A 56,661-nucleotide genomic window follows, 5' to 3' on the forward strand; every position below is an offset into this window, starting at 1 on the left:
CGCGCCGGATATCGAGGTGGCTGTAGAGCTGCTGGCCGACGGGCGCCTGACCGGCTTGTTGCCGGCTGGAGTGCTGCCGAGCCTGTGATCGGTGTCCATGCCTTCGCGGGGGGCCCCCCCCCCCCCCCCCCCCGCGCCAGGTCCACCGAGCCTTCGGTATGGCCGCGACGGGTCAGCACGCCGCCATCACGCGCACGCAATGGGAACACATGGCCAGGGCTGACGATGTGGCGTTGCTCGGCGGTCGAGCGCAGTGCGGCCTCGATGGTGGTGATCCGGTCCTGGGCCGACACGCCGGTGCTCACGCCCTCGGCCGCCTCGATGGTGACGGTGAAGCCGGTGCCGTGGCGGGCCTGGTTGTTCTGCACCATGGGTGCGAGCTGCAGGGCATCGACCGTGGCTTCATCCAGGCACAGGCAGACGATGCCGCTGCAATCGCGAATCATCATGGCCATGGTCTGCAGCGACAGGTTTTCGGCAGCGGCAACGATATCGGCTTCGTCCTCGCGATCGTCGTCGTCGAGCAGCAGCACGGGGCGCCCGGTCTGGAAGGCGGCGATGGCGGCGGTGACGTTGGGGAATTTCGAGTGGTGCAAGGTGGACATGAAACGCTCCTCGTGAATGATCGATGAACGTCTCGGGGCGAACAAAATGCGCGCGCAAGGGCGCCCGATGGCCCCGCGCTTGCGCCTTCTTTCATCCGGACTATGACCGTCGGCTCTGGAGTCTCACCAGATCTGCTGACCCCCGGCATGGCCGGGGCGCTCGCGGGCTCATCTTTCGATTTACCGCCGGTGGGGACTTTCACCCCGCCCTGAAGACCGGGGGAGCATACCGCAAACCGACCGTTTGCTGGCAAGCCCTGCTTAAGTCGATGCCCGCTTCCCCCTCGATCCCTGTAGGAGCGGGCTTGTCCCGCGATCGGGCGCGCAGCGGCCGCAATCCAGGCGACTATCTTTTCCTGAAACACCTCGCGGCCTGGTTTTACGGCCGCTGCGCGCCCGATCGCGGGACTAGTCGGGACGCCGAACCGCCGCACCCACAGGGATTGGGCTGAACTTTAAATTTTGGGTCAGACAGTTGCCCTCAGATCAGTGCAGCCTGCCGCGCTCGACATCCGTCATCAGCGCTTTGGCAAAGGCGCTCAGGTAGTCGGCGGCGGTCAGCAGCCGGGCGTCCTGCTCCATCAGCCCTTCGTGCAGCAGGTGGCGGATGCAGGCAAGCAGGGTCATCACTTCGTCGTAGGCGTGTTCGGCGGGGATGCCGGGCAGGATGCGGAACATGTCCACAGGCGGGTTGCCGGATTCATTGAAAGTTTCCAGGCCGGCAGTCAGGAGAGGTGGGTCGGGGACGATCTTTTTCATGGCTTTACTCCTTGGTGCAAGGGAGCCGCCACATCTTTCTCAAGGATTTTGGGTGGCGGCCGCGCGCGGGGTGAGAAAACCGAGGGAGCAAAGAAAACTCGGCCAGACCGAAGTCTGCCCGCGCGCGGCTGCCATAAAGACATGCTCTTTTACTCATCAACGGGTTCTCACACCCGGCCGCAAACATCGCGACCCAGGGACGTTATTCCTGAGGTGATTTCCCGACAACAGAGAAGCTTCGGCAAGGCGCGTAGGATACTTCCCAAGCCTGCTTGGCCCGAAGCATTTGGTTTCAGATTGGGAAACGTCCTACGGCCTAGCTATCACCCCTGACCCTTCACCTGCTGCCAATCCAGCCCGAATCGCGCCAGGTACTTTCTCAGGCGATCGGCGTCGTTGGGGTTGGCCTTCTCCTGGCGCGACACCGCGAACAATTGGCGCCCGGCCTCGGACAGGCTTGCTGCGCGGCGACAAACGTCGATCACCGCCTGCAACTGCACCTGGTCGAACAGGTCCAGTTCGCGCCCGGCCAGTACCGGCTCGCTCTCGCCCTCCAGCCCCCAGGCATGACGCAAACGCTCGATCTCCTCTGCCACCAGGGCTTCGTCTATTCGCCCGCTGTCGGCCAGTGTCGCCATGCGTGTGATCGAGGCCGACAGCTCGCGGAAGTTTCCAGCCCAGCGGGCTTCGCTGGCGTGGGCGAAGGCCAGGTAGCTGCGCTTGGCCTCCAGATTGAAACGCACCTGTCGGCCTTGTTCGCGGGCATGGCGCTGCAACTCGAAGTCCAGGTTCGGCTCGATGTCTTCGCGCCGCTGCGCAAGCCCCGGCAGGGCGAAGGTCCACAGGTTGATACGGGCGAACAGGTCTTCGCGAAACGAGCCTTCGGCGACCTTCGCGCGCAGGTCGCGATGGGTACCGGCGATCAGTTGGAAGTCGCTCTGCACTTCGCGGTCCGAGCCCAGCGGGAAGAAGCGCTTCTCTTCGATGGCCTTGAGCAGCATGGCCTGCTCGTCGGCGCCAAGCTCGCCGATCTCGTCGAGAAACAGCATGCCGCCGTCGGCAGCGCGCAGCAGGCCATCGCGGGCGTTCTGCGCACCGGTAAAGGCGCCCTTGGCATGGCCGAACAGGGTCGACATCGCGCCATCGCCGCGCAAGGTCGCGCAGTTGACCTCGATGAACCGCCCCTGCAACTGGTGCCGGCCACGCTTGAGCTCGTGAATGCGCCGGGCCAGGAACGACTTGCCGGCGCCGGTAGGCCCGACCAGCAGGATCGGTGCCTTCGAGCGCAGGGCGACGCGTTCGATCTGTTCGATGGTGCGGTTGAATGCCGCGTTGCGCGTGGCAATACCGGACTTGAGCAGCGACTGCGCCTCGACCTGCTCGTGGCGAAAGCGCGAAGCGATCAGGTCGTAGCGCGACAGGTCAAGGTCGATCAGCGTGGCAATACCGGCCGGGTCGCTGGCTTCGTCGTGCTTGCGTGAGGGCGAGGTCTGCACCAGGCGTGCGGGCAGGTAGCGCGCTTCGGTGAGCAGGAACCAGCAGATCTGCGCGACATGGGTGCCGGTGGTGATGTGCACGAGATAGTCCTCGCGCTCGGTGTCGAAGGGGTAGCCGCTGGAGAAGTCGTGCAGGGCGCCATAGACCTCTTCGAAATCCCATGGGTTACGCAGGCTGAGCGGGTGCAGTCGCACCTCGGTGTGGGGTGACACCTGCTGGACGTCGGCACGGATGCGTTCGGCCAGGCTGACGTCACGTACGCCGGGGCCGTGAATCAGCTCCAGGCGATCGAGCGGCAGGTCTGGCTGGCGGCACAGGCCGATCGTGGGGCGCCAGCGGTTCCAGCGTGCGGCGCCCTTGCCATTGCGGTCGAGGGTGGTGCCGAGAAAACCGATAGCAACACGGGCTTTGCTCATGGAGTTATCCCAAAAGATAAAGTCTTATCCAAGCATATATGAATGATCGGGTTTCCTGCTGCCACTAAAATTGCCAAAAAACCAGATCTAAAAAATAAATCGTTAAAAATCAGTTATTTAAAAAATAACTTGAGCAGTTTCTAAAAGCTGGCACGCCGCTCGCTATATCCCTCTCGACCGAATCGCCAGGCAGGCCCAAGGGCAAGGGGTTGAGACCCCGCTGGTGCACGTACCCACTCAGGTGTCGGTGTCGTGCATGCCGCCGCTGCAACGACCGGTCGCCCTGTGCAGTACCCGTGAAACGGCTGCACAGACGCTCGCCGGGAAGCCCCGGCACTACCCTCCTAAGGTAGCTGTGAACGTAACACCCGCTGGTGCGGTGCAGGTCAGGCAAGCAGGGCCAGGATGGCCCCTCGACGGCCACGGACGCCTGCACCACCGCCGGCCCACCCGGCCTGCCGGCCGGACCTGGCGCAACGAAGGACGCCGCCTGAGCCTTGCTCACGGTGCCTGACTCCGCCAGGTCTCGCCCGCAGTGCCCGGTGTGCCGGCACCACCGGCAACCCTGGATATGGATGAAAAGGATAGAAAGATGAAATTGTTCAAACGCTTTGTCGTGAAGAAGAACGAACGTGGCCTGCTGCTCGATGAAGGCGACTTCGAGGCCATCCTCGAGCCTGGGCAGTATTCGCGTGTCGACTGGCGCGACCGGCTGACGGTGCAGACCTTCAGCCTCAATTCCCCGCTGTTCGACCATCCGCTGGCAGGCTACCTGCGCCAGCACCAGCCGCAGTTGATCGAGCAGTATTTCGAGCGCATGGACCTGGGCGAACATGAGCTGGGCCTGCGTTTCGAGGACGGTCGGCTGGTCGAGCTGCTGGCACCGGACAGCCGTCGCCTGTACTGGAAGGGCCAGGCCCGGCAGACCCTGGAGCGAGTCGACCTGAGTGGCGGACGGCGCGTGGCGCCTGCATTGCTCGCACGCTTGAACCGTCCGGGCATGGCCGGCCTTGAACATGTGTTGCTGGTCAGCGTGCCGGCGTTCCATGTCGGCGTGCTGAAGATCGACGGCGCCGTGTTCGACTTGCTCGAAGCCGGGCAGTATGGCTTCTGGCGCTGCGGCAGCCAGGTAACGGTGGAAACCGTCGACACCCGTGTGCAGGCGCTGGAGGTCGGCGGCCAGGAAATCCTTACCCGCGACAAGGTGAACCTGCGTCTGAACCTGGTCGCCAACTGGCGCTACGCCGACGTGCTGATGGCCCATGCACGCTTCAGCAAACCGGTGGAGCACCTGTACCGTGAACTGCAATTCGGTCTGCGCGCCGCAGTAGGGACTCGGACCCTGGATGAGTTGCTGGAAGACAAGCAGTTCATCGACGACAGCATCAGCCGCCACCTGCAGACGCAACTGCCGGGCAGCGGTCTGGAAATCAGCAGCCTCGGGGTGCGCGACATCATCCTGCCGGGCGAGATGAAGACCCTGCTGGCGCAAGTAGTGGAGGCGGAAAAGGCGGCGCAGGCCAACGTGATTCGTCGCCGTGAGGAAACCCAGGCGACGCGCTCGCTGCTCAACACCGCCAAGGTGATGGAAGGTAGCCCGACGGCCCTGCGCCTGAAGGAGCTGGAAACCCTGGAGCGGGTGGCCGAACGCATCGACCGGATCTCGGTATTCGGTGGTCTGGATCAGGTATTGAATGGCTTGGTCAGCCTCAAGGCAGGCTGATCGAACACAAGGAACAAGGACATGAACCTGTTGGAAGTGGCCGGCGGCAAGCCGATCAAACTGTGGACCGATGGCGTGCCGGTCGAGGACGACGCGCGTCGGCAACTGATGAACACCGCACGCATGCCGTTCATCTTCAAGCACCTTGCGGTGATGCCGGACGTGCACCTGGGCAAGGGTTCGACCATCGGCAGTGTGATCCCCACCGTGGGTGCGATCATCCCGGCAGCGGTTGGTGTCGACATCGGTTGCGGCATGATCGCCGCACGCACCTCGCTGCACGCGCGCGACCTGCCGGACAACCTGCATGGCCTGCGCAGTGCCATCGAGAAGGCCGTGCCGCATGGCAAGACGTTCGGTCGTCGTGACCAGGGCGCCTGGGGCGAAGTGCCGAGCCAGGCCGACCAGACCTGGGGCCGCCTGGCCGGACGCTTCAAGGTGATCACCGACAAGCATCCGCAGTTGGAGAAGACCAACAACCGCAGCCACCTCGGCACCCTGGGCGGCGGTAACCACTTCATCGAAGTCTGCCTGGACGAGGCCGATCGCGTCTGGTTCATGCTGCACAGCGGTTCGCGTGGGGTGGGCAATGCCATTGGCAACCTGTTCATCGGGCTGGCCCAGGCCGACATGCGTCAGCACCTGGCCAACCTGCCGGACAAGGACCTGGCCTATTTCGAGGAAGGTAGCCGGCATTTTGCCGACTATGTCGAGGCGGTGGAGTGGGCGCAGGACTTTGCCCGGCAAAATCGCGAACTGATGATGCAGGCGGTGGTGGCAGCGACCCGCAAGGTGCTGGGCAGGCCTTTCGAGGCCAGCCTGGAGGCGGTCAACTGCCATCACAACTATGTGCAGCGTGAGCAACACTTCGGGCGCGAAGTGCTGGTGACCCGCAAGGGCGCGGTATCGGCGCAGAAGGGTGAGCTGGGCATCATTCCCGGCTCCATGGGCGCGAAGAGCTTCATCGTCCGTGGGTTGGGCAATGAAGAGGCTTTTTGCTCGTGCAGCCACGGTGCAGGGCGGGTGATGAGCCGGACCAAAGCCAAGAACCTGTTCACCGTCGAGGACCAGCAGCGTGCCACGGCCCATGTGGAGTGCCGCAAGGACAAAAGTGTAGTCGACGAGATTCCGATGGCCTACAAGGATATCGATGCGGTCATGCAGGCCCAGCGCGAGCTGGTCGAGGTTGTGCACACCCTGCGTCAGGTGGTGTGTGTGAAAGGTTGAAGCAGGCGCCAGGGGCGCCCTGACAAGGAGTGAAAGTATGTACCAGGACGACCCACATCCACTGTCCGACGCCATGCGCGTGCGGGTGCTCGAAGAACTGCAGCGCATCGAGCACGAGCATGACGTGACTGTGCTGTACGCCTGCGAGTCCGGCAGCCGCGCCTGGGGCTTCGCCTCGCCGGACAGCGACTACGACGTGCGTTTCGTCTATGTGCAGCGTGCCGAGTGGTACCTGCGCGTGGAGGAGCCACGCGATGTGATCGAGCGGCCCCTGAGCGATGAGCTGGACGTCAGCGGCTGGGAGCTGCGCAAGGCATTGCGTTTGCTGCGAGGTGCCAATCCGAGCCTGCTCGAGTGGCTGGGCTCGCCGTTGGTGTACCGGGCCGACGAGCAGGCCCGTGAGCAACTGGGCGCGCTGGCTCGTGCGTTCTATTCGCCACGCGCTGTGCGCCACCACTACCTGTCGATGGCCCGCAAGAACCTGCGCGGCTATCTGTCGGGTGACACGGTGCGGCTGAAGAAGTACCTCTACGTGATCCGCCCGTTGCTGGCGGTGCGCTGGATCGACCAGGGCCTGGGTATGCCTCCGACTGCGTTCGCGGCACTGCTCGAGCGAACCGTCGATGAGGCAGATGTGCGCCAGGCGATCGATCAGTTGCTCGAGCGCAAGCGCCGGGCGGGCGAGACGCAGCACGGGCCGCGGGATGACGTGCTGCACCGGTTCATCGAGGCCGAGCTGGCGCGGGCCGATACGGTCGAGGTGGCGCGTGGCGAGCGCAGCGACACTGGGGTGCTGGATCGCTTTCTGCTGGAGACGGTCGGGCGGTTTCAGGCGCAGTACGGTTGAGCCTGTGATTTCGAGGCTGGCGCAGCATCTGTGGGAGCGGGCTTGCCCGCGAAAAGGACACCGCGCTGCCTGGCACGGGCTCCGCCCGTGTTCGCGGGACAAGTCGGAGCGCCGAACCACCGCTCCCACAGGGATTGGGCTGGTCTTTAGATTTTGAGCAAGACAGTTGCTGCTACACGTGTCGGGTCGGGTTGTGAGTGCTCATTCCATGCAGCGGCTCCCAGGCACGGATGCCGCTGTTGATGTTCACGCTGCGCTCCAGGCAAACCCGTTCGCCTGCAAAGCTCAGGTACACCCGATCGCGGAATGCCGAGCGCGGGTACACCCATTCCAGCTCCAGTCGATCTGCCGCCACCCAGCGCGCCGTCGCCATCACCGGTGCATCACGCAGTGCATAGCCATGGTGCAGTTGTGCCCCCGGCAACGAGCTGGTGCCCGTGACCCAATGATCGATCCCGGCTTCGATGCGCTCGCTGCCCGTCGCCTCTACCCATTCCATCACCAACCGCTCGCCGGCCTGCAACAGATTCAGCGTTTCGATGCCATACGGATTGGCCTCGAGGGCAAAACTCATTCGTGCAGGTAGCGGCTGGGTCGGACGTGCGAGCGAGCGCAGTGGTTGCTCTTCGGCGAAACGCTGGAGCACCTCGCGTAGCCGTTCGTCACCTGCGGCCCCAGCCTGTTCACCGCGCAGCGCCGCGCTCAGATGACGATCGATGAAGGGTGTCACCTGCGCCGACTTCTCCATCGCGCCGAATACCGCCAGCGTGGCGCGCTCGCCGGGGATCACGGCGGCCATCTGGGCGAACACGCCCACGGCGCTGTAGCCGTTCGCCGGGCGGTCGGTCCACCAGTGATAGCCATAGCGACTGCCCTCGCCACCCTGGGCGCGCGTTGCCGCCTCCACCCACGCCTGCGGCAGAACCTGCTCGCCGTTCCAGCGCCCGCCGTCGCGGTGCAGCATGGCCAGCTTGAGGACATCCACAGGCCGCGCCGTCAGGCCGTTGCCGCCGGGGCTGATGCCTTCCGGGCTGATGTCCCAGTGCTGCGCCTCGAAGCCCAGCGGCTCGAGCAGGCGCGGCTTGAGGTAGTCGTGCAGGGTGACGCCAGCAACCTGGGTCAGCACCGCCGAGAGCATGTAGCTGGCGGCGCTGGTGTAGACGAAGTCGGTGCCCGGCGCGCTGGTCAGCGGTATGCGGAAGAACTCCTCGACCCAACTGCCGTCGATGCCGCGCCAGATCGAGCCGGAGGTGTTGCCGCCGTGGCCGGTGCGCATGGTCAGCAGGTGCTCGACGGTGATCTGCGCTGCGCGTGGGTCGGTGGCGCCTGCCGCCGCTTGCGGGAAGAACTTCGCCAGAGGGTCGTCCAGGCGCAGCAGCCCTTCGTCGATGGCCAGGCCGATGGCGCAGGCGGTGAAGCTCTTGGTGATCGAGTGGGTCACCCGTGGCGTCAGCGAATCGTACGGCCAGCGCCAGGCGTCCACCACCAGCACGCCGTCGCGCTCGAGCATCACCCCGTGCAGTTCGAGCCCGGCCTGTTGCACCGCCTCGAGAAAGGCGGCGACCTCGAAGCCGTCGATGCCGACGCTGGAGGGCAGCCCACGGGGCAGGTCATGGGCGGCAGGCTGATCGGCGGTGATTGGCTGGGGCATGGGTATTCCTCATGATGCGGGGCGTTGTTCAGTCGGCGGTGCGCGGGTGGACCAATCGGCTGTAGGACACCAGCATGCCGATGAAGACCTGGGCCACGCTGGTCAGCGTCGCGTTCTTGCGGGTGATCAGGGCCACGTCGCGGTGGCTCAGGCGCTCCTCGATGGGGATCTTCACCAGCGAGGCGGAGAACAGTTTCAGCGACGGAATGATCGCCGGCTCGATGGTCAGGTAGTCGGTCTCGGCGACGATGTGCAGGGTCTCGAGCAGCGATTCGGTGGTGATGCCGATCTTCGGCATGCCCAACCCGTGGGCGCGGAACAGCTCGATCAGGCGGCCCTCGGTGCCGCCGACCAGGCCGTCGCGGCGCACGCTGATCCATTTGCACTGGGTCAGGTCGCGTACCGAGCGGGCATCACGCAGCGGGTGATCCTTGCGTGCGATCACCCCGGCGCGGGACGCGTGCAGGCGCTGGATGGACAGGTCGATTTCATCGACATGGGCGGGCAGGGCGCACAGGGCGAAGTCCAGGCGGCCTTCGCGCAGTTTCTCGATGAGGATCTTGGTCGAACCGCTGGTCACCTCGAGGCGGGTCTGCGGGTGCTGCGAGGTAAAGCTTTCGAACACCGGCACCAGCAGTTCGGCCAACGGTTCGGAGGTGACGCCCAGGGCTACATGGCCCTGGGGTTCGACCAGGGCACGGACGTCAGCCACGGCGCGGTCGCAGTCCATCAGGATGGCGCGGGCGTGGGCGATGAAGCGCTGGCCGGAGTCGCTGAGGCGGATGCCCTGGTTGGTGCGGTGCAGCAACGGGCCGCCGAGCTCGCGCTCCAGCGCCTGGACCGACTGGGTGAGGGTGCTTTGCGCGATGTTCAGTGCGCGGGCCGCAGCCCGGAAGCTGCCCATGTCGACCACGGAGCAGAAGGCGCGCAGGTGGGTCAGGGTCATTATTGTTCGAACTCCGCAGGGTGCGTGGGGGCCGTGCTTGATGCGGCCATGTTAGAGAGCGATCGAATTTGCCGTCAGTGCGCTTTTGCTGATCCCGATAGCTTTATTGGATCAGGTGTTTCCGGGCGAAGAGCCTGTTATGACCAGCGCAGCATGGCTTTTGCCGAACGATTTTGGCAGGGGTGCACGGCAAGTCTGCGATCAGCGTGATTGGCTATGCCACTCATGATCGGAATTTATGTGCTTACGCAGCGACGCCACCTGAGACAGGATGCGCCAGGCATCGCTACCGGGCCTCGGGCGTACGTCACCCCAGAGCCACGGTCATAACAACAACAACGAGTTCCCGGATCGGGGCGCAACCTTTCACGACTCTGCCGCCGACTGCATTGGATCTCGAGCCCGAGGGGAATAACTTGAACAAGACTCTGATTCTGATGACTGGCCTGATGGCCTCCATCTGCGCCAACGCTCAGACACAAAACACCCTGAATGTCGCCCTCAACGCCGACATCCGCAGCACCCAGCCAGGCGTGAACCGCGACACCAACTCCGATGCGGTGGTGCTGCACCTGTTCGAAGGCCTGGTCGCCTTCCGCGAAGACGCAAGCGTCGGTCCGCTGCTGGCCAAGGAAGTCGTCACTTCCGACGACGGCCTGACCTACACCTTCAAGCTGCGCGACGGCGTCACCTTCCACAACGGCAAGCCGCTGACCTCAAAGGAAGTGCTGTGGACCTGGCAGCGCTACATGGACCCGGCCACCCAGTGGCGCTGTACCGCGTCGTTCGACGGTCACAGCGGCGCGAAGATCGTCGATATCAAGGCCCCTGACGCGCAGACCGTAGTCTTCACCCTCGACCAGCCCAACGCCCTGTTCCTGGCCAGCATGGCGCTGCCCGAGTGCGGTGGCAGCGGCATCATGCACCCCGACTCGGTGGTCAATGGTGAGTGGACCACGCCGATCGGCACCGGCCCGTTCAAGCTGGCGACCTGGAAGCCGGGGCAATACGTCGACCTGGACCGTTTCGCCGAATACAAGGCGCGTGACGAGGCTGCCGATGGCTATACCGGCAACAAGTCGACCACCCTCGACCGCGTGCACATGACCATCATCCCGGATCCGGCCGCCGCCAAGGCTGCGCTGCTGTCGCGCAACGTCGACATGCTCAACGACGTCAGTGCCCTGGAAGCCAAGGAGCTCGAGGCGCTGCCTGGCGTGCGTATCTCGGCGAGCACCACCATGTCGACCAGCGCCGTGCTGTTCCAGACCAAGGACCCGCTGTTTTCCGACGTGCGCATGCGCCAGGCATTGGCCCACGCGCTGGACACCAGCACCATCGTCACCGCGCTGACCGAAGGCCGCTCCAAGCCCAACCCTTCGATGGTCGCCTTGGGCAGCCGTTACCACACCGCGGCGCAGGACAAGGGCTGGGGCTACTCGCCCGAAGAAAGCAAGCGGCTGCTCAAGGAGGCCGGCTACAAAGGCCAGCCGATCCAGCTGATCACCAACAAGCGCTACCCGAACATGTTCGACATCGCCGTCTATGTGCAGGCCATGGCCAGCCAGGTCGGCCTGAACATCCAGTTGCAGACCATGGAATGGGGCACCCAGCTCGAGCGCTACCAGAGCGGTAACTACCAAGTGATGGTTTCCACCTATTCCGAGCGCCTGGACCCGGCGCTGAACTACGACGCTGCCGCCGGCGACAAGAGCAAGGAGCCGCGCAAGGTCTGGGATGACGCCAAGGCCCGCGAACTGATCGCCGAAGCCCGCCGCGAAGGCGAGCCGGCCAAGCGCCAGGCGCTGTTCGACGAGCTGCACAAGGACATGCTGCGCGACCTGCCGCTGATCCCGCTGTACAACGGCAATGCCATCACCGTGACCCGCGAGTACGTGCAGGGCCAGCGCCCATGGCCGGTGTCCAAGCCGCGCCTGTGGATGATCAGCCTCGATAACCAGGGGAAGAGCTGACATGTTTCGGTACATCCTTCAGCGGCTGGGCATGGCGATCCCGACCCTGCTGCTGATCGCGGTGGCGGTGTTCACCATCATTCGGCTGATTCCGGGCGACCCGGCCCTGCTGATGCTCGGTGACATGGCCGACGAACAGAGCCTGGCGAGCACTCGCCAGGCCCTGGGGCTCGACCAGCCGATGGCGGTGCAATTCGTGATCTGGTTCAAGGCCGTGCTCAGTGGCGACCTGGGCCATTCCATCACCACCCGCGAAGCGGTACTGCCGATGATGCTCGAGCGCTTCGGCGTCAGCTCCAGCATCGTGCTGATCGCCGTGCTGCTCGCCAGCCTGATCGCGGTGCCCGCCGGCATGCTGGCGGCCTGGAAACAGAACGGTTCGCTCGACCTGTCGGTGGTGGCGGTGGCCACCTTGCTGCTGTCGATCCCGTCGTTCTGGCTGGGCCTGCTGCTGCTCTATGGTTTCGGCATCAAGCTGGGCTGGTTGCCGATCGTGGGCTATGTGAGCTTCGACCAGGACGCCTGGCAGTCGATGCGCTACATGATCCTGCCGGTGGCGACCCTGACGCTGGTGGAGATCGGTGCGATCACCCGCATGGCCCGGGCCAACGCCATCGAGGTGCTGCGCCTGGAGTACATCACCCATGCCCGGGCCAAGGGCCTGTCGGAAAGCGCAGTGCTGTGGAAGCACGCCCTGCGCAACGCCTTCGCCCCGACCATGACCCTGATCGGGCTGATCCTGGGCAACCTGCTGGGCGGTATCGCGGTGCTGGAAACGGTGTTCACCTTGCCTGGCATCGGGCGCCTGATGGTCGATGCGATCTTCGGTCGCGACTATCCCGTGCTGCAGGGCTGCCTGTTGCTGGTCACCTTCATCTTCGTACTGGTCAACCTGCTGGTGGACCTGCTGTACCCACTGTTCGACCCAAGGGTGAAGCTATGAGCAAGCCTCAGACTCCGACCCTGTCCCCTGCGGACATGTCATCCACGCCGGCACCGCGCGCCCGTCGCCGTCGGCCACTGCAACTGAACGCCCTAGTTGGCCTGACCCTGCTGGCGATCCTGACCCTGGTGGCCTTGCTCGGCCTGGTCTGGACGCCCCATGATCCGGTGCGCCTGGACCTGTTGACGCGCCTGCAGCCACCTTCGGCCGCGCACTGGCTGGGCACCGACGAATACGGCCGCGATGTGCTCAGCCGTCTGATGGTCGGCGCACACACCAGCCTGTGGGTGAGCCTGCTGACGGTGATCGTCGCGGTGACCTGCGGCACCATTCTCGGTCTGCTCGCCGGCTACCTGCGCGGCAACGTCGACCGGGTGCTGATGATGATCAACGACACCCTGCTGGCCTTCCCCGGGATTCTCATGGCGCTGGCGCTGATGGCGATCATCGGCCCGAGCCAGTACGGCATCATCCTGGCCCTGAGCATCGCCTACACGCCGTCGGTGGTGCGGGTGGTGCGCAGCAGCGTGCTGTCGTTGCGCGAGCGCGAGTTCGTCGAGGCCTCGCGGGTGATCGGCAACTCCGAGCTGTACACCATGCTGCGCCATGTCGCGCCCAACTGCGTGGCGCCGGTGTGCGTGATCGCCACCAGCATGTTCGGCTGGACCATCCTCGCCGAGAGCTCGCTGAGCTTCCTCGGCCTGGGCGTGCCGCCCCCCGCTGCGACCTGGGGCAACATGCTTGCCGCCAGCCGTCCGTTCATTGCCTCGGCAGGCTGGCTGGGGCTGTTCCCCGGCATGTGCATCGCCCTTTCGCTGTTGGCCTTCAACCTTGCCGGCGACGCCCTGCGCGACCGCCTCGATCCGCGCATGAGGACGCTGCAATGAGCCAGACCCAACCCTTGCTGGCCGTCGAGGGCCTGAAGATCCGCGCTGGTGTCGATGGCCCGGTGGTGGTCGATGACCTGGCGTTCGACATCGCCCCAGGCCAGATCGTGGCGCTGGTGGGCGAGTCAGGCAGCGGCAAGACCATGGCCGCGCGTGCCGCCATCGGCCTGTTGCCGCCGCCGATGCGGGTATGCGGTGGCAGCGTCCGCTTCCAGGGCCAGGACCTGGGCAGCCTGAGCCCGCAAGCCCTGCGCGAGATTCGCGGGGCGAAGATCGGCATGGTGTTCCAGGAACCCATGGTGTCGCTCAACCCGGCACTGCGCATCGGCGAGCAGATGGCCGAAGGCATGCGCCTGCACACCGAGTTCGACGAGCAGACCATTCGCCAGAAATGCCTGCAGATGCTCGGCGACATCGGCATCCGCGACGCCGAGCGCTGCCTGCAGGCCTACCCGCACGAGTTTTCTGGCGGCATGCGCCAGCGCATCATGCTCGCCTCGGTCATGCTGCTGCGCCCGGCGCTGCTGATTGCCGACGAGCCGACCACCGCGCTCGACTGCCTGGCCCAGCTCGATGTGCTCAAGCTGATGCTCGAGCTGACCGCCAAGCAGGGCACCGCGGTGCTGTTCATCAGCCACGACCTGTCGCTGGTCGCACGCTATGCACACAAGGTGGTGGTGATGCGCAATGGCAAGGAGGTCGAGCAGGGCCCGATCGACCAGGTACTGCTCAACCCCCGTGCCGAGTACACCCGTCAGTTGCTCGAAGCACTGCCCAGCCGTGGCGAGTTGCCGCCACTGCCGCAGGCCAACGCGCCGCTGTTGCAGATCGATGGCGTGCAGATCGCCTATCCCGGCCCGCGCCGGATGTGGCGCAAGAGCGAGGCGCGGCGCGTGGTGCATGGCGCCAACCTGCACATCGCGCCGGGCGAGACGCTGGCGCTGGTGGGCGGCAGTGGCTCGGGCAAGACTACCCTGGGTCGGGCCATCGTCGGGCTGGTCAAGCCCAGCGCTGGCGAGATCCGTTTCCAGGGCCACGACATTGCCCAAGCGGCCAATCGCAGCCATCGCCTGCAATGCCAGATGATCTTCCAGGACCCGTTCTCCTCGCTTAACCCGCGCATGAGCATTGGCCAGATTCTCGCCGAGCCGCTGCGCCACGTGCCGGACATGAGCCCGGCCCAGCGTCGCGCACGGGTGTTGGCGACGCTGAACGACATCAACCTGCCGGAGCGCCTGATCGACCGCTTGCCGCACGAGCTGTCCGGCGGCCAGCGCCAGCGTGTGGCAATCGGCCGGGCGCTGGTGCGCAGGCCCAGCCTGGTGGTGGCCGACGAGCCGATCTCGGCGTTGGACATGACCGTGCAGAAGCAGATCCTCGAGCTGTTCGAGCGCCTGCAGAAGCAGTACGGATTCGCCTGCCTGTTCATCTCCCACGACCTGGCAGCGGTGGAGCGCATCGCTCACCGGGTCGCGGTGATGTGCCAGGGCGATGTGGTGGAAATCGGGCCGCGCGACGAGATCTTCGATCGCCCTCAGCATGCCTATACCCGGCAATTGCTGGCAGCGTCGTGCCCGTTGGAGAAGCTCGAAGGTGGCGGTTTCAGGCTGCGCCAGACGCCTGCGACGAGCTGATCCACAAACCTTGATTCACCTTCCTCGGATGGCGCCAACCCCCGGTTGAGCGCCCAGGGGGAAGTCATGCCTTCAAAACATCCAACAACGAAAAAAGCAAGAAGGTGGGGAGCACAGACATGAACCGAGATTTCAAGAAAATCCTGATGGGCGCGAGCGTCGTCACGGTCCTGCCGGGGGCGGCCATGGCCGACTTCTTCAAGGACTCCAGCGCCAACCTGGATACCAAGAACTACTACTTCAACCGCGACTACCGCGAAGCGGCCAAGCAGTCCAAGCGTGATGAGTGGGCGCAGGGTTTCACCTTCAACTTCATCTCCGGCTACACCCCAGGCACCGTCGGCTTCGGCCTGGATGTCACCGGCATGCTGGGCGTGAAGCTGGACTCCAGCCCCGACCGTTCCGGCACCGGCCTGCTGCCCAAGGGCAGTGACGGACGTGCCGCCGATGAGTACTCCAAGCTCGGCGTGGCCGGCAAGGTGCGCATCAGCAAGACCGAGCTGCGCGTCGGCGAGCAGGTGCCCAAGCTGCCGGTGTTGCAACCCAACACCAGCCGTCTGTTCCCGCAGACCTTCCAGGGCGCGACTGTCAGTTCCAAGGACATTTCCAACCTGACCTTGGGCCTGGGCCAGTTCGACCGCATGCGTGACCGCGAGTCGACCGACCGCGAAACCATGAGCATGACCGCCCAGAACGGCGCCTACAAAGCCGCCACCAGCAATCAGTTCCGCTACGCGGGCGGTGACTACAACCTGCTGCCGGACCTGCAGCTGAGCTACTACTACGGCGAGCTCGAGCGCCTCTACCAGCAGCACTTCTTCGGCCTCAAGCACGCCTTCAAGTTCGGCCCCGGCACCGTGCGCAGCGAGCTGCGCTACTGGGATGCCGACAAGGACGGCGCAGGCCTGGCCGGCAAGGTCGACAACCGCGCGCTGAGCACCCGCTTCAGCTACGAGTGGGCTGGCCACAACTTCGGCGTGGGCTACCAGAAGCAGTACGGCGACACCCCGTTCCCGTATGTCGATGGCGCCAACACCTACCTGTTCACCGAGTATCAATTGGTCAACTTCTCGCAGACCAACGAGCGTGCCTGGCATGCCCGCTACGAGTACGACTTCGCCGCCCTCGGCGTGCCGGGCCTGACCTTCGGCATGCGCTACGCCCAGGGCTGGGGCATCGAGACCACCAGGCTGGTCGGCGAGCAGGGCCGTGAGTGGGAGCGCGACCTGGATATCGGCTACGTGGTGCAGTCCGGCCTGGTCAAGGGCTTGTCCTTGCGCTGGCGCAACGCCCAGCTCAACTCCAGCTATGCCAACGACATCAACGAGAACCGCTTCATCGTGGGGTACACCTGGGCGCTCTGGTAGCGCCGGGTTTCCCGCGGGAGGTGGCTTGCCTTCTGCTTCATGAACGACGCCGCCCGCGGCCATGGAATTCTGTATGAAACGAATCGCACATCCACTGCTCACTGCCACCCACGGCACCCAACGCGAGATCGTCAGCGAGCACTTTGGGCCGGACGTCTATACCAGGAAGGTGTACATCCAGGCCTGCCTGCACGCCGACGAAACGCCGGCGATGCTGGTCGCCACCGACCTGCGCCAGCGCCTGTTGGCGCTGGAGGCGGCTGGCCGGCTGACGGCACAGATCGTCCTGGTGCCGGTGGCCAACCCGGCAGGGCTCGCCCAGTTCGTCATGGGCGCGCCGAGCGGACGTTTCGAACTGGCCAGCGGGCGCAACTACAACCGTGATTTTCCCTTCCCGCTCGAGGCGATCCTGCAGCGGGTGGAAGGGGAACTCACCGACGATGCCCAGCACAACCTCAAGGCTGTGCGCGCCGCCTGGCAGCAAAGCCTGGAGGCGATCGCCCCGCGCGATGAAATGGCGTCGCTGCAGCGTCGGCTGATGCTGCTGGCACACGATGCCGACCTGGTCCTGGACCTGCACTGCTCGCGTGAGGCGGTGATGCACCTGTACACCTCCGAATGGAGCTGGGAGCAGGTCGAGCCGCTGGCCCGCTACATTGGCGCGAAGGCTTCGCTGCTGTCGGTGGACTCCCAGGCGCTGTCGTTCGACGAGGCGCTGAGCCTGGTCTGGTGGCGCCTGCGCGAGCGTCTGCAAGGCGCCTACCCGATCCCGCTGGGCAATGCCTGCGTGACCGTCGAGCACCGTGGCCAGCGCGACGTCGATAGCGCCCTGGCGCAACAGGATGCCAGCGCGATCACCGACTACCTGTGCCATGCCGGCTTCATCAGCGGCGAGCCGGCAGCGCTGCCGGAACTGCTGTGGCCGGGCACCCCGCTGGCTGGCAGCGAGCAGTTCATCGCTCCGGTCGGTGGCGTGCTGGTGCACCGCGTTGCCCTGGGCGCCCAGGTGCAGCCGGGCGAACCGATGTTCGACCTGATCGACCCGCTCAGCGGCGAGGTGACCACGGTCCGCAGCGCCACCGCTGGCGTGTTGTACATGCGCCGCGACGTGCGCTTCGTGCGCCCTGGCGATCCGCTGGGACGCGTCACCGGCACCACCCCCATTCGCACCGGCAAGCTGCTCAGCGCCTGATCAGGAGTTTTCATGAACATCACCCGTATCATCGACCGTGAACAGCGCTTCGGCGCCAACAATTACTCGCCGCTGCCGGTGGCCATCAGCCGTGCCCAGGGTGTCTGGGTCGAGGACTGCGACGGCAAGCGCTACCTGGACATGATGTCGGCCTACTCGGCGGTCAGCCATGGCCACGCCCACCCGCGCATCGTCGCTGCCGCCATCGCCCAGTTGCAGAAGGTCAGCGTGGTATCGCGAGCCTTCCACTCCGAAACCCTCGGTCACTTCCTCGAAGCCCTGTGCGAGATCGCAGGCTTCGAGGCCGCCTTGCCGATGAACAGCGGTGCCGAGGCGGTGGAGACCGCGATCAAGGCCGCGCGTCGCTGGGGCTATCGGGTCAAGGGCATCGCCCGTGACAAGGCGCGTATCGTCACTGCCACCGACAACTTCCATGGTCGCACCACTACCATCGTCGGGTTCTCCACCGAGCCGCAGTACAAGGATGGCTTCGGCCCGTTCAGCGACGGTTTCGACACGGCGACCTTCGGCGATATCGATAGCTTCCGTGCAGCCATCGGTCCGGATACCTGCGCCGTGCTGATCGAGCCGATCCAGGGCGAGGCCGGCATTCGCGTGCCGCCACAGGGGTTCCTGCGTCAGTTGCGCGAGCTGTGCGACGCCACCAACACCCTGCTGATTCTTGACGAAATCCAGTCCGGCCTTGGGCGTACCGGCAAGACCTTCGCCTTCGAGCACGAGGGCATTCGCCCGGATGGCCTGATCGTCGGCAAGGCGCTGGGCGGCGGGATCCTGCCGGTCTCGGCGTTCATCGCCGATCACGCATTGATGGACCTGTTCGATGCCGGCAGCCATGGTTCGACCTTCGGCGGCAATCCGCTGGCGGCAGCGGTAGGCCTGGAGGCGCTGCGCGTGCTGGAAGACGAGCAACTGGCGCACAACAGTGCCGAGCTTGGCGCCTACCTGCAACAGCGCTTGCGTGAGATGGCCGTGCCGTTCGTGCGTGATATCCGTGGCCGTGGGCTGTGGGTCGGGATCGAGCTGGATCGCCCTGCGCGGCCATACTGCGAGGCACTGATGGCGCTGGGCGTGCTGGCCAAGGAAACCCACGAGACCGTGCTGCGCATCGCGCCGCCGCTGTGCATCAGCCGCGACGAGTTGGACTGGGGGCTGGAGCGCATCCAGCAGGTCCTGCTGGGCTGAGGTATCGACCCTGTCGCGGGGGCCTCCGTCCTTTGTGGGTGCGACGGTTCGGCGCCCCGACTTGTCCGCAAAGAGGCCCGCTCAGGCAAGTACATTGTCCAGGGTGCTGCCATCGCGGCTCAGCGCCGCCAGCACCACCGCGGTGGCAGCGGTACGGGTTTCCACCCCCAGCTTGATGTACACATGCTCCAGGTGCTTGTTCACGGTGCGTGGGCTCAGGTCGAGGATGGTACCGATGTCGCGGTTGGTCTTGCCGCAGGCCACCCAGCGCAGCACCTCGACTTCGCGTCCGGTCAACTGGAAACGCGCCGACAGCAACCGGCTGGCCGGCGCATCGTCCAGGCTCAGGGGCGCAGGCTGCGAGGCTGCGCGTGCCGACAGCAACGAGCGAGAGGTGCGCAGATGGGCGGCAACGCGGGCCAATACTTCGTCGATGCGGATCGGCTTGGTCACGTAGTCGCTGCCACCGACTTCGAAGCCTTGCACCACATGTGCGCTTTCGGTGAGGGCGGTCATGAACAGCACCGGGATGTCGCTGCTGGCAGGCTGCGCCTTGATGCGCCGGCAGGTCTCGAAACCGTCCAGGCCCGGCATCATCGCATCGAGCAGGATCAGGTCCGGGCGTCGGCGTTCGATGCGGTTCAGTGCGCTCAGGCCATCGAGGGCGACCAGCACCATGTGTCCGGCGTCGTTGAGGGCGTCGGACAACAGCGCGAGGTTGTCCGGGGTGTCGTCTACGATCAGCACGACGCCAGGTTCAGGGGCGGTGGTCAGCGCATTCATCTTCGGCCTCCTTGAGGGTGCGGGTGAGTTCGTCCAGGCGAAATTGCCGCAGCAGCGGGCGTAGCGTGTCGAGGAAGGCTGCCGTCTCGGGCGCCTCGGCCTGGATTGCATCGAGCCGGGCCTTGATGCCATGCACATGGCCGATGGCGCTGAGCTCGCCCAGGGCCACCAGTTCGGCGTAGGCCGGCAACACGCGTTGCGTGCAGGCGCCTGTGGCCTGGCGGCGGCGCCACTGCAGGCCGAGCTGGCGCTGGATGCGCTCGAGCAGGTCGGGGGTGCGCACGGGCTTTGCCAGGTAGTCGTTGCAGGTGCTGGCCAGGGCGCGCTCGTCGTTGAGGGCGTTGGCCGAGATGACGATGATCGGAGCCTTGGACAAGGCGTTGCGACGGATCAGCCGACTGGTGTCCCAGCCATCCATGCCGGGCATCGACAGGTCCATGAGGATCAGGTCCGGGCCGAGCAGGGCGACCTGGCGGATCGCTTCATGGCCATTACTGGCCTGCACCACCTCGAACCCCAGCGGCGTGAGCATGCCGCTGAGCACCTTGCGGTGGTCGACGTGGTCGTCCACCACCAGCACGCGCTGCGGGGGGCCGTCGTAGCCGATGATGTCGTGGGCCACGTGCACCACCGCCTGCGGTGCGCGCACCTGGGGCAGATACAGGCGCACCTGGAAGCAGGTGCCTTTGTCCCGCTCGCTGCGCACCTGCAGTTCGCCGCCCATCAGCGAGGTGAGCATGCGGGTGATGGTCAGGCCCAGGCCAACCCCCTTGTCCTGGCGCATCAGGTCGCCGCGCTCGAATGGCTGGAAGAGTCGCTCGAGCTGGCCAGGGTCGATGCCGATGCCGGTGTCGATGATTTCGAAGGTCGCAGTTTCGCGCAGGTAGCCCACACGCAGACGCACTTCACCGCTGTCGGTGAAGTTGACCGCATTGCCGAGCAGGTTGATGAGGATCTGCCGCACTCGTTTCTCGTCGCCGCGTACCACCGCCGGTAGCGCACCGAGCGGCTCCAGGTGAAAGCGCAGGCCTTTGTCGCGTGCTTGCGGGGTGAACATCAGCTCCAGGTCGTGGAGCAGTTCGGGGAAGGGGATCTCGGTTTGCTCCAGGCGCAGCTTGCCGGCCTCGATCTTGGCCACGTCGAGCAGGCCGTCGATCAGCGACAACAGGTGCGAGCCGCTGCGCAGGATGGTCGCCAGGGCATCCTGGTGCTGGGCCGGCATGGCCGCGTCACGCTGCAGGACCTGGGTGAAACCGAGGATGCTGTTGAGCGGCGTGCGCAGCTCGTGGGACAACCCGGTGATGTAGCGGCTCTTGGCCGCGTTGGCGGCCTCGGAGGCTTCCTTGGCGTCCTGCAGGGCCTGGTCGGTGACCCGGTGCGCGGCGATCTCCTGCATCAGCAATTGGGTCTGGCGGTTCGACTCTTCCTGGGCCACGTGGCGGCTCTCGCGGGTCAGCACGGTCCACCAGGCGAGGATCGCCGCCAGCACCGACAGCACCAGAAAGGCCTTGAAGAACGCTTGTTGCAGGGTGGCCTGGGCCGAGACGGGCAGGGCCTGCGAGGCCTGGCCGTAGATCAGTGCCAGGGCGCCGCTGAGCAACAGGATCAACACCAGCAGCAGGCCGAGATAGTGCATCAGGCGTGTGTGCAGGCGCGGCAGTTCGGTGTTGGGCAGCAGCCAGCGCAGCAGGCTCTCGAACTGTGCCGACAGCCGTGCCTGTGGAGGTTTGCAGCGGTCGCCACAACGGGCGTCCAGCGAACAGCACAACGAGCAGATCGGCGTGGCGTAGGCTGGGCAGAACGCCAGGTCGGCGCTTTCGAACGGGTTGCTGCACAGGCCGCAGGTGACCTGGGTGAGTGGTGTCAGGGGCTGCAACTGCAGCGGGTCGCTGCTGCGGGCGATGTAGTAGCGGCTGCGCGTGAGCACCGCCAGCACGGGGGTCGCCAGCAGCGCCGTGGCCAGGGCGATGAGCGGCGGTGCGGCCTGGGCCAGGGCGCCGAACAGGCCGACGTGGGCGAGCATGGACAGCAGTGAGGCAATCAGCATCGAACCGACGCCCACCGGGTTGATGTCGTACAGGTGCGCGCGTTTGAACTCGATGTGTTTCGGTGACAGCCCCAGGGGTTTGTTGATCACCAGGTCGGCGACCACCGAGCCGATCCATGCCGTGGCGATGTTGGCGTAGAGCCCGAGTACCTGCTCGATGGCATCGAACACGCCCAGCTCCATCAGCATCAGGGCGATCGCCACGTTGAACACCAGCCATACCACGCGCCCAGGGTGGCTGTGGGTGACCCGGGCGAAGAAGTTCGACCAGGCCAGGGAGCCGGCGTAGGCGTTGGTCAGGTTGATCTTCATCTGCGAGACGAACACGAACAGCACCATCGCCCCCAGTGCCCACTCCGGTGAGGCGAACACGTAATGAAAGGCCACCAGGTACATCTGCGTGGGTTCGGCGGCGTGCTCGATGGGGATCTCGTGCTGCAGGGCAAGAAACGCCAGGAAGGCGCCGCCGGCCATCTTCAGGGCGCCCGGGACGATCCAGCCGGGGCCGGCACACAGCAGTGCGGCCCACCAGCGCTTGCGGTTGGCCGCGGTCTTTTCGGGGAGAAAGCGCAGGTAGTCGACCTGCTCGCCGATCTGCGTCACCAGCGACAGCGCCACGGTACAGGCGGCGCAGAACGCCAGCAGGTTGAAATCGCCGCCGCTGGCGCTACGGCCCTGGAAGCTGGTCCAGTCGCTGAAGGCCTGGGGGTTTTTCAGCAGCACGAACAGGTAGGGCAGCACCAGTAGCACCAGCCACAGGGGCTGGGTCCACAGTTGCAGGCGGCTGATCAGGGTCACGCCATAGGCGACCAGCGGAATCACCAGCAGCGAGCAGATGACATAGGCGAAGGCCAGCGGGATGTGGAAGTACATCTCCAGGGCCAGGGCCATGATCGCCGCTTCCAGGGCGAAGAACAGGAAGGTGAAGCTGGCATAGATCAGCGAGGTGATGGTCGAGCCGATGTAACCGAAGCCGGCGCCCCGGGTCAGAAGGTCCATGTCCACACCGTAGCGGGCGGCGTAGTAGCTGATGGGCAGGCCGGTGAAGAAGATCACCAGGCTCGCCGCCAGGATCGCCCAGAAGGTGTTGGTGAAGCCATAGCTCAGCGCCAGTACCCCGCCGATCGCTTCCAGGGCCAGGAACGACACCGCGCCCAGGGCGGTGTTGGCGATGCGGGTTTCCGACCATTTGCGAAACGACTTGGGGGTGTAGCGCAGGGCGTAGTCCTCCATGGTCTCGTCGGCGACCCAGCGGTTGTAGTCGCGGCGGATCTTGGCGATGCGCTGGGTACCGGGGGCTGGCACGGTGAGGTGGCTCCTGCGGTGGTGGCGGTCCGTGCCTGGCGGGTGTGGTTGGGAATCGAGCAAGTTTCATGCCCCGGGATTGTCGGGGCCGCGACCACAGGTACCCCGCAGGCTCCGAAATCAGCGGGGTACCTGTGGGAGCGGGTTTACCCGCGAAGAGGCCGCCACTGACTCACAAAGACAGTCGCCCCGGCATCCTGCCCCAAGCTGGTGCAATTCACCCTACGTCAAATGACGTACGCCGCTACGTCAGGCTGCGTATACCTGCCGCTGTCGTGCAGCTCCATGCTGATGCCACCACCGCATAGGAGTAGCAGCATGGAACCACGATTGATCCGCACCAAAGGTCTGTTGCCACGCCGCCTGGCGCTGGGCGCCGCCGCGCTGTCGTTGCTGGCGGCGAGCGTGTTCAGCCAGGGCGCACTGGCCGACGAGGCCAACAGCACTGGCCTGGCCGTTACTGCCACCGAAGTCACGGTCGGTCAGTTGCATTCGGCCACCGGCACCATGGCGATTTCCGAAACCGGTTCGATCCAGGCCGAGCGCCTGGCCATCGACCAGATCAACGCCGCCGGCGGCGTGCTGGGTCGGCAGATCAAGGTGGTTCAGGAAGACGGCGCCTCCGATTGGCCGACCTTCGCCGAAAAAGCCAAGAAGCTGCTGGTCAACGACAAGGTCGCCACGGTGTTTGGCTGCTGGACCTCGGCCTCGCGCAAGGCCGTGCTGCCGATCTTCGAGAAAGAGAACGGCTTGCTGTACTACCCGACCTTCTACGAAGGCCTGGAACAGTCCAAGAACGTCATCTACACCGGCCAGGAGGCGACCCAGCAGATTCTCGCCAGCCTCGACTGGATCGCCAAGACCAAGGGCGCCAAGACCTTCTACCTGGTCGGTTCGGACTACATCTGGCCACGCACCTCGATGAAGATCGCGCGCAAGCACATCGAGAACGTGCTGCACGGCACGGTGGTCGGCGAGGACTACTACCCACTGGGCAACACCCAGTTCGGCTCGCTGATCAACAAGGTCAAGCTGAAGAAGCCCGACGTGGTGTTCGCCGCCGTGGTCGGTGGCTCCAACGTGGCCTTCTACAAGCAACTCAACGCCGCCGGCGTGAACGCGGCCAAGCAGACCCTGCTGACCCTGTCGGTGACCGAGGACGAACTGCTGGGGATCGGCGGCGAGAACATGGCCGGTTTCTACGCCTCGATGAAGTACTTCCAGAGCCTCGACAACCCCAACAACAAAGCCTTCGTCGAGGCCTTCAAGGCCAAGTACGGCAAGGACGCGGTGATCGGCGACGTGACCCAGGCCGCCTACCTCGGCCCATGGCTGTGGAAGGCTGCGGTGGAGAAGGCCGGCAGCTTCGACGTCGACAAGGTGGTCGCCGCCTCGCCAGGCATCGAGCTCACCACTGCACCGGAAGGCTACGTGAAGGTGCACGAGAACCATCACCTGTGGAGCAAGACGCGCATCGGCGAAGTGCAGCCCAACGGCCAGTTCAAGGTGGTCTACGAGTCCGACCTGATCGAGCCGAACCCCTTCCCCAAGGGCTACCAGTAATCCCTCGGCCCTCGCCCTGGCATGCCGGGGCGCGGCGCTCCCATCCCACAGCAGGAGACCATCATCATGGAATGGCTATCGGAATTTGGTGCCATCGCGGCGATGCAGGGGTTCAACGGCCTGTCCGTGTTCTGCGTGCTGCTGTTGATGGCACTGGGGCTGGCGATCATCTTTGGCCAGATGGGGGTCATCAACATGGCCCACGGCGAGTTCCTGACCATCGGCGCCTACACCACCTACGTCTGCTCCAGCCTGACCAGCCACTTCGCCCCGGGCTTCCAGCCATACTACTTTTTCTTCGCCATCGCCCTGTCGTTCCTGGTCGCCGGTGCCATCGGCTGGCTGGTGGAGTGGGCGATGATCAGCCGCTTGTACAAGCGCCCGCTCGATACGCTGCTGGCGACCTGGGGCCTGTCGCTGGTCATGCAGCAGACCTTCCGTTCGGTGTTCGGTGCCCGTGAGGTCAGTGCGACGCCGCCGGATTGGCTGATGGGCTCGTTCAACCTCACCGACGCCATCGAGATCCCGCGCAACGGCCTGTTCATGATCGCCCTGACCGTGTTGCTGACGGCGGCCATCTTCGTGCTGCTGTATCGCTCACGCTGGGGCCTGCATGTGCGCGCCACGGTGCAGAACCGCCTGATGAGCCGGGCGGTGGGCATCAACACGCGCAAGGTCGACCGCATGACGTTCGCCCTGGGTTGCGGCGTGGCCGGGGTGGCCGGCGCGGCCTTCACCACCATTGGCTCCACTGGCCCCACCTCGGGCGCGCAGTACATCGTCGACACCTTCCTGGTGGTGGTCTTCGGCGGCGCGCAGAGCCTGTTCGGGACCATGGCCTCGGCCTTCGTCATCGCCCAGACCCAATCGATCTCGGAGTTCTTCCTCAGCGGCTCGATGGCCAAGGTGCTGACCCTCTCCGGGGTGATCCTGATCCTGATGCTGCGCCCGCAAGGGTTGTTCTCCATCAAAGTGCGCAAGTAGAGGCGAGCCGATGAACGTTCTGGACAAGATGCTGGCAGGCAAGCCCAACCTGCTGGGCGTGGCGCTGCTGGCGCTGCTGATTTTCGTGGTGTTCCCGCTGACCCTGGACGCCTTCCGCCTGAACATGGTGGGCAAGTACCTGACCTATGCCTTCGTTGCCGTGGGCCTGGTGTTGTGCTGGGGCTACGGCGGCATCCTCAGCCTGGGGCAGGGGGTGTTCTTCGGCGTGGGCGGGTACTGCATGGCGATGTTTCTCAAGCTTGAAGCCTCCGACCCGGTCAGCACCAAGATCCAGACCACGCCGGGCATCCCCGACTTCATGGACTGGAACCAGCTCACCGAGCTGCCGCTGTTCTGGGTGCCGTTCAACAGCTTCGGTTTCACCCTGCTGGCGGTGATCCTGGTGCCGGTGCTGCTGGCCTTCGTGATTGGCATGGCGCTGTTCAAGCGGCGGGTGGGCGACGTGTACTTCTCCATCGTCACCCAGGCCATCGCGCTGATCCTCACCGTGCTGATCATCGGCCAGCAGGGCCTGACCGGTGGCGTCAACGGCATCACCGACCTCAAGACCCTGATGGGCTGGGACCTGCGTACCGACAGCGCCAAGCTGATCCTGTACTTCATCAACGCCGCGCTGCTGTTCGGCTGCATCTTCATTGGCCGCTTCGTGCTGAGGTCCAAGCTGGGCCGGCTGTTGATGGCGATGCGCGACAAGGAGGAGCGGGTCCGGTTCTCCGGTTACGACGTGGCGACCTTCAAGATCTTCGTGTTCTGCATCGCTGCGGCGTTCTCGGCCATTGGCGGGGCGATGTTCGCCCTGCAGGTCGGCTTCATGTCGCCCTCGTTCGTCGGCATCGTGCCCTCTATCGAGATGGTCATCTTCACCGCTGTCGGCGGGCGCATGTCACTGCTGGGCGCGGTGTATGGCGCGCTGCTGGTGAACTACGGCAAGACCTACTTTTCCGAGTCGCTCCCCGAGCTGTGGTTGTACCTGATGGGCGGGCTGTTCATCGCCGTGGTCATGTACTTCCCCAACGGCCTGGCCGGGCTGTGGGACAGCCACGGGCGCCAGGCCCTGGCACGTTGGCTGCGACGTACACCACGACCGGCACCTGTACCCGAGGCCGTGGCGCCGGCGAGCCGTCCTGGCACACCGAGCGTTGCACCTGAACCTGCTTCCCTGGAGACCCAGCCATGAGCCCCATCGGTTTCGAGATGAAGAAACCGGTCCTGGCCATCGAGGGCCTGACCGTATCCTTCGACGGCTTCAAGGCCGTGGACAACCTCAACCTGTACATCGACCGCAACGAGGTGCGCGTGGTGATCGGCCCCAACGGAGCCGGCAAGACCACGGTCCTCGACCTGATCTGCGGCAAGACCCGCGCCACCAGCGGCAGCATCCTGTTCGACGGCAAGGAGCTGACCCGCATGCGAGAGTTCAACATCGTGCGCGCCGGGGTCGGGCGCAAGTTCCAGACCCCGTCGATCTACGAAAACCTCACGGTGTTCGAGAACCTCGAGATGTCCTATCCGGCCGGGCGCAAGGTGTTCGGCGCGCTGTTCTTCAAGCGCAGTGCGGCGGTCGTGGCGCGGGTCGAGGAGGTGGCGCGGGAGATCTTTCTCGGTGACCTGCTCGAGCAGCAGGCCGACCTGCTGTCCCACGGCCAGAAGCAATGGCTGGAGATCGGCATGCTGCTGATGCAGGACCCGGACCTGCTGATGCTCGACGAGCCGGTCGCCGGCATGAGCGTAGGCGAGCGGGTACAGACCGCCGAGCTGCTCAAGCGCATCAGCCAGGGCCGGTCGGTGCTGGTCATCGAGCACGACATGGAGTTCGTCAAGAGCATCGCGCACAAGGTCACCGTGCTGCACCAGGGCAAGGTCCTGGCCGAAGGCAGCATGGAGGCGGTGCAGAACAACCCGAAGGTCGTCGAAGTCTATCTGGGCCACTGAGGAAGCCGGCATGTTCAACGTCAAGCAACTGTCCTGTGGCTACGGCCAGAGCCAGATCCTCCACGACCTCGACCTGGCGGTGGCCAGGCGCGAAATCGTCGCCGTGATGGGGCGTAACGGCATGGGCAAGACTACGCTGTTCAAGAGCCTGATGGGGCTGCTGCCACAGTGGCGCGGCCAGGTCAGCGTCGATGGCCGGGAAGTCTCCGGCCTGGACACCCATGAACGGGTCGAGCACGGCATTGCCTACGTGCCCCAGGGACGGATGATCTTCCCCAGCATGACCGTGCTGGAAAACATCCAGACCGGTTTGCCTGCCTCGGCCAAGGGCCAGGTGCCCGAGGACCTCTATGCACTGTTTCCGGTGCTTCATGACATGCGCGCACGCAAGGGCGGCAACCTCTCCGGCGGACAACAGCAGCAGTTGGCGATTGCCCGTGCCCTGGCGACCAACCCCAAGGTGCTGCTGCTCGATGAACCGACCGAGGGCATCCAGCCGTCGATCATCAAGGACATCGCCCGCGCCCTGAAAGAGATCCGCGACCTGCGCGACCTGACCATCGTGGTCTCCGAACAGGTGCTGTCGTTCACCCTCGAGATTGCCGACCGCTTTTTGGTGATCGAGAAGGGCCGCTTCGTGATCGAGGAGACCCGCGCCAACGTCGACGAAGCCACCATCAGCCGTTACCTCTCGGTGTAGCGGGCCTGCTACGTCATCCGACGTATTGGCCGATCCGCACCTGCGTTCAAGACTGTCAGCAATGCACTAAACCTTACTGTCCAGGAGCTTTGCCATGACCGATACCCTGATCAAAGTCGATCTCAACCAGCCCGCCACCGAAAACGAGCAGATCCACAACCGCTGGCACCCGGACATCCCCATGGCTTGCTGGGTCAAGCCGGGCGATGACTTCATCCTCGAGACCTACGACTGGACCGCCGGGGCGATCAAGAACAACGACGATGCCTCGGATGTGCGCGATGTCGACCTGTCGACCGTGCACTACCTGTCCGGCCCGGTGGGCGTGCAGGGCGCCGAGCCGGGTGACCTGCTGGTCGTCGACCTGCTCGACATCGGCGCCAAGGCCGACTCGATGTGGGGCTTCAATGGCTTCTTCTCGCGGCAGAACGGCGGCGGTTTCCTCACCGATCACTTCCCCAGCGCACAAAAGGCGATCTGGGATTTCAAGGGTATGTTCACCAGCTCCCGGCACATCCCTGGGGTGAATTTCGCCGGCCTGATCCACCCCGGGCTGATCGGTTGCCTGCCAGACCCGGTGATGCTCGCCGCCTGGAACCGCCGCGAGCAGGAACTGATCGACACCAACCCCACCCGCGTACCGCCGCTGGCCAACCCGCCGCTGGCCGCCACCGCGCACATGGGCAAGCTCAAGGGCCAGGCCCGTGACGATGCCGCCGCCACCGGCGCGCGCACCGTGCCGCCGCGCGAGCATGGCGGCAACTGCGATATCAAGGACCTGTCGCGGGGCTCGAAGATTTTCTTCCCGGTGTACGTCAAGGGTGCCGGGCTGTCGGTGGGCGACCTGCACTTCAGCCAGGGCGATGGCGAGATTACCTTCTGCGGCGCCATCGAGATGGCCGGCTGGGTGCACATGAAAGTCGAGCTGATCAAGGGCGGCATGGCCAAGTACGGCATCAGGAACCCGGTATTCAAGCCCAGCCCGATTACCCCGAACTACAAGAACTACCTGATCTTCGAAGGCATCTCGGTAGATGAAAGCGGCCAGCAGCACTACCTGGACGTCAACGTCGCCTATCGCCAGGCTTGCCTGAACGCCATCAATTACCTGACCAAGTTCGGCTATTCCCCTGCCCAGGGCTACGCCTTGCTGGGCTCGGCGCCGGTGCAGGGGCACATCAGCGGCGTGGTGGACATCCCCAACGCCTGCGCCACCCTGTGGCTGCCGACCGAGATCTTCGATTTCGACATCAATCCCAGCGCCAGCGGCCCGACCCGGCACCTGGACGGCAGCGTCGATCTGCCGATCGCCCCGGACCTGTAAGGAGATGCCGCCATGCCGACCTACGAATATGCCTGCCCCGCGTGCGGCACCTTCAGCATGCTGCGACCGATCGCCCAGCGCCACGAGCCGTGCCAGTGCCCGTATTGCGGCACGGCCGCCGGCGGATTGCAGGTGTCGGCGCCGGCACTGGCCACCCTGTCCGCCAGCCAGCGCCAGGCCATCGCCACCAACGAACGCAGCGCCCATGCGCCGCAGACCGTCGCCGAGTACCAGCAGCGGCGCCATCCGGCCGGCTGTGGTTGTTGTTCGCCAAGCAAGGCGGTGGAGCCGACCAAGGCCAACCCACTCGGCCTCAAGCGCAAGACCGGGCCGCGGCCCTGGATGATCAGCCACTGAACGAGGTTCGTTTTCATGCGCCACGGCGATATTTCCAGCAGCCCCGACACCGTCGGCGTTGCTGTCGTGAACTACAAGATGCCGCGCCTGCACAGCAAGGCCGAAGTCATCGATAACGCCCGCAAGATCGGCGAAATGATCAAGGGCATGAAGCAGGGGTTGCCAGGCATGGACCTGGTGGTCTTCCCCGAGTACAGCACCATGGGCATCCTCTATGACCACGACGAGATGATGGCCACTGCCGCGAGCATACCGGGCGAGGAAACTGCGATCTTCTCGGCGGCCTGCCGCGACGCCAACACCTGGGGGGTGTTTTCCCTGACCGGCGAGCGTCACGAGGAACACCCGCACAAGGCGCCGTACAACACCCTGGTGCTGATCGACAACCAGGGACAGATCGTCCAGCGCTATCGCAAGTGCATCCCCTGGTGCCCCATCGAGGGCTGGTACCCGGGCGATCGCACCTACGTCTGCGACGGCCCCAAGGGCATGAAGATCAGCCTGATCATCTGCGACGACGGCAACTATCCGGAGATCTGGCGCGATTGCGCGATGAAGGGTGCCGAACTGATCGTACGCTGCCAAGGCTACATGTACCCGGCCAAGGAGCAGCAGGTGCAGATGTCCAAGAGCATGGCCTGGGCCAACAACTGCTACGTCGCGGTGGCCAACGCCGCGGGGTTCGATGGCGTGTACTCGTACTTTGGCCATTCGGCGATCATCGGCTTCGATGGCCGTACCCTGGGGGAGTGTGGTGAAGAGGAGATGGGTATCCAGTACGCCCAGTTGTCGATCTCGCAGATCCGCGATGCACGTGCCAACGACCAGTCGCAGAACCACCTGTTCAAGTTGCTGCACCGGGGCTACACCGGGGTGTTCGACTCTGGCGACGGCGACAAGGGCGTGGCCGACTGCCCCTTCGAGTTCTACCGCACCTGGGTACTGGATGCGCAGAAAGCCCAGGAGAATGTCGAGCGCATCACCCGGCGTACGGTCGGCGTAGCCGATTGCCCGGTGGGGCAGTTGCCCCACGAAGGCCAAGAACGCAGCGTGGGTTGAGGCATGTCGTCTCTGCAGGCGTGTGCGCCGGTCTCGCGTTTCGTGTTCGAGCCGCAGCAGGTGATGAGCCTGCTGCGCCAGCGCATCGTCGGGCAGGAGGTGGCGCTGGCGGCCGTGGAGGCGCAGCTCAAGGTGCTCAAGGCCGACATCAGCGACCCTGGGCGCCCGCTCGGCGTGAACCTGTTCATGGGCCCGACCGGGGTCGGCAAGACCGAGATCGTGCGCCTGCTCGCCCAGGCCATCCATGGCCGCCCCGACGCGTTGGGTCGCATCGACATGCAGACCCTGGCCCAGGAGCATTACGCCGCGTCGTTGACCGGCGCGCCGCCGGGCTACGTGGGCAGCAAGGAAGGCATCAGCCTGTTCGACGAGACACTGATTGCCGGCAGCTACAGCCGCCCTGGCATCGTGTTGTTCGATGAATTGGAAAAAGCCAGCGACCAGGTGCTGCGCAGCCTGCTGGGCATCCTGGAAAGCGGCCGCCTGACCCTGGCGGGCGGCAACCGCACCCTGGACTTTCGCAACAGCCTGATTTTCATGACCAGCAATGTGGGGGCGCGTGAGGCCGGGCGGCGGTTGCGTCGGGGATGGCGGCGATGGCTGGCGCTGTTCGGCGAGTCCGAGGCGCAGGTGCTCGAGCGCGCGCTGCACCAGCGTTTCGAACCGGAGTTTCTCAATCGCATCGACCGCATCCTCATGTTCGAGCGCATCGAAGGGCGCTGGCTGGAAGCGTTGCTGGATATCGAGTTGGCCAGGCTGGCGCAGCGCCTGGGGCCTCAGCGCCGCGTGCAGTTGGACGAGTCGGCGCGGGCTTGGCTGATCGCTGGGTACGACGTACGTTTCGGGGCCAGGGCCCTTGGGCGACGCGTGCGGGTGATGCTGGAGCCGGCGATTGCCGACTGTCTGCTGGACGCTGACGGGAAAGGGGATATGAAGGTGACACTGCGCGGCGAACGGCTACTGGTCACGCGCTGCGCCTGAGCAGGGGCAGGGCCGTGGTAGCGAGTCTACCCGCGTAGCAGACAACGCGAAGGGCAAGGATTGCGCGCTGGATTTCGGGCAGTAAAAAGCCGGCTTGTGGCCGGCTCTCGGGGACGGGCTTGGCTAATTTTTGGTAAGCCGCAACCGCCTTAACAGATTGGCCATCGAGGCCTGAAAAAGATGACAAACGGCCGTGTGGGGCGTCGTCAGGTGCTCTGGGATGCGGCTTGTGCCGACCCTCGGCTAAATGTGCCGCGTAGCATACTAGGGCTCGCCAGGGATGCCCAGCGAAAATTGGCACCGGGTGTTCATACGGGCCGCTGACGGCTGAACCACGACCACCAGAATACCCACCCCAGTACCTGCATGCCCTGGGCGTGGCGCTGGGCCGGGGTATAGCGCTCGACGGCGTAGTTGCGTCGGTCGTGGCTGTGCAGGCACAGCGTGCCGTTATGGTTCAGGCTGAGGCTGTGCACCCGCAACCGGCCCTCGTGCATCAGCGCGTAGGTCTGCCCGTCGACCACGCGGGTCAGGCTGCGGTCGATGGCCAGGGCGGCGCCAATGGGGATCAGCGGTGCCATGTTAGCGTCTGGCATGTCCAGGCAAATGGCGTTTTCCGGGAGGATGCCGAGCGTCTCCAATGCCTGCGCCGACACCAGCAGGTGGCGCTCCGGATCCGATATGAGCTGGCCGTCGAGCAGGCGGTGGAAATCGACGCAGATCTGCCTGCCGCCATGGCCGGGGGGCGCGGTTTCGGGCTGTGGCAGGCCGGGGCGCAGGATCGGGCTCGGGTGCTTGGGCCTTCGCCGCTGCGCAGCCAGTGGCGATAGACGCAGAACAGGTCGGCGATTTCGTCCAGGCGCGCCAGGGGAATACCCCGTTTGAACCAGTTGTTCACGTGCTGGGGTGTGACATTGCGCTGGGCGGCGAAGTCGGAAGGGGTCAGGCCACATTCCTGCAGGAGTGTCTTGAGACGGTCACCGGAATTGTTCATGGCGGCGAGTCTAGATTGTGGTGCGAGGAGAGGAAATAAACAGCGTGTTTATGCTAAGGGTGGAAATCTGAGGCTGTTGTCGGCTGCTTTTGCAGGGTGATGTGGGATTTCTCTTTTATTTTTGGATGAGACATTTGATGACCCTGCAAGAAAACGGTGTCTGTATCCGAGAGGCATAAAAAAGCCCGGCACAGATGGCCGGGCTTTTTCATGGCAAGGCAGTCATCAGCCCTTGTAGGCGGCAACCGACTTGGTGATCGCGGCGCGGGCGGCGTCAGCGCCTTCCCAGCCTTCGATCTTGACCCACTTGCCCTTCTCCAGATCCTTGTAGTTGGCGAAGAAGTGCTCGATCTGCTGGATCAGCAGAGCCGGCAGGTCGGTGTACTCTTTCACGTCGACGTACAGCTGCGACAGCTTGTCGTGCGGTACGGCGATGACCTTGGCGTCGCCGCCGCCGTCGTCGGTCATGTTCAGTACGCCGACCGGACGGGCACGGATCACCGAGCCTGGGGCGACCGGGTACGGGGTGACGACCAGCACGTCCAGCGGATCACCGTCGTCGGCCAGGGTGTTGGGGATGAAGCCGTAGTTGGCTGGGTAGAACATCGGGGTCGCCATGAAACGGTCGACGAACAGGGTATCGCTGTCCTTGTCGATCTCGTATTTGATCGGCGCGTGGTTGGCAGGGATCTCGATGGCGACGTAGATGTCGTTCGGCAGGTCCTTGCCCGCAGGAATCTTGCTGTAGCTCATTGGGCTTTGCCCCCGTGATTGACCAAAAAAGTGGCGGCGATTATAGGCACATTCCGCCAGCGCATGCCACGGTCGGCCTGATGTGCGGGCGTATCAGACGTGGGCGTCGCGGTACTGCGGGTGTTCGGCCTGCAGGCGTGTCAGGCGGGCCAGCGGGTCCTGGCGATAGAACAGCGACAATTGTCGGTACACCTGTGGATAACTTTCGTGCAGCAGGTCTGGAGCACTGAAGAAGTATTCACTGGTCACGGCGAAGAATTCGGCCGGATTTTCCGCAGCGTAGGGATCGATGGGCGTTTCCAGGTCAGGGTTGGCGTCGAGCTGGCGGTTGAGATCGTCGTAGGCCTGCTGCATGGCGTGGGCCCAGGCATTGACGTCCATGCCCGGGTGCAGGGGCGGCAGGCCGTTGGCGTCGCCGTTGAGCATGTCGAGCTTGTGCGCCAGCTCGTGGATCACCAGGTTGTAGGCTTCCCAACCGCCGCTGGCCTCGACGCCGGCCCAGGCCATGATCACCGGGCCCTGCTGCCAGGCCTCGCCGCTGTGTTCGCCGTCCCACACATGCTCGACACCACTGGCATCGCGGTGGCGCTGGGGGCTCTTGAAGTCGTCGGGGTAGAGGATGATCTCGTGAAAGCCCTGGTACCAGTTCAGCTCGCCCAGGTGCAGCAGTGGAAGCTGGGCCTGGGCCGCGAGGAACAGGCGCTGCTCGTCGTCCAGCTCGACGCCGGGCAGGGTAGTGAGGTGCTTGTCGTACAGAAACAGCACGCTGGCCTCGCGCAGCCAGCGGTCTTCCTCGTCGCTGATGCCGTCGAGCAGGGGCAGGCGGTCACGGATCGCCTGCCACAGCGCTTGATCGACCTGGTAGCGCGCCAGGGTGCGCTTGCGCCGCCAGGCGCTGAACGACCACATGGACGGTCAGTGGGCCTTGGCGGTACGGCCCAGTCGGCCACGCAGCAGGCCCAGGATCATCGGCACCAGCGACAGGACGATGATGGCCACGACCATCAGCGACAGGTGCTGCTTGATGAAAGGCACGTTACCGAAGAAGTAGCCCAGGGTGACCAGGCCGCCAACCCACAGCAGGGTGCCGGCGACGCTGAAACCTAGGAAACGCGGGTAGTGCATGTGGGCAATGCCGGCGACGAACGGGGCGAAGGTGCGCAGGATGGGCAGGAAGCGGGCAAGGGTGACGGTCTTGCCGCCGTGGCGTTCGTAGAATTCGTGGGTGCGCTGCAGGTAGTCGCGGCGGAAGATCTTCGAGTTCGGGTTGCGGAACAGGCGTTCCCCGGCCGTTCGTCCGATCACGTAGTTGGTGCTGTCGCCGAGGATCGCGGCGACCATCAGCAGGCCGGCGAGCAGTACCGGATCCATGCCACCGCCCGCGGCCACGGCGCCGGCGATGAACAGCAGCGAATCGCCCGGCAGGAAGGGCATGACCACCAGGCCGGTCTCGCAAAAGATCACCGCGAACAGGATGGCGTAGATCCAGGGACCATAGTTGGTCACCAGCAGGTCGAGGTAGGCATCGAGATGCAGGATAAGGTCCAGCGGGTTGAATTCCATGTACAGCACCTGTTGTCTTGACCCGCTTCCACGGGCGCGCGATGACGGACGACGTCATTTTGCGTGGGCATGTTCACCGGTGGATGGGTAACTTTTCACACATGACGAATGGGGCATTATACGGCGAAGTCGTGAAGATGCCCGGGGAGTTTGTAGCGGGGGGTTACGGGGCGGCGTAAGCCGTCCCCCGCAGGGTGGACGGCACTGGCCTCCAGATCTGAACGGGACGGTTGCTGGCTATGGAAAGCACGCCGAGCAGTGTCAGATGAGCCCGGTCGGTCAATCCTGGCTGATCGGCAGGACGTAGTTCTCGAACTCGGTATCCTTGCGAAAGCCCATGGACTCGTAGGTCTTCATCGCTACCTCGTTGTCGCTGCTGGTGGATACGCGCATGCGCACGGCGTTGGTTTCCTTCGCCATCTTCTTGGCTTCGCGCATCAGGTGGTCGGCCACCAGCATGCGTCGGGAATCCTCGGCAACGTAGATATCGTTGAGGATCCACACACGTTTGAGCGACAGCGAGGAAAAACTCGGGTAGAGCTGGCAGAAACCCAGCAGCTTGCTGTTGTCGTCATCCGGCAGGGCCAGGTAGATCACCGATTCACCGCGTTTGAGGCGCTTCTCGAGAAAACTGCGCGAGGTGTCCGGGTAGGGCAGTTGCCCATAGAACTCGCGATAGGTGACGAACAGCGGGGTGAGCAGGTCGAGGTGTTCCAGGGTTGCCTTGATGATGCGCATGAGCAGGCCTCAGAGTCCATGTGGGAACGGGGGGATGCAAGCTGCCTCGTACCGGCATGCTGCCCCAAGGCAGCCTAGAAGCGCAATCCGCCTTGGGTTACATGTTTTCTACCCTTCACCGAGCAGGAAGTTTCCGCATTTGCTGGACGAGTTTTCGCTGTCGATGCTGTGGACCTCGGCTTCATCCTTCAGGTTCACCCCTGAAAGCTGTCGGCGACAGGCCTCGCGCATCAGGTACAGCAGGCGATGCGCGGCCATGCCGTAGCTCAGGCCTTCCAGGCGCACGTTGGAGATGCAGTTGCGGTAGGCGTCGGTCAGGCCCACTTTCGGGGCGTAGGTGAAGTACAGGCCCAGGCTGTCGGGCGAGCTCAGGCCAGGGCGTTCGCCGATCAGCATCACGGTCATCCGCGCACCGAGCAGCTCGCCGACTTCGTCGGCCACCGCGACTCGGCCCTGTTCCACCAGGATCACCGGGGCGCTGCTCCAGCCATCGGCGGCGGCCTGTTCCTCGAAGCGGCTCAGCAAGGGCAGCGTGTGGCGATGCACGGCCAATGCCGAGAGGCCGTCGGCCACCACGATTGCCAGATCGACGCCGCCCGGGTTGGCCTGGGCGTGTTCACGCAGTTTCAGTGCCGAGTCGTCGCTCAGGCGACGCCCAAGGTCGGGACGCTGCAGATACTGGTGACGATCGGCGGCGGCGCTGTGCAGCAACAGGCTGTCACGGCCACGGTCGCTCAGTTGCTGGCGCAGGCCGGCATGGTCGAAGGGCAGGTGCACCGCATCGCGGGCCTGGGCGTGGGCGAACTGGAAATCCAGCTGCGCCCCGGTCGGCAGGCTGGTACCGGTACGGCCCAGGGCGATGCGCGCGGGCGTCAGGTTGCGCAGGGCCAGCCAGGGGTTGTCATGCGTGGGGGTAGGTCGGTCCATGGTCGTCCCTATGCGAGCTGCGCCAACGCGTGGCGGAAGGCCGGAGGCAGGTTGTCGCCGAAGCGTACCCGGCCGTCGGCCTGGGTGAAGATGCCGGTGCGTTCCAGCCAGGCCTCGAATTCCGGGCCGGGTTTCAGGCCGAGCGTCTGGCGCGCGTAGAGCGCGTCGTGGAACGAGGTGGTCTGGTAGTTGAGCATGATGTCGTCGGAGCCAGGGATGCCCATGATGAAGTTGATCCCGGCGACACCGAGCAGGGTCAGCAAGGTGTCCATGTCATCCTGGTCGGCTTCGGCGTGGTTGGTGTAGCAGATGTCGCAACCCATCGGCACGCCGAGCAGCTTGCCGCAGAAGTGGTCTTCCAGGCCGGCGCGGATGATCTGCTTGCCGTTGTACAGGTACTCCGGGCCGATGAAACCGACCACGGTGTTGACCAGGAATGGCTTGAAATGCCGCGCCACGGCGTAGGCGCGGGTCTCGCAGGTTTGTTGATCGACGCCGTGGTGGGCGTTGGCCGACAGCGCGCTGCCCTGGCCGGTCTCGAAGTACATGAGGTTCTGCCCGAGGGTGCCGCGCTTGAGCGATAGCCCTGCCTCGTAGCCTTCCTGGAGTACGTTGAGGTTGATGCCGAAGCCAGCGTTGGCGGCCTCGGTGCCGGCGATGGACTGGAACACCAGGTCCAGCGGCACGCCGCGGTTGATCGCCTCGATCGAGGTGGTGACGTGGGTGAGCACGCAGGCCTGGGTGGGAATGTCGTAGCGCTGGATGATCGCGTCGAGCATTTCCAGCAGGGCGCAGATCGAGGCGATGCTGTCGGTCGCCGGGTTGATGCCGATCATGGCGTCGCCGTTGCCGTACAGCAGGCCGTCGAGGATGCTGGCGGCGATGCCGGCGGGCTCGTCGGTGGGGTGGTTGGGCTGCAGACGGGTCGACAGCCGCCCGCGCAGGCCCATGGTGCCGCGAAACGCGGTGACCACGCGGATCTTCTGTGCCACCAGCACCAGGTCCTGGACGCGCATGATCTTCGACACGGCGGCGGCCATTTCCGGCGTCAGGCCGGGGGCCAGGGCGCGCAGGCTGGCTTCGTCGGCCGCTTCGCTGAGCAGCCAGTCACGCAGGCCGCCGACGGTGAGGTGGCTGACCGGGGCGAACGCGGCGGCGTCATGGGTGTCGATGATCAGCCGGGTGATCTCGTCCTGTTCGTAGGGGATCAGCGCTTCGCTGAGAAAGTGACTGAGCGGGATGTTGGCCAGGGCCATCTGCGCGGCGACCCGTTCGCCGTCGTTGGCGGCGGCGACGCCGGCCAGGAAGTCGCCCGAACGCGCCGGGCTGGCCTTGGCCATGACTTCCTTGAGGCTGTCGAAGCGGTAGACCAGATTGCCTACCGTGTGTACGAAACTTGCCATACAGAATCTCCAGAGCGCCGCAGGGCTGGCCTGCGGCGTAAGTCGGCGATCAGTGCAAGGCCTCTTCGGCCTTCTGGATCGCGGCGAATTCCTCTTCCGGCGTCCCGGCCACCAGATGGTGACGACTGTAGAAAGCAAAGTAGGCAATTAATACCGCATAGATCACGGCAGCGCCAATCACCACGCGTGGGTCGACCAGGAAGCCGGCGACCACGGCGATGCAGGCCAGCACCAGGGCCACGCCCGAGGTGAAGATGCCGCCGGGGGTACGGTACGGGCGCTCCATCTTCGGCCGACGGATGCGCAGGGTGATGTGCGCGGCCATCATCAGCACGTAGGACAGGGTGGCACCGAACACCGCAACCAGGATCAGCAGGTCACCCTGGCCAGTCAGCGACAGGGCGAAACCGATGATGCCGGGGATCACCAGGGCCAGTACCGGCGCCTTGCTCTTGTTGGTTTGCGAGAGCTTGCGCGGCAGGTAGCCCGCGCGCGAAAGCGCGAAGATCTGCCGCGAATAGGCGTAGATGATCGAGAAGAAGCTGGCGATCAGCCCGGCCAGGCCGACCAGGTTGACGAAGCCGCCCATCCAGGTCGAGCCGCCGTACGCCTTCGACAGTGCCTCGACCAGCGGGTTGCCCGAAGCCTTGAGCGCTTCGGAGCCGGCGCCGCCGGGGCCGACCACCAGGATCAGCAAGGCGAAGGCCAGCAGCACCAGCATCGCGCCGATCAGGCCGCGGGGCAGGTCGCGCTTGGGGTTCTTGGTCTCTTCTGCGGCCAGGGGCACGCCTTCGACGGCGAGGAAGAACCAGATCGCATAGGGGATCGCCGCCCAGATGCCGACATAGCCGAATGGCAGGAAGCTGCTGGCGCCGACGGCGTCGGTCTTGGCGATGTCGAACAGGTTGGCTGCATCAAAATGGGGCGCCATGCCGATCAGGAACACCGCCAGTGCAATCGCAGCGACGGCGGTGATGATGAACATCAGCTTCAGCGCCTCGCCGACCCCGAAGATGTGGATGCCGATAAAGACGATGTAGAACGCCAGGTAGATCATCCAGCCGCCGATGCCGAACAGCGATTGGCAGTAGGCGCCGATGAACACCGCGATGGCGGCGGGGGCGATGGCGTATTCGATGAGGATCGCCGTGCCGGTGAGAAAGCCGCCCCAGGGCCCGAACGCGCTGCGGGCGAAGCCGTAGCCACCGCCAGCGGTGGGGATCATCGAGGACAGTTCGGCCAGCGAGAAGCACATGCACAGGTACATGGTGGCCATCAGCAGCGTGGCCAGGAACATGCCGCCCCAGCCACCTTGGGCGAGGCCGAAGTTCCAGCCGGCGTAGTCGCCGGAAATCACGTAGGCCACGCCTAGGCCCACCAGCAGGACCCAGCCTGCGGCGCCTTTTTTCAGTTCACGCTGCTGGAAATAGTCGGAGCCGACTTTCTCGAAATCTACGGAGGAGCTTGCCGGCGTGCCGGCGGATTGATCGCTTGGCATGGATTCACCTGTTGTTTTTTTGCGGGCCGGAAGGGGTTCCGGACCTTGGTGATTGTGTTGCAGGAAGCGAGCCAGAGCGGTTGGAGCGCGCCAACCGGCCTGAAATCTGGTGGATGCAGGTCGGGCCTCTTCGCGGGCAAGTCGCAGCGGCGGTTCGCCGCTGCGACTTGCCCGCGAAGGGCGCACCTCGGTTTAGAAGAAGCCCAGCGGATTGATGTCGTAGCTCACCAGCAGGTTCTTGGTCTGCTGGTAGTGGTCGAGCATCATCTTGTGGGTTTCACGGCCGACGCCGGACTTCTTGTAGCCACCGAACGCGGCATGCGCCGGGTACAGGTGGTAGCAGTTGGTCCACACGCGGCCGGCCTTGATGCCCCGGCCCATGCGGTAGGCGCGGTTGATGTCGCGGGTCCAGACGCCGGCACCCAGGCCGAACTCGGTGTCGTTGGCGATCGCCAGAGCTTCGGCTTCATCCTTGAAGGTGGTGACGCTGACCACCGGGCCGAAGATTTCCTCCTGGAACACACGCATCTTGTTGTTGCCCTTGAGCAGGGTCGGCTGGATGTAATAGCCGGTGGCCAGCGAGCCATCAAGTTGCTCTACCTTGCCGCCTGTCAGCAGCTCGGCGCCCTCTTCCTGGGCAATCTTGAGGTAGGACTGGATCTTCTCGAACTGCTGCTGCGAGGCCTGCGCGCCGACCATGGTATCGGTGTCCAGTGGGTCGCCGCGCTTGATCTGCAGCACCTTCTTCATCACCACTTCCATGAACTGCGGGTAGATCGACTCCTGCACCAGGGCACGGGACGGGCAGGTGCACACCTCGCCCTGGTTGAAGAAGGCCAGGACCATGCCTTCGGCGGCCTTCTCGATGAAGGTCGGCTCGGCTTGCATGATGTCTTCGAAGTAGACGTTCGGCGACTTGCCGCCCAGCTCCACGGTGGACGGGATGATGTTCTCGGCGGCGCATTTCATGATGTGCGAGCCCACCGGGGTGGAGCCGGTGAAGGCGATCTTGGCGATGCGCTTGCTGGTGGCCAGCGCTTCACCGGCTTCGCGGCCGTAGCCCTGCACCACGTTGAGCACGCCCTTGGGCAGCAGGTCGCCGATCAGTTCGAGCAGTACGGTGATGCCCAGCGGGGTCTGCTCGGCGGGCTTGAGCACCACGCAGTTGCCGGCGGCCAGGGCCGGGGCGAGCTTCCAGGCGGCCATCAGCAGCGGGAAGTTCCACGGGATGATCTGGCCGACCACGCCCAGCGGTTCGTGGATGTGGTAGGCGACAGTGTTTTCGTTGATCTCGGCGGCGCCGCCTTCCTGGGCGCGAATGCAGCCGGCGAAATAGCGGAAATGGTCGACCGCCAGCGGGATGTCGGCGTTGAGGGTCTCGCGGATCGGTTTGCCGTTGTCCCAGGTTTCGGTGATGGCCAGCACTTCGAGGTTCTGCTCGATGCGGTCGGCGATCTTCAGCAGAACGTTGGAGCGGTCCTGCACGCTGGTACGGCCCCAGGCGTCGGCGGCGGCGTGGGCGGCATCCAGGGCTTTGTCGATGTCTTCGGCAGTGGAGCGGGGGAATTCTGCGATCAGCTTGCCATTCACCGGCGAGGTGTTCTCGAAGTATTGCCCTTTGACCGGAGCTACGAACTCGCCGCCGATGTAGTTGCCGTAGCGGCTCTTGAACGAGACCTTGGCGCCCTCGGTACCGGGATGTGCGTAACGCATGGTGTGTCTCCTGGCTATTGTGTTTGTTGGGGAGTTGGAAAGCGTAGAGCAAAGGTCGGGCCAGTGCTTTGCGGCCCTTTGCAATCAATGACTTGGATCAGTCGTCGAGCGACTTCGAGCGGGTGTTGTGCCGAGAGCGGTACAGGCAGGGTGACACTTTGTGCCATTGGCGAGACGCTTCTGACTCGACGGTCGGGCCGTCATTGCAAAGCGTTCTCGGGAGGAGGATGCTGGCGGGACGCTTCATCTGCGGAGAACAACAAAAATGCAGAGCAACGCTTTCAGTCGCCATGCCCAGCAGGTACTCACGGTCGCTCGCGGGCAGCCCCACGGCCCGGCCAGCGACCCGTCCATCGCGCGCTCCTGGCTGCGCTGCCTCGAGGACTATCACCTCGACCCTGCGCTGGCCCAGGCTCCGGTGGTGCTCGAGCACGGGCGCCTGCTGGAGAGTCGCGAGCGCCTGCAGCAGGTGCTGCAGATCGCCGATGGCGAGATGAACAGCCTGCATCAGCAGTTGTCCGGCTCGGGCCACGCGGTGCTGCTTACCGATGCCCGCGGCGTGATCCTCAACTGCGTCACTGCGCCCAGCGAGCGACGGATCTTCGAGCGTGCCGGGCTGTGGCTGGGTGCAGACTGGAGCGAGGCGCGCGAGGGCACCAATGGCATCGGCACCTGCCTGGTCGAGCGCCAAGCCCTGACCATTCACCAGGACGAACACTTTCGCGGCCGCCATACCGGGCTGACCTGCTCGGCCAGCCCGGTGTTCGATCCGCACGGCGAGCTGCTGGCCGTGCTCGATGTATCCTCGGCGCGCCCGGATGTCTCGCGCCAGAGCCAGTTCCATACCATGGCGCTGGTCAACCTCTCGGCGAAGATGATCGAGAGCTGCTATTTCCTGCGGCACTTCGAGCATCACTGGTTGTTGCGCTTTCATCTGCAGGCCGAGTCGGTCGGGCTGTTCAGCGAGGGGCTGCTGGCCTTTGACGGCGATGGCCGGGTCTGTGCGGTCAACCAGAGCGCGCTGAACCTGTTGGGCAGCATTCGTGGCGGGGTGCTGGGCAAGTCGGTTGGGCGCTTCTTCGCCTGCAGTCACGACGAGCTGTTCAGCCGCGCCACGACGCAAGGCAGTGCGGCCTGGCCGCTGCGTACCCATGACGGGCGTCAGGTCTTTGCCAGCGTGCGCGGGCAGGCGCACAAGCCGGTATGGTCGGTGCCAGCGTCCTTGCCGCTGGCCACCCCGCGTGCCGAGCCTGGCATCTGCCTGCTCGACCCGGCCCTGCAACGGGATTTTCATCGTGCGTTGCGGGTTTACCAGCGCGATGTGCCGTTATTGCTGCGTGGCGAAACCGGATGCGGCAAGGAGGCGTTTGCCCAGGCCGTGCACAAGGCCAGCGAACGTAGCGCCAAGCCGTTCGTGGCGATCAACTGCGCATCGATTCCGGAAAGCCTGATCGAGAGTGAACTGTTCGGCTATCGCGGCGGCAGTTTCACCGGGGCGCGCAAGGAAGGGATGCGCGGCAAGCTGCTGCAAGCGGATGGTGGCACCCTGATGCTGGACGAGATCGGCGACATGCCGTTGGCCCTGCAGACCCGCCTGCTGCGAGTGCTGGAGGAGCGTCAGGTGGTGCCGATCGGGGGTGAGCCGCAGGCGGTGGACCTGCGCATCGTCAGCGCCACTCACCGGGATCTGCTGGAGCGGGTGGCGCAGGGGGCGTTCCGTGAGGATCTGTATTACCGGCTCAATGGGCTGGAAGTTGCGCTGCCAGCGGTGCGTGAGCGCAGCGACAAGGCTCAGTTGCTGGATTTCCTGCTGAGTCAGGAGGCCGAAGGGCAGGCCATCGAGATCGCGCCCGAGGCGCGTGAGGCGTTGTTGGGCTTTGCCTGGCCGGGGAACGTGCGGCAGATGCGTAACGTGCTGCGCACCTTGGTGGCGTTGTGCGATGGTCAGCGCATCGAGTTGTCTGACCTTCCCCAGACTGTTGTGGGAATGGGATTGCCCCGCGCTGGCTCAAGCGGGGGCAGCGATGTTGACTGTGCTGACGCCATCGCGGGGCAAGCCCGCTCCTATAGAAATGATCGTGCACCGCTGGAAAGTGCCGAGCGCGTTGCACTGTTGAAGGTACTGGAGGCAAACCGCTGGCACATGACCCGCGTCGCTGAACACTTGGGCATCAGCCGCAATACCTTGTATCGAAAACTGCGCAAACACGGTATCGCCAGGGCCAGTTGAGCGAAACAGCGGGTGCGATTTCCCTCGCCCTGGGCTACCCTGCCTCGATGTTTTGCGAGGTCGATCATGCACATTCACATTCTCGGTATTTGCGGCACTTTCATGGGTTCGCTGGCGGTGCTCGCCAAGGAGCTCGGCCATCGCGTCACCGGTTCCGACGCCAACGTCTATCCGCCGATGAGCACTCAGCTCGAGGCTCAGGGCATCGAGCTCACCCAAGGCTACGATCCGGCCCAGCTGGAGCCGGCTCCTGACCTTGTGGTCATCGGCAACGCCATGTCGCGTGGCAACCCTGCCGTGGAATACGTGCTGAACAAAGGCCTGCCCTACGTCTCCGGCCCGCAGTGGCTGGCCGACCATGTGCTGCAGGGCCGCTGGGTGCTGGCCGTGGCCGGTACCCATGGCAAGACCACCACCAGCAGCATGCTGGCCTGGGTGCTGGAGCATGCGGGCATGAGCCCGGGCTTCCTGATCGGCGGCGTGCCGCAGAACTTCTCGGTCTCGGCGCGCCTGGGCGGCACGCCGTTCTTCGTGGTCGAGGCCGACGAATACGACAGCGCCTTCTTCGATAAGCGTTCGAAGTTCGTGCATTACCACCCGCGCACCGCGATCCTCAACAACCTTGAGTTCGATCATGCGGATATCTTCCCGGATCTGGCGTCCATCGAGCGGCAGTTCCACCATCTGGTTCGGACCATTCCGAGTGAGGGGCTGGTCATCCACCCGACCACCGAGCAGGCGCTCGAGCGGGTCATCGGCATGGGCTGCTGGACTCCGGTCCAAACCACTGGCGAAGGTGGCCAGTGGCAGGCGCGCCTGCTGAGTCCGGACGGTTCGCGCTTCGAAGTGCTGTTCGACGGTGAGGCACAAGGGGTGGTGGACTGGGCCTTGACTGGCCAGCACAACGTCGCCAATGCCCTGGCCACGCTCGCCGCCGCGCGCCATGTCGGCGTGGTGCCGGCCATGGGCATCGATGGCCTCAGCGCCTTCAAGAGCGTCAAGCGGCGCATGGAGAAGGTCGCCGAGGTGCAGGGTGTGACCATCTACGACGATTTCGCCCACCACCCCACCGCCATCGCCACCACCCTCGACGGCCTGCGCAAGCGTGTGGGCGAGGCACCGGTGATTGCGGTGATCGAGCCGCGCTCCAACTCCATGAAACTGGGCGCCCACCGTGATGGCCTGCCGGAAAGTGTCAACGACGCCGACCAAGTGATCTGGTACGCCCCGGCCAACCTGGGCTGGGACCTGGCCGCCACGGCAGCGCAGTGCTCGGTGCCGAGCGTGGTGGCCGACAGCCTCGAGGCGATCATCGAGCGGATCAAGGGCCAGGCACGTCCGGGCACCCATGTGGTGATCATGAGCAATGGCGGCTTCGGCGGTCTGCACGGCAAGCTGGCCGAGGCCCTGAAGTGAGCGGCCCGGAGCGCATCACCCTGGCGATGACCGGCGCCTCGGGGGCGCAATACGGCCTGCGCCTGCTCGATTGCCTGGTGCGTGAGGACCGTGAGGTGCACTTCCTCATCTCCAAGGCCGCGCAGTTGGTGATGTCCACCGAAACCGACGTGCTGCTGCCGCCCAAGCCGCAGGCGATGCAGGCCTTCCTGACCGAATACACCGGCGCTGCCGATGGGCAGATCCGCGTGTATGGCAAGGAAGACTGGATGTCGCCGGTGGCCTCGGGTTCCGGCGCACCTGCGGCGATGGTGGTGGTGCCCTGTTCGACCGGCACGTTGTCGGCAATCGCCACCGGTGCTTGCAACAACTTGATCGAGCGGGCGGCGGACGTGACGCTCAAGGAGCGCCGGCAACTGATCCTGGTGCCGCGTGAAGCGCCGTTCTCCACCATCCACCTGGAGAACATGCTCAAGCTCTCGCAGATGGGCGCGGTGATCCTGCCGGCGGCGCCGGGCTTCTATCACCAGCCGCAGACCATCGATGACCTGGTGGACTTCGTTGTCGCGCGAGTGCTCAACCTGCTGAACATCCCCCAGGACATGTTGCCGCGCTGGGGCGAGCATCATTACGGGGTCGATGATTGAAGTGCGCGCTGACAGGCTTGCTGCTGCTGGGCTGCCTGAGTGGTTGCGCGACAGTGCGAACGCTGGATGCCAACCAGCCGGGGGCGCCAGTGGTGTATGCCGGCACTCGGCTGGACCTGTATGTGATGAATGGCGGGTGCTGCCCTGAGGATCGCTTCGGGGCCAAGGCACCGGGCTATCCTGCGCTGGATCTGCCCGGGAGCATGTTGCTCGATACACTGCTGCTGCCGCTATCGGTACTGACGGCGCTGGGGGTTGGATTCAACGCCAGTGGCGGCCTGTAACGGCCCTTTCGTGGGTTTACCCGCGAAGAGGCCTTGGAAGGTATTGCTATTTCTTGCCCAGCTTGCGCAACTCGTCAGACTCGACCACCCGGATCCCGTCCTCTTCCTCCAGTGCCAGTCGCCACAGCGCGCGGGCCAGGGTGCAGGCCTCGATACCTTTGTACTTGCCGGGAATCAGCCGGGCGAATGGCCCGGCCAGTCGCTCGGCCAGCCGTGGTTCGAGCCGTTCGCCCAGCAGCAGCGACGGCCGTACGATGGTCAACTGCGGCCAGTCCTGAGCCTTGAGCGCCTCTTCCATCTCGCCCTTGACCCGGTTGTAGAAGATCGATGATTTAGGGTCTGCACCGATTGCACTGATCACCAGCAGATGGCGTGCGCCCATCTCGCGTGCGCGCTTGCTGAAGGTCACGACCATGTCCAGGTCGACTGCACGGAAGGCGGTTTCGGAGCCGGCCTGCTTGAGTGTGGTGCCCAGGCAGCAGAAGGCGATATCGACGCGCCCGGCCAGTTGCGGGAGAAACACCGCCGGGTCACCCACCGGGTTTTCCAGGTGCGGATGCTCGGCCAGCGGCCTGCGGGTAGGCGCCAGCACACGGCTGATGGTGGGTTCGTTGAGCAGGCGGTCGAGCAGGTGTTCACCCGTAAGACCCGTGGCTCCGGCAAGCAGGACATGCTGAGGCGTCAAGTACATGATGTCTCTCCCTTGTTACAGCTCAGCTTAGCGGGTTCCAGGCTTTTTTGCCTGCTCCGGCGCGGCTGGCTGGGCCTTGTTCTTCAAGGCCTCCTCGGCTTGTTGCCGACGCAGACGCTGCCAGTGCGCGAGCACCTGTGGCGGTGCCCAGATCTGCGGCTCGGAGGCCTCGAAACCTTCCCTTCGTTCCCGTTCGGCAACGCTTTTGCGCGCCAGTTCAAACGCTTGTTTCAGGTCGTCGGTCTGGTTCAGTGCCTGGGCGAACAGGGCATCGCCGAAATAGGTGAAGTCGGCTTCTTCGGAGCAGCCGAACGAGACTCGGTCAGGGCGCGCTGCCGTCATGATCAGCGTGCGTTCATCCTTGAGCGGGGCGATGTAGCCACCTGAATAGCAGGCGGAGATGACAATCACCTTGTCGCGATCTTTCAGGGGGGAGAGGGCGTTGGCCAGCTCGTCGGCTGACAGGTCGGCCAGTTGCAGGCGCGGCTGGTCGAGTACCAGTTGGTGGTCATGGCTGCCGTGGCTGGTCAGGTAGACGAACACGATATCTTCCGGGCCACTGCGTTCGGCCAGTGTACGGGCTGCACGGGTGAGGTTCTCGCGGGTGGCCATCGGGCGGTCGGCCAGGTGGTCGCGGTGATTGACCAGGGTGACCTGACCGCGGGCGCCGAAACGCACCCTGAGCATGTTGCTGACATAGTCGGCTTCGCGCAGGAACACGCTCTGCTGGCCATCGCCGGCCAGGACCAGGCTGTACAGCTGGATGGGTGGGGCCGAGCGCGGTACTTTGGCCAGGGCCTCGTCGAGCAGCTTGCCCTGGTTGAGCAGGGCAAGGTCCAGCGGGTCGGGCAGCAGCGTGCCCTTGTCGTCGCGCACGCGCACGCCATTGATCCACTGGCCGGCCTCGACGCGGCCATCGGCTTGGATCAGCCGACCGCTACCCTGGTAGACGTCGTTGGCGAAGCCGCCAATGTACTGGCTGCCGTCCGCCAGGTGCAGATGGCCTTTGCCTGAGAAGCGCCAGTCCTGGAAGCCGCCCTTGTAGCGGCTGCCGTCGCTGCCCAGCAACTCGCCCTGGCCGCTGAGCGCACCATCCTTGAAGTCGCCGATCCACACATCGCCGTCGGCGTTTTCGTAGCGGCCGCGGCCTTCGAGGCGGTTTTCCTTGAATTCGCCGATGTACTGCTCGCCTTCGACGCTGTCGAAGGTGCCGGCACCTTCGAGTTGACCATCGATGAAGTGGCCGCTGAACTGGTTGCCGCTGGCATCGCTGCGCACTCCGGCGCCATTGGGCTTGCCCTTGGCGAACAGGCCCTGGTAGCGGCTGCCGTCAGCCAGTTCGAGCTGGCCGGCGCCCTCGTACAGATCATCCTTGAACTGGCCCCGGTAGGTCTGGTCGTGCTGCTTGAGGGTGCCTTCGCCGTCGCGCCGGCCATGCTTGAAGGTGCCGGCATAGTGGCTGCCAGGGGTGGTCAGGTCGCCCAGGCCTTCGAACAGCCCGGCGGCGAATTGGCCGCGATAGACCTCGCCATTGCTGCCGTGCCACTCACCCTGGCCATGCCACTGACCGTCCTTGAACGTGCCCGCATACCAGCTGCCGTTGGGATAGTCGATGCGGCCTTCGCCCTGCAGCAGACCATTGACCACCTCACCCCGGTAGCGCCCGCCGTCGGGCAGGCGCGCGTCCGGCGGCGACAGCGGTTCGCCTTCGCCGCAGGCAGCGAGCAGCAGGATCAGGGTCAGGGGCAGCAGCGGGCGCATGGCGTAATCCGAGCACAAAGGTGCGCCGAGTATGCCGCAGAATCGGGGCGTGAGACAGCCGTGGCCGGGGCCGGTGAACGGCCCCGGTGCTGCCTCAGACGAAGCAGAGCGACAGTGGCTCGGCGATGTAGGCCGGTTTTTCCTGGCCTTCGATCTCGAGGGTGACGGTGGCCTTGAGCAGCCATTGGCCGGGCTTCTTCTCGGTCGCGTCGGTGAGGTCCACCTTCAGGCGCACGCGGCTGTCGACTTTCACCGGCTGGATGAAGCGCACGCTGTCCAGCCCGTAGTTGACCACCATCTTCAAGCCCTCGGGCAGCACGAGGATGTCTTCCATCAGCTTGGGAATCAGCGACAGGCTGAGGAAGCCGTGGGCGATGGTGGAGCCGAAGGGGGTCTTGGCGGCTTTCTCCGGATCGACATGAATGAACTGGAAATCGCCGGTGGCCTCGGCGAACAGGTTGATGCGCTGCTGATCGATCTTCAGCCATTCGGAACGTCCCAGTTCCTTTCCAACGTACTGCGAAAGCTCTGCAACAGGTACATAGGGCATCGCGACTCTCCGGGTTGTCTTTTGGTACGAAGGTGCAAGATCACCACGGCGCACCGTTGCGGTCAAGTTCTTCCCTTTTCGGCGAATATCGCCTTATACAGGCAGGACGCGTGCTTATAATGGCGCCCGAGGCCCCAAGGAGATGCTTATGCTGTTGCGTGGATTGACCTGGCTGGTGGTGTTCCAGTTGCTGGGCACGGCGATCAATCACCTGGTACTGCCCATGTTGCCGGGCCCGATCATCGGCCTGCTGTTGCTGCTGGCCTGCCTGATGATCCGCGGCGAAGTTGGCAAACCGCTCAACGAGGCCGCCAGCAGCCTGCTGCGTTACCTGCCGTTGCTGCTGGTGCCGCCAGCCGTCGGCGTGATGGTCTATGCCCGCGACATCGCCGCCGACTTCTGGGCCATTGCCGGTGCGCTGGTGATCTCCTGCCTGGTCACCCTGGTGTTCGTCGGCGTACTGATGCAGAAGCTGATCCATCGCCACGGCAAGCACGAGGAACAGCCATGAGCCTCGACTGGCAGGGTGCACTGCAAGCCGTCATTCACCACCCCTTGTTCGGGATTGGTATCACGCTTGGGGTTTACCAACTGGTGCTCGCCGGCTACGAGCGCACCCGTTGGATCTTCCTGCAACCGGTATTGGTGTCGATGCTGGTCCTGATCGGTGTGCTGCTGGCGTGTGGCATCGACTACAGCGAGTACAAGCGCAGCACCGAAATCCTCAATATTCTCCTCGGACCGGCCACCGTGGCCCTGGCGGTCCCGCTCTATCTCAACCTGCGACGTATCCGCCAACTGTTCTGGCCGATCTTTACTACGCTGGTAATCGGGGGAGTGTTCGCCACCTTGGCCTGCGTGACGCTAGGCTGGTGGTTCGGCGCCGAACACATGATCCTGATGACCATGGCGCCCAAGTCGGTGACCTCGCCCATCGCCATGCTGGTGGCCGAGCAGATCGGTGGCGTAGCGGCACTGGCGGCGGTATTCGTGCTGATCACCGGGGTGATCGGCGCCATCTTCGGCCCGGCCCTGCTGACGCGCTGTGGTGTGCTCAGCCCCGAGGCGCGGGGTATGGCCCTGGGCGTCACCGCACACGCGGTGGGCACCTCGGCGGCCTTGCAGGAAAGTGATGAATGCGGCGCTTTCGCCGCGCTGGCGATGAGCCTGATGGGCGTGGCCACGGCGGTGTTCCTGCCGCTGGCAGTCAGTCTGGTGGCTTGAGGAGTCGAGATGACGTTACCGCTGTTCCCCCTCAATACCGTGCTGTTTCCCGGCTGCTTGCTCGACTTGCAGATCTTCGAGGCGCGCTACCTGGACATGATCGGCCGCTGCATGAAGCAGGGCGAAGGTTTCGGGGTGGTGTGCATTCTTGAGGGCGATCAAGTGGGGAAGGCTCCGGCAGGCATCGCTGAGTTCGGCTGCGAGGCGCTGATACGCGACTTCGTGCAGCAGGACAACGGCCTGCTGGGCATCCGTGTCGAAGGTGTGCGGCGCTTCAGGGTGGAGCAGACCGACGTGCTCAGGGACCAGTTGATGGTCGGTGAGGTGCAGTGGCTGGTCGATCAGGCGGACAGCCCGCTGGACGAGCAGGACGATGACCTGCTGGCGCTGCTGGTGGCCCTGGGCGAGCACCCGATGGTCGAGGCGCTGGACATGCCGCGCGAGGTGGACGGGCGCCAGTCGCTGGCCAACCAGCTGGCGTACCTGCTGCCGTTCATGGAAGAGGACAAGATCGACCTGCTGGCGATCGACTCGCCAGTGCAGCGGCTGGAGGCGATCCAGACGCTGCTGGAGCGTATCCAGGGCGAGTTGTTTGCCTGAGGTCGCGGGCGTAACTCCCGCGCATCGCTTCAATACTGATAACGCAGCAACGCCTTGGGCAGCGAATGCATGGCGAAGAACGCCAGCAGCGCGATACACGCCGGCAAGATCAGCCACCACACCTTTTGCGGCAGTGCTCTCAATGGCTCGCGATACTGCACCAGCGTCAGGCTGGCCGCACACACGCAGCATGCCAGCAGGGCGCCGGCCAGGATGTCGGTCGGCCAGTGTGCGCCCAGGTACACCCGTGACAGGGCGATCGACAGCGCTGGCAGCACTGCCAATAGCACCCAGGTCAGGCGCATGCGCGGCGGCTGGCCGCGACCGGCCAACACCGCCAGCACCAGGAAGAACGCAAAGGATGCCGAGCTGTGTCCGCTGGGCATGCTGTAGCTGGTCAGCGGATCGACCAGCACTTCGGGGCGTGCCCGGGCGAACAGCCATTTCAGCGAGCCGTTGCACAGCGCGGTACCGATCAGTGCGCCGCCGGCGAACAGCGCATGGCGCCATTGCCGTGCCAGTAGCAGGAGGCCGGTCAGCAGGCCACCGAGGAAGAACTGGGTCTTGAAGTCGCCCAGGCGGGTGACGATGACCACGGCACCGTCGATGGCCTTGCTGCGATGTTCCTGCACCAGGGTCATCACGCCCTGGTCGAATTCGTGCAGGTAGGGCCAGCCGAGGAATACCCCCGCCAAGGCCACCAGGCTCAAGCCTGCGATCAGGCGGGTGCCGTGGCGCTGGTCGCGAATGCTGGCGTTGAAACTCAGGCCCACCAGCACGGCCAGACCACCGGCGATGATCCCCGCGTCCAGCCAGAACCCTTCAGGCAGGGGCAGACGCATCGCTGCGCCCGTGGCCCAGCCGGGCAGCAGGTAGGCCACCGACCAGCCGGCACCGGCCACCAGGCTCACGGCGATGAAGCGCGGCAATGGCATGTCGAACATGCCGGCGACCATCGGCAGCATCGGCCGCAGCGGGCCGATGAAGCGGCCCACCAGCAGGCTGGCGATACCGTAGCGCTGGAAGTAGGTTTCGGCGCTGCCGATCCATTCGGGGTGGTGGCGCAGCAGCGGCAGGCGTCGGATGTTCTGATGGAAATACTTGCCGATGGCGTACGACATGGCGTCACCGAGCATGCCGCCGAGAAAACCCAGCAGCAGCGTCTCGCCCAGGCTGAAGGTGCCGCTGCCGGCCAGCACCGCCACAGCGAACAGCAGCACCGTACCGGGTACGATGATGCCGGCGATGGCCAGGCACTCGATGCAGGCGATCAGGAAAATGGCCAGGCCAAGCCACTGCGGGTTGGCGCTGAGCCAGCTGGTCAGGCTGTCGAGCCATTGGCTCATGGTGTCAGTTTCCTTGTTCCAGAATGAAGAAATCCCGTCCTTCGACCTGGCCCCGACGCAGCGGGTTCCGGGTGCAGAAACGGGCGAATTCGGCGTCCACGAAGCGGTACGGCAGGTGTTCGTCGCGGCCGTGGGGGATGCCCAGGCGGGTGGTCTGGATCACACGCGGCACGCTGACGGCGCAATCTTCGACGTAGAGCCGCTGCGGGTCGAAACGGCGGGCGTCCCAGTCCGGCACCTTCAGGCCCAGAGCGCGGCACAGCAGGGTCTGACCGGCGCACAGGCGCTCTGCCGGGCGCAGGTTGCCGCTGGCATCCGGGTTGTTCAACTGCATCTGCGCCAGGCTGTTGTCATCGGAGAGTGCGTCGACCCAGGGATAGGCCGACTTGATCAGCACGGCGTTGCCCGGCCCGTGGGCGCTGAAGTTCAACGAGTCGCCGCCGCGGGCGTAATACATGTAGATGTGTCCGCCGTCGAGGAACAGCGCCTTGCGCTTATCCGTATAGCCGAGCGAGGCGTGGCTGCCTTTGTCGGTAAGGTAGTAGGCCTCGGTCTCGATGATGCGGGCGGCCAGCCACAGGTCGCCGTGGCGGTGGCGGATGACCTTGCCCAGCAGCGCGCGGGCGAGGGTCTGGGCGTCGCGGTCGAAGAAGCTGTCGGGCAGGGCAAGGGCCGGGCAGGGGACGGGCATATTGGCGGTTCGTGGTGGTGAGGGCAGGGATGATAGCAATGAACGGCTTAATCGAGGCTGAACCATGTTGTAACCGGGTGGATCTTCCCGGGGTGTCGCCCGCTTCTGTCCAGGCCACGCCACTCCTGGTAGAAGCGGGCTTGCCCGCGAAAGAGTCGACGCCATAAACGGTCAGTTCCGATACTGGTAGTTACATCTTTCCTACATATTTCCGCTGCCATCTTCTACCATCCGCCACCCGCCGCTGGGCGTACCCGAGCGCGGCAGTTATAATCAGCCGATTTCCCCTTCGCCAAGACACCGAACCCATGACCGAGTCCGTTCTTGACTACATGACCCGCCTGGGTCGCGCCGCCCGTGAGGCCTCGCGGGTGATCGGCCGCGCCAGCACTGCGCAGAAGAATCGCGCCCTGCAGGCCGCCGCCGACGCGCTCGACGCAGGCCGCGCCGAGCTGACCGCAGCCAACGAACAGGACCTCGCCGCAGGCCGTGCCAATGGCCTTGAGCCAGCACTGCTGGACCGTCTGGCGCTCACCCCGGCGCGTATCGACGGCATGATCACCGGCCTGCGCCAAGTCGCTGCGCTGCCGGATCCGGTCGGTGCGATCCGCGACATGAGCTACCGTCCGTCGGGCATCCAGGTTGGCAAGATGCGCGTCCCGCTCGGTGTGATCGGCATCATCTACGAGTCGCGTCCGAACGTGACCATCGACGCCGCCAGCCTGTGCCTGAAGTCTGGCAACGCCACCATCCTGCGTGGCGGCTCGGAGGCCATCCACTCCAATCGCGCCATCGCTGCCTGCATCCAGCGCGGCCTGGCCGAGGCCGACCTGCCGCCAGCCGTGGTGCAGGTGGTCGAAACCACCGACCGCGAAGCCGTCGGTGCGCTGATCAGCATGCCCGAGTTCGTCGATGTCATCGTTCCGCGTGGTGGCCGTGGCCTGATCGAACGCATCAGCCGCGATGCTCGCGTGCCGGTGATCAAGCACCTGGACGGCATCTGTCACATTTATGTCGATGCGCACGCCGACCTGGAGAAGGCCGCGCGCATTGCCTTCAACGCCAAGACCTACCGCTACGGCATCTGTGGCGCCATGGAGACGCTGCTGGTCGATGCCAGCGTGGCCCAGGCGTTCTTGCCAGACATGGCCCGCCGCTTCGAAGAGAAGGGCGTCGAGCTGCGTGGCTGCGAGCGCACCCAGGCGATCATCGCCGCCAAGCCGGCCACCGAGGACGACTGGCACACCGAGTACCTGGATGCGATCCTGTCGATCCGCATCGTCGATGGCCTGGATCCGGCCATCGAGCACATCAATCACTATGGCTCGCACCACACCGACTCGATCGCCACCGAGCACCAGGGTAATGCCCGGCGCTTCATGGCCGAGGTCGATTCGGCGTCGGTCATGCTCAACACCCCGACCTGCTTTGCCGATGGCTTCGAGTATGGCCTGGGCGCGGAGATCGGCATTTCCACCGACAAGCTGCACGCCCGCGGTCCGGTCGGCCTGGAAGGGCTGACCTGCGAAAAATACGTGGTGATCGGCGACGGTCAGTTGCGCGGGTCCTGCTGAGTTGAGCAAGCCCCCGGCAGTCCGGCGTATCGGCATTCTCGGCGGCACCTTCGACCCGGTGCACATCGGCCACCTGCGCAGCGCGCTGGAAGTGGCCGAGTTCATGGGGCTGGACGAGTTGCGCCTGCTGCCCAACGCCCGGCCGCCGCACCGCGACACACCGCAGGTGGCCGCCACCGACCGGCTGGCCATGGTGCGCAGTGCGGTACAAGGGGTCGAGGGCTTGAGCGTGGATGCCCGTGAGCTGGCGCGCGACAAACCGTCGTACACCATCGACACCCTGGAGTCGATCCGCAGCGAACTGAACGCGCACGACCAGCTCTACCTGGTGCTGGGCTGGGATGCCTTCTGTGGTCTCCCGGGCTGGCACCGCTGGGAAGAGCTGCTGCAACACTGTCACATCCTGGTGCTGCAACGCCCGGATGCCGATGTCGAACCCCCCGATGAGCTGCGCAACCTTCTGGCTGCGCGCTCGCAGAGCGATCCCACCGCCATGTCCGGCCCGGCGGGGAACATTTCGTTCGTCTGGCAGACGCCGCTTGCGGTGTCCGCCACACAGATCCGGCAGCTGCTGGCCAGCGGCAAGTCGGTTCGGTTCCTGGTGCCGGACGCAGTACTGGCCTACATCGAGGCGCACGGTCTGTACCGTGTGTCCAACTGAGGGCGCTGCAGGGCGCCTCATTACAACGAGTTGAACGAGTTTTATATGACCAAGCAGAAAATCAATGGCGAAGAACTGGTCGAACTGACCAAGGCCGCGCTGGAAGACGTCAAGGCCCAGGATATCCAGGTCATCGACGTGCGCGACAAGCACAGCCTCACCGACTACATGATCATTGCCACCGGTACCTCCAACCGCCAGATCAACGCGATGCTGGAAAAGGTCCGTGAGGCCGTCAAGGCCAAGGGCGCGCAGCCGCTGGGCGAAGAAGGCAAGGGCGACAGCGACTGGGTGCTGCTGGACCTGAACGACGTCATCGTGCACATGATGACCGCCGCTGCCCGTCAGTTCTACGACCTGGAGCGCCTGTGGCTGGGCGCCGAGCAGAGCCGTGCTGCTGATGCCAAGCACCACAGCCCGGAAAACGCCAGCGACTACTTCACCGACAAACTCAAGGATCGGGAATAAGGAAGCGTCGTGCGTCTGCGTCTGATCGCGGTCGGCTCGCGCATGCCGAAGTGGGTCGAGGAAGGCTGGCACGAGTACGCCAAGCGCCTCCCCGCCGAGCTGTCGTTGGAGCTGGTTGAAATTCCGCTGAACACCCGTGGCAAGAACGCCGACGTTGCCCGCCTGATCCGTCAGGAGGGCGAGGCGATGCTGGCCAAGGTCCAGCCCGGTGAACGGATCGTCACGCTCGAAGTCCATGGCAAGCCGTGGAGCACCGAGCAGCTGGCGACCGAGCTGGATCGCTGGCGCCTGGATGCGCGTACGGTCAACCTGATGGTGGGCGGCCCGGAAGGGCTGGCGCCGGAAGTCTGCGCCCGCGCCGAACAGCGCTGGTCGCTGTCGCCGCTGACCCTGCCGCACCCGTTGGTGCGGATACTCATCGGTGAACAGATCTATCGCGCCTGGACCGTGTTGTCCGGGCACCCTTACCACAAATGACTTCGTAAGCCTGTCCGATGCCGCAGCAGATCCGCCTCAAGGACCACGAGAAAGACGCCCGCCTGGTGCGCAACCGCGTCGTGGTCGGCGCGGTGGCGATCATGCTGCTCGTGTCCGTGCTGATCGCGCGCCTGTATTACCTGCAGATCATCCAGTACGACTACCACTCGACGCTGTCGGAGAACAACCGGGTGCATGTGCAGCCGATTCCGCCGACCCGTGGGCTGATCTTCGACCGCAACGGGGTGATCGTTGCCGATAACCGGCCAAGCTTCAGCCTGACCATGACCCGCGAACGGGCAGGCAAGTGGCAGGAGGTGCTGGATACCATCATCGAGGTGCTCGAACTGAGCGAAGATGATCGTGCCCTGTTCGAGCGCCGCATGAAGCAGGGTCGTCGGCCGTTCGAGCCGGTGCCGATCCTGTTCGAACTGAGCGAGGAGCAGATCGCCCGCGTCGCGGTGAACCAGTTCCGTCTCCCCGGCGTTGAGGTGGCGGCGCAACTGGTGCGGCATTACCCACAAGGGGCGCATTTCGCCCATTCGGT

General features: G+C 64.8%; 51 protein-coding genes, 1 pseudogene and 1 riboswitch (1 of these 53 only partly in view). Of the genes and pseudogenes, 31 read left to right on the forward strand and 21 right to left on the reverse strand.

Going from position 1 to position 56,661, the window contains the following annotated elements; translation table 11 throughout:
- The 3 genes from ACNFHO_RS25105 to rtcR form a co-directional block, all read right to left on the reverse strand.
- Positions 1-605, reverse strand: a 605-nt coding sequence (locus tag ACNFHO_RS25105; protein ID WP_416767713.1) for a 3,4-dihydroxy-2-butanone-4-phosphate synthase, incomplete at its 3' end; no start/stop codon positions are given.
- 79 nt (positions 606-684) lie between these two features.
- Positions 685-826: riboswitch (FMN riboswitch) on the reverse strand.
- Positions 827-1,091: 265 nt separating this feature from the next.
- Positions 1,092-1,364, reverse strand: a complete 273-nt coding sequence (locus ACNFHO_RS25110) for a DUF3077 domain-containing protein (RefSeq protein ID WP_416767715.1) — start codon at positions 1,362-1,364, stop codon at positions 1,092-1,094.
- Between the two features lie 323 nt (positions 1,365-1,687).
- Entirely contained in the window at positions 1,688-3,277 is a 1,590-nt protein-coding gene (gene rtcR, locus ACNFHO_RS25115) for an RNA repair transcriptional activator RtcR (RefSeq protein ID WP_414154702.1), read from the reverse strand.
- Between the two features lie 592 nt (positions 3,278-3,869).
- Between rtcR and ACNFHO_RS25120 the strand changes: the two genes are divergently transcribed.
- From ACNFHO_RS25120 to ACNFHO_RS25130, 3 genes are read left to right on the forward strand one after another with little or no spacing between them, the layout of a single operon-like run.
- Positions 3,870-5,000, forward strand: a complete 1,131-nt coding sequence (locus tag ACNFHO_RS25120) for a slipin family protein (RefSeq protein ID WP_416767717.1) — start codon at positions 3,870-3,872, stop codon at positions 4,998-5,000.
- Between the two features lie 21 nt (positions 5,001-5,021).
- The gene (locus tag ACNFHO_RS25125) at positions 5,022-6,227 is read left to right on the forward strand and encodes an RtcB family protein (RefSeq protein ID WP_416767718.1); all 1,206 of its coding nucleotides are present in this window, start codon (positions 5,022-5,024) and stop codon (positions 6,225-6,227) included.
- A 37-nt stretch (positions 6,228-6,264) separates the two neighbouring features.
- On the forward strand, positions 6,265-7,074 hold the full coding sequence (locus tag ACNFHO_RS25130; protein ID WP_416767719.1) for a nucleotidyltransferase domain-containing protein: 810 nt from the start codon (positions 6,265-6,267) through the stop codon (positions 7,072-7,074).
- Positions 7,075-7,246: 172 nt separating this feature from the next.
- Here the strand turns inward: ACNFHO_RS25130 and ACNFHO_RS25135 are convergent, their stop codons facing one another.
- Both ACNFHO_RS25135 and ACNFHO_RS25140 read right to left on the reverse strand, forming a co-directional pair.
- Entirely contained in the window at positions 7,247-8,725 is a 1,479-nt protein-coding gene (locus ACNFHO_RS25135; RefSeq protein ID WP_416767720.1) for a serine hydrolase domain-containing protein, read from the reverse strand.
- Positions 8,726-8,753: 28 nt separating this feature from the next.
- Complete coding sequence (locus ACNFHO_RS25140; RefSeq protein ID WP_416767722.1) at positions 8,754-9,671, reverse strand: LysR family transcriptional regulator; 918 nt, start codon at positions 9,669-9,671, stop codon at positions 8,754-8,756.
- Between the two features lie 416 nt (positions 9,672-10,087).
- Here ACNFHO_RS25140 and ACNFHO_RS25145 point away from each other — a divergent pair, with 416 nt between their 5' ends.
- The 7 genes from ACNFHO_RS25145 to rocD all read left to right on the forward strand — a co-directional run bounded on the left by ACNFHO_RS25145 (position 10,088) and on the right by rocD (position 18,870).
- On the forward strand, positions 10,088-11,644 hold the full coding sequence (locus tag ACNFHO_RS25145; protein WP_054892856.1) for an ABC transporter substrate-binding protein: 1,557 nt from the start codon (positions 10,088-10,090) through the stop codon (positions 11,642-11,644).
- A 1-nt stretch (position 11,645) separates the two neighbouring features.
- A complete protein-coding gene (locus ACNFHO_RS25150; protein ID WP_063542551.1) occupies positions 11,646-12,587 on the forward strand; it encodes an ABC transporter permease in 942 nt (313 codons plus the stop codon).
- The gene (locus ACNFHO_RS25155) at positions 12,584-13,474 is read left to right on the forward strand and encodes an ABC transporter permease (protein WP_081255193.1); all 891 of its coding nucleotides are present in this window, start codon (positions 12,584-12,586) and stop codon (positions 13,472-13,474) included. Before ACNFHO_RS25150 ends, ACNFHO_RS25155 begins: the two co-directional genes overlap by 4 nt.
- A complete protein-coding gene (locus tag ACNFHO_RS25160) occupies positions 13,471-15,108 on the forward strand; it encodes an ABC transporter ATP-binding protein (RefSeq protein WP_151926359.1) in 1,638 nt (545 codons plus the stop codon). The genes ACNFHO_RS25155 and ACNFHO_RS25160 overlap by 4 nt, the downstream gene beginning before the upstream one ends.
- A 119-nt stretch (positions 15,109-15,227) precedes the next feature.
- Positions 15,228-16,475: an OprD family porin gene (locus ACNFHO_RS25165; RefSeq protein WP_416767726.1), complete on the forward strand. Its 1,248-nt coding sequence runs from the start codon at positions 15,228-15,230 to the stop codon at positions 16,473-16,475.
- 73 nt (positions 16,476-16,548) lie between these two features.
- A complete protein-coding gene (locus ACNFHO_RS25170) occupies positions 16,549-17,667 on the forward strand; it encodes a succinylglutamate desuccinylase/aspartoacylase family protein (protein ID WP_416767728.1) in 1,119 nt (372 codons plus the stop codon).
- Positions 17,668-17,679: 12 nt separating this feature from the next.
- Positions 17,680-18,870: an ornithine--oxo-acid transaminase gene (gene rocD, locus ACNFHO_RS25175; protein ID WP_197893432.1), complete on the forward strand. Its 1,191-nt coding sequence runs from the start codon at positions 17,680-17,682 to the stop codon at positions 18,868-18,870.
- 81 nt (positions 18,871-18,951) lie between these two features.
- Here the strand turns inward: rocD and ACNFHO_RS25180 are convergent, their stop codons facing one another.
- Together ACNFHO_RS25180 and ACNFHO_RS25185 are read right to left on the reverse strand one after the other, a co-directional pair.
- Positions 18,952-19,653, reverse strand: coding sequence for a response regulator (locus tag ACNFHO_RS25180; protein ID WP_416767729.1), 702 nt, complete (start codon positions 19,651-19,653; stop codon positions 18,952-18,954).
- Positions 19,628-23,005 carry an ATP-binding protein gene (locus tag ACNFHO_RS25185; protein ID WP_416767730.1) on the reverse strand — a complete coding sequence of 1,126 codons (3,378 nt, stop codon included), beginning with the start codon at positions 23,003-23,005 and terminating at the stop codon, positions 19,628-19,630. Before ACNFHO_RS25185 ends, ACNFHO_RS25180 begins: the two co-directional genes overlap by 26 nt.
- A gap of 318 nt (positions 23,006-23,323) precedes the next feature.
- Between ACNFHO_RS25185 and urtA the strand changes: the two genes are divergently transcribed.
- From urtA to ACNFHO_RS25230, 9 genes are all read left to right on the forward strand, one after another.
- Positions 23,324-24,568, forward strand: coding sequence for an urea ABC transporter substrate-binding protein (gene urtA, locus ACNFHO_RS25190; protein ID WP_200603968.1), 1,245 nt, complete (start codon positions 23,324-23,326; stop codon positions 24,566-24,568).
- A gap of 66 nt (positions 24,569-24,634) precedes the next feature.
- Entirely contained in the window at positions 24,635-25,552 is a 918-nt protein-coding gene (gene urtB, locus ACNFHO_RS25195; RefSeq protein ID WP_054892777.1) for an urea ABC transporter permease subunit UrtB, read from the forward strand.
- A gap of 10 nt (positions 25,553-25,562) precedes the next feature.
- On the forward strand, positions 25,563-26,750 hold the full coding sequence (gene urtC / locus ACNFHO_RS25200) for an urea ABC transporter permease subunit UrtC (protein ID WP_197893434.1): 1,188 nt from the start codon (positions 25,563-25,565) through the stop codon (positions 26,748-26,750).
- Positions 26,747-27,505 (forward strand): urea ABC transporter ATP-binding protein UrtD, encoded by a 759-nt coding sequence (gene urtD, locus ACNFHO_RS25205; RefSeq protein WP_416767733.1) that lies wholly within the window; start codon positions 26,747-26,749, stop codon positions 27,503-27,505. Before urtC ends, urtD begins: the two co-directional genes overlap by 4 nt.
- A 10-nt stretch (positions 27,506-27,515) precedes the next feature.
- Positions 27,516-28,205, forward strand: a complete 690-nt coding sequence (urtE, locus tag ACNFHO_RS25210) for an urea ABC transporter ATP-binding subunit UrtE (RefSeq protein WP_054892780.1) — start codon at positions 27,516-27,518, stop codon at positions 28,203-28,205.
- Between the two features lie 94 nt (positions 28,206-28,299).
- Positions 28,300-29,529, forward strand: a complete 1,230-nt coding sequence (gene fmdA, locus ACNFHO_RS25215; RefSeq protein ID WP_063542572.1) for a formamidase — start codon at positions 28,300-28,302, stop codon at positions 29,527-29,529.
- Positions 29,530-29,541: 12 nt separating this feature from the next.
- Complete coding sequence (locus ACNFHO_RS25220; protein WP_416767735.1) at positions 29,542-29,886, forward strand: FmdB family zinc ribbon protein; 345 nt, start codon at positions 29,542-29,544, stop codon at positions 29,884-29,886.
- A gap of 15 nt (positions 29,887-29,901) precedes the next feature.
- On the forward strand, positions 29,902-30,945 hold the full coding sequence (locus ACNFHO_RS25225; RefSeq protein WP_416767736.1) for an aliphatic amidase: 1,044 nt from the start codon (positions 29,902-29,904) through the stop codon (positions 30,943-30,945).
- A gap of 3 nt (positions 30,946-30,948) precedes the next feature.
- Complete coding sequence (locus tag ACNFHO_RS25230) at positions 30,949-31,926, forward strand: AAA family ATPase (protein WP_416767737.1); 978 nt, start codon at positions 30,949-30,951, stop codon at positions 31,924-31,926.
- 308 nt (positions 31,927-32,234) lie between these two features.
- Here ACNFHO_RS25230 and ACNFHO_RS25235 read toward each other — a convergent pair.
- From ACNFHO_RS25235 to ACNFHO_RS25275, 9 genes and pseudogenes are all read right to left on the reverse strand, one after another.
- Positions 32,235-32,920, reverse strand: a pseudogene (locus tag ACNFHO_RS25235) (LexA family transcriptional regulator).
- Positions 32,921-33,145: 225 nt separating this feature from the next.
- Positions 33,146-33,673 carry an inorganic diphosphatase gene (gene ppa, locus ACNFHO_RS25240; protein ID WP_003255365.1) on the reverse strand — a complete coding sequence of 176 codons (528 nt, stop codon included), beginning with the start codon at positions 33,671-33,673 and terminating at the stop codon, positions 33,146-33,148.
- A gap of 93 nt (positions 33,674-33,766) precedes the next feature.
- The gene (locus ACNFHO_RS25245; RefSeq protein WP_112897235.1) at positions 33,767-34,582 is read right to left on the reverse strand and encodes a zinc-dependent peptidase; all 816 of its coding nucleotides are present in this window, start codon (positions 34,580-34,582) and stop codon (positions 33,767-33,769) included.
- A gap of 6 nt (positions 34,583-34,588) precedes the next feature.
- Complete coding sequence (locus ACNFHO_RS25250; protein WP_054892787.1) at positions 34,589-35,236, reverse strand: DedA family protein; 648 nt, start codon at positions 35,234-35,236, stop codon at positions 34,589-34,591.
- Between the two features lie 279 nt (positions 35,237-35,515).
- Entirely contained in the window at positions 35,516-35,974 is a 459-nt protein-coding gene (locus ACNFHO_RS25255; protein WP_054892789.1) for a GNAT family N-acetyltransferase, read from the reverse strand.
- 108 nt (positions 35,975-36,082) lie between these two features.
- The gene (eutC, locus tag ACNFHO_RS25260; protein WP_054892790.1) at positions 36,083-36,901 is read right to left on the reverse strand and encodes an ethanolamine ammonia-lyase subunit EutC; all 819 of its coding nucleotides are present in this window, start codon (positions 36,899-36,901) and stop codon (positions 36,083-36,085) included.
- 8 nt (positions 36,902-36,909) lie between these two features.
- Positions 36,910-38,304 carry an ethanolamine ammonia-lyase subunit EutB gene (locus tag ACNFHO_RS25265; protein WP_054892791.1) on the reverse strand — a complete coding sequence of 465 codons (1,395 nt, stop codon included), beginning with the start codon at positions 38,302-38,304 and terminating at the stop codon, positions 36,910-36,912.
- A gap of 49 nt (positions 38,305-38,353) precedes the next feature.
- Positions 38,354-39,802, reverse strand: coding sequence for an ethanolamine permease (gene eat, locus ACNFHO_RS25270; protein ID WP_416767739.1), 1,449 nt, complete (start codon positions 39,800-39,802; stop codon positions 38,354-38,356).
- A gap of 192 nt (positions 39,803-39,994) precedes the next feature.
- The gene (locus tag ACNFHO_RS25275; RefSeq protein WP_054892793.1) at positions 39,995-41,515 is read right to left on the reverse strand and encodes an aldehyde dehydrogenase family protein; all 1,521 of its coding nucleotides are present in this window, start codon (positions 41,513-41,515) and stop codon (positions 39,995-39,997) included.
- Between the two features lie 265 nt (positions 41,516-41,780).
- Here ACNFHO_RS25275 and ACNFHO_RS25280 point away from each other — a divergent pair, with 265 nt between their 5' ends.
- The 4 genes from ACNFHO_RS25280 to ACNFHO_RS25295 all read left to right on the forward strand — a co-directional run bounded on the left by ACNFHO_RS25280 (position 41,781) and on the right by ACNFHO_RS25295 (position 46,071).
- On the forward strand, positions 41,781-43,745 hold the full coding sequence (locus ACNFHO_RS25280) for a sigma-54-dependent Fis family transcriptional regulator (protein WP_416767740.1): 1,965 nt from the start codon (positions 41,781-41,783) through the stop codon (positions 43,743-43,745).
- Positions 43,746-43,811: 66 nt separating this feature from the next.
- Complete coding sequence (gene mpl, locus ACNFHO_RS25285) at positions 43,812-45,161, forward strand: UDP-N-acetylmuramate:L-alanyl-gamma-D-glutamyl-meso-diaminopimelate ligase (protein WP_063542580.1); 1,350 nt, start codon at positions 43,812-43,814, stop codon at positions 45,159-45,161.
- On the forward strand, positions 45,158-45,787 hold the full coding sequence (gene ubiX, locus ACNFHO_RS25290; RefSeq protein ID WP_063542582.1) for a flavin prenyltransferase UbiX: 630 nt from the start codon (positions 45,158-45,160) through the stop codon (positions 45,785-45,787). Before mpl ends, ubiX begins: the two co-directional genes overlap by 4 nt.
- On the forward strand, positions 45,784-46,071 hold the full coding sequence (locus tag ACNFHO_RS25295) for a YceK/YidQ family lipoprotein (RefSeq protein ID WP_054892797.1): 288 nt from the start codon (positions 45,784-45,786) through the stop codon (positions 46,069-46,071). Before ubiX ends, ACNFHO_RS25295 begins: the two co-directional genes overlap by 4 nt.
- Positions 46,072-46,117: 46 nt before the next feature.
- Here ACNFHO_RS25295 and ACNFHO_RS25300 read toward each other — a convergent pair whose 3' ends face one another.
- The 3 genes from ACNFHO_RS25300 to ACNFHO_RS25310 form a co-directional block, all read right to left on the reverse strand.
- Positions 46,118-46,762, reverse strand: coding sequence for an oxidoreductase (locus tag ACNFHO_RS25300; RefSeq protein WP_416767741.1), 645 nt, complete (start codon positions 46,760-46,762; stop codon positions 46,118-46,120).
- 27 nt (positions 46,763-46,789) lie between these two features.
- Positions 46,790-48,523 carry a C13 family peptidase gene (locus tag ACNFHO_RS25305; protein WP_112897238.1) on the reverse strand — a complete coding sequence of 578 codons (1,734 nt, stop codon included), beginning with the start codon at positions 48,521-48,523 and terminating at the stop codon, positions 46,790-46,792.
- 94 nt (positions 48,524-48,617) lie between these two features.
- On the reverse strand, positions 48,618-49,073 hold the full coding sequence (locus ACNFHO_RS25310; protein ID WP_054892800.1) for a MaoC family dehydratase: 456 nt from the start codon (positions 49,071-49,073) through the stop codon (positions 48,618-48,620).
- Between the two features lie 148 nt (positions 49,074-49,221).
- On the opposite strand from ACNFHO_RS25310, the gene ACNFHO_RS25315 reads away from it, so the two are divergent.
- The 3 genes from ACNFHO_RS25315 to ACNFHO_RS25325 are packed head-to-tail and all read left to right on the forward strand — an operon-like array spanning position 49,222 to position 50,897.
- Positions 49,222-49,584, forward strand: coding sequence for a CidA/LrgA family protein (locus ACNFHO_RS25315; protein WP_054892801.1), 363 nt, complete (start codon positions 49,222-49,224; stop codon positions 49,582-49,584).
- The gene (locus ACNFHO_RS25320) at positions 49,581-50,297 is read left to right on the forward strand and encodes an LrgB family protein (protein ID WP_063542592.1); all 717 of its coding nucleotides are present in this window, start codon (positions 49,581-49,583) and stop codon (positions 50,295-50,297) included. The genes ACNFHO_RS25315 and ACNFHO_RS25320 overlap by 4 nt, the downstream gene beginning before the upstream one ends.
- A gap of 9 nt (positions 50,298-50,306) precedes the next feature.
- Positions 50,307-50,897 carry an LON peptidase substrate-binding domain-containing protein gene (locus tag ACNFHO_RS25325; protein WP_416767744.1) on the forward strand — a complete coding sequence of 197 codons (591 nt, stop codon included), beginning with the start codon at positions 50,307-50,309 and terminating at the stop codon, positions 50,895-50,897.
- 29 nt (positions 50,898-50,926) lie between these two features.
- Here the strand turns inward: ACNFHO_RS25325 and ACNFHO_RS25330 are convergent, their stop codons facing one another.
- Positions 50,927-52,243 carry a bifunctional DedA family/phosphatase PAP2 family protein gene (locus ACNFHO_RS25330; RefSeq protein ID WP_416767745.1) on the reverse strand — a complete coding sequence of 439 codons (1,317 nt, stop codon included), beginning with the start codon at positions 52,241-52,243 and terminating at the stop codon, positions 50,927-50,929.
- Between the two features lie 4 nt (positions 52,244-52,247).
- Positions 52,248-52,934 (reverse strand): DNA-3-methyladenine glycosylase, encoded by a 687-nt coding sequence (locus tag ACNFHO_RS25335; protein ID WP_054892805.1) that lies wholly within the window; start codon positions 52,932-52,934, stop codon positions 52,248-52,250.
- 308 nt (positions 52,935-53,242) lie between these two features.
- Between ACNFHO_RS25335 and ACNFHO_RS25340 the strand changes: the two genes are divergently transcribed.
- The 5 genes in view from ACNFHO_RS25340 to mrdA are tightly spaced (at most 45 nt apart) and all read left to right on the forward strand, a layout consistent with a single transcriptional unit that may run on beyond the window.
- Complete coding sequence (locus ACNFHO_RS25340) at positions 53,243-54,508, forward strand: glutamate-5-semialdehyde dehydrogenase (protein ID WP_054892806.1); 1,266 nt, start codon at positions 53,243-53,245, stop codon at positions 54,506-54,508.
- Between the two features lies 1 nt (position 54,509).
- Positions 54,510-55,169 (forward strand): nicotinate-nucleotide adenylyltransferase, encoded by a 660-nt coding sequence (gene nadD / locus ACNFHO_RS25345; RefSeq protein ID WP_063542595.1) that lies wholly within the window; start codon positions 54,510-54,512, stop codon positions 55,167-55,169.
- 45 nt (positions 55,170-55,214) lie between these two features.
- Positions 55,215-55,637 (forward strand): ribosome silencing factor, encoded by a 423-nt coding sequence (gene rsfS, locus ACNFHO_RS25350; protein ID WP_054892808.1) that lies wholly within the window; start codon positions 55,215-55,217, stop codon positions 55,635-55,637.
- Positions 55,638-55,646: 9 nt separating this feature from the next.
- A complete protein-coding gene (rlmH, locus tag ACNFHO_RS25355) occupies positions 55,647-56,114 on the forward strand; it encodes a 23S rRNA (pseudouridine(1915)-N(3))-methyltransferase RlmH (protein WP_054892809.1) in 468 nt (155 codons plus the stop codon).
- A gap of 17 nt (positions 56,115-56,131) precedes the next feature.
- On the forward strand, positions 56,132-56,661 hold the 5' end (the start) of the coding sequence (gene mrdA, locus ACNFHO_RS25360) for a penicillin-binding protein 2 (RefSeq protein WP_416767746.1). It continues 1,372 nt past the right edge of the window; 530 of the gene's 1,902 nt are visible here — the first part of the coding sequence; its start codon is at positions 56,132-56,134; its stop codon lies off the right edge, out of view.

Source organism: Pseudomonas sp. NY15374 (assembly GCF_048068255.1).
GTDB classification, from domain to species: domain Bacteria; phylum Pseudomonadota; class Gammaproteobacteria; order Pseudomonadales; family Pseudomonadaceae; genus Aquipseudomonas; species Aquipseudomonas machongensis.

Excerpts from the sequence above, each read along its gene's own strand:
- ACNFHO_RS25225 (WP_416767736.1), top strand. The coding sequence starts at position 29,902 with ATGCGCCACGGCGATATTTCCAGCAGCCCCGACACCGTCGGCGTTGCT.
- ppa (WP_003255365.1), bottom strand. The coding sequence starts at position 33,673 with ATGAGCTACAGCAAGATTCCTGCGGGCAAGGACCTGCCGAACGACATC.
- ACNFHO_RS25135 (WP_416767720.1), bottom strand. The coding sequence starts at position 8,725 with ATGCCCCAGCCAATCACCGCCGATCAGCCTGCCGCCCATGACCTGCCC.
- ACNFHO_RS25275 (WP_054892793.1), bottom strand. The coding sequence starts at position 41,515 with ATGCGTTACGCACATCCCGGTACCGAGGGCGCCAAGGTCTCGTTCAAG.
- ACNFHO_RS25310 (WP_054892800.1), bottom strand. The coding sequence starts at position 49,073 with ATGCCCTATGTACCTGTTGCAGAGCTTTCGCAGTACGTTGGAAAGGAA.
- fmdA (WP_063542572.1), top strand. The coding sequence starts at position 28,300 with ATGACCGATACCCTGATCAAAGTCGATCTCAACCAGCCCGCCACCGAA.
- mpl (WP_063542580.1), top strand. The coding sequence starts at position 43,812 with ATGCACATTCACATTCTCGGTATTTGCGGCACTTTCATGGGTTCGCTG.
- ACNFHO_RS25250 (WP_054892787.1), bottom strand. The coding sequence starts at position 35,236 with ATGGAATTCAACCCGCTGGACCTTATCCTGCATCTCGATGCCTACCTC.
- ACNFHO_RS25155 (WP_081255193.1), top strand. The coding sequence starts at position 12,584 with ATGAGCAAGCCTCAGACTCCGACCCTGTCCCCTGCGGACATGTCATCC.
- urtB (WP_054892777.1), top strand. The coding sequence starts at position 24,635 with ATGGAATGGCTATCGGAATTTGGTGCCATCGCGGCGATGCAGGGGTTC.
- ACNFHO_RS25125 (WP_416767718.1), top strand. The coding sequence starts at position 5,022 with ATGAACCTGTTGGAAGTGGCCGGCGGCAAGCCGATCAAACTGTGGACC.
- urtA (WP_200603968.1), top strand. The coding sequence starts at position 23,324 with ATGGAACCACGATTGATCCGCACCAAAGGTCTGTTGCCACGCCGCCTG.
- ACNFHO_RS25165 (WP_416767726.1), top strand. The coding sequence starts at position 15,228 with ATGAACCGAGATTTCAAGAAAATCCTGATGGGCGCGAGCGTCGTCACG.
- ACNFHO_RS25230 (WP_416767737.1), top strand. The coding sequence starts at position 30,949 with ATGTCGTCTCTGCAGGCGTGTGCGCCGGTCTCGCGTTTCGTGTTCGAG.
- ACNFHO_RS25330 (WP_416767745.1), bottom strand. The coding sequence starts at position 52,243 with ATGAGCCAATGGCTCGACAGCCTGACCAGCTGGCTCAGCGCCAACCCG.
- ACNFHO_RS25265 (WP_054892791.1), bottom strand. The coding sequence starts at position 38,304 with ATGGCAAGTTTCGTACACACGGTAGGCAATCTGGTCTACCGCTTCGAC.
- rtcR (WP_414154702.1), bottom strand. The coding sequence starts at position 3,277 with ATGAGCAAAGCCCGTGTTGCTATCGGTTTTCTCGGCACCACCCTCGAC.
- ACNFHO_RS25180 (WP_416767729.1), bottom strand. The coding sequence starts at position 19,653 with ATGAATGCGCTGACCACCGCCCCTGAACCTGGCGTCGTGCTGATCGTA.
- ACNFHO_RS25130 (WP_416767719.1), top strand. The coding sequence starts at position 6,265 with ATGTACCAGGACGACCCACATCCACTGTCCGACGCCATGCGCGTGCGG.
- ACNFHO_RS25160 (WP_151926359.1), top strand. The coding sequence starts at position 13,471 with ATGAGCCAGACCCAACCCTTGCTGGCCGTCGAGGGCCTGAAGATCCGC.
- eat (WP_416767739.1), bottom strand. The coding sequence starts at position 39,802 with ATGCCAAGCGATCAATCCGCCGGCACGCCGGCAAGCTCCTCCGTAGAT.
- ACNFHO_RS25170 (WP_416767728.1), top strand. The coding sequence starts at position 16,549 with ATGAAACGAATCGCACATCCACTGCTCACTGCCACCCACGGCACCCAA.
- urtE (WP_054892780.1), top strand. The coding sequence starts at position 27,516 with ATGTTCAACGTCAAGCAACTGTCCTGTGGCTACGGCCAGAGCCAGATC.
- rsfS (WP_054892808.1), top strand. The coding sequence starts at position 55,215 with ATGACCAAGCAGAAAATCAATGGCGAAGAACTGGTCGAACTGACCAAG.
- ACNFHO_RS25140 (WP_416767722.1), bottom strand. The coding sequence starts at position 9,671 with ATGACCCTGACCCACCTGCGCGCCTTCTGCTCCGTGGTCGACATGGGC.
- ACNFHO_RS25320 (WP_063542592.1), top strand. The coding sequence starts at position 49,581 with ATGAGCCTCGACTGGCAGGGTGCACTGCAAGCCGTCATTCACCACCCC.
- ACNFHO_RS25255 (WP_054892789.1), bottom strand. The coding sequence starts at position 35,974 with ATGCGCATCATCAAGGCAACCCTGGAACACCTCGACCTGCTCACCCCG.
- ACNFHO_RS25245 (WP_112897235.1), bottom strand. The coding sequence starts at position 34,582 with ATGTGGTCGTTCAGCGCCTGGCGGCGCAAGCGCACCCTGGCGCGCTAC.
- ACNFHO_RS25305 (WP_112897238.1), bottom strand. The coding sequence starts at position 48,523 with ATGCGCCCGCTGCTGCCCCTGACCCTGATCCTGCTGCTCGCTGCCTGC.
- ACNFHO_RS25315 (WP_054892801.1), top strand. The coding sequence starts at position 49,222 with ATGCTGTTGCGTGGATTGACCTGGCTGGTGGTGTTCCAGTTGCTGGGC.
- eutC (WP_054892790.1), bottom strand. The coding sequence starts at position 36,901 with ATGGACCGACCTACCCCCACGCATGACAACCCCTGGCTGGCCCTGCGC.
- ACNFHO_RS25150 (WP_063542551.1), top strand. The coding sequence starts at position 11,646 with ATGTTTCGGTACATCCTTCAGCGGCTGGGCATGGCGATCCCGACCCTG.
- ACNFHO_RS25220 (WP_416767735.1), top strand. The coding sequence starts at position 29,542 with ATGCCGACCTACGAATATGCCTGCCCCGCGTGCGGCACCTTCAGCATG.
- urtD (WP_416767733.1), top strand. The coding sequence starts at position 26,747 with ATGAGCCCCATCGGTTTCGAGATGAAGAAACCGGTCCTGGCCATCGAG.
- urtC (WP_197893434.1), top strand. The coding sequence starts at position 25,563 with ATGAACGTTCTGGACAAGATGCTGGCAGGCAAGCCCAACCTGCTGGGC.
- ACNFHO_RS25335 (WP_054892805.1), bottom strand. The coding sequence starts at position 52,934 with ATGCCCGTCCCCTGCCCGGCCCTTGCCCTGCCCGACAGCTTCTTCGAC.
- ACNFHO_RS25280 (WP_416767740.1), top strand. The coding sequence starts at position 41,781 with ATGCAGAGCAACGCTTTCAGTCGCCATGCCCAGCAGGTACTCACGGTC.
- ACNFHO_RS25120 (WP_416767717.1), top strand. The coding sequence starts at position 3,870 with ATGAAATTGTTCAAACGCTTTGTCGTGAAGAAGAACGAACGTGGCCTG.
- ACNFHO_RS25325 (WP_416767744.1), top strand. The coding sequence starts at position 50,307 with ATGACGTTACCGCTGTTCCCCCTCAATACCGTGCTGTTTCCCGGCTGC.
- rocD (WP_197893432.1), top strand. The coding sequence starts at position 17,680 with ATGAACATCACCCGTATCATCGACCGTGAACAGCGCTTCGGCGCCAAC.
- ACNFHO_RS25300 (WP_416767741.1), bottom strand. The coding sequence starts at position 46,762 with ATGTACTTGACGCCTCAGCATGTCCTGCTTGCCGGAGCCACGGGTCTT.
- ACNFHO_RS25340 (WP_054892806.1), top strand. The coding sequence starts at position 53,243 with ATGACCGAGTCCGTTCTTGACTACATGACCCGCCTGGGTCGCGCCGCC.
- ACNFHO_RS25110 (WP_416767715.1), bottom strand. The coding sequence starts at position 1,364 with ATGAAAAAGATCGTCCCCGACCCACCTCTCCTGACTGCCGGCCTGGAA.